54 protein-coding genes, 7 tRNA genes and 1 pseudogene (1 of these 62 running past the window's edge) are annotated in these 57671 nt (G+C 41.0%); 49 read left to right on the top strand and 13 right to left on the bottom strand.

Annotated features, from left to right (window positions below):
- On the bottom strand, positions 1-621 hold the 5' portion of the coding sequence (locus EO127_RS06440; RefSeq protein ID WP_127448633.1) for a metallophosphoesterase. Its footprint begins 96 nt before the window's first position; 621 of the gene's 717 nt are visible here — the first part of the coding sequence; the start codon lies at positions 619-621; its stop codon lies off the left edge, out of view.
- Positions 621-1403: a DUF4931 domain-containing protein gene (locus tag EO127_RS06435; RefSeq protein WP_127448632.1), complete on the bottom strand. Its 783-nt coding sequence runs from the start codon at positions 1401-1403 to the stop codon at positions 621-623. The genes EO127_RS06440 and EO127_RS06435 overlap by 1 nt, the downstream gene beginning before the upstream one ends.
- An 89-nt stretch (positions 1404-1492) precedes the next feature.
- On the opposite strand from EO127_RS06435, the gene EO127_RS06430 reads away from it, so the two are divergent.
- From EO127_RS06430 to EO127_RS06400, 7 genes are all read left to right on the top strand, one after another.
- Entirely contained in the window at positions 1493-2020 is a 528-nt protein-coding gene (locus EO127_RS06430; protein WP_127448631.1) for an 8-oxo-dGTP diphosphatase, read from the top strand.
- 23 nt (positions 2021-2043) lie between these two features.
- On the top strand, positions 2044-3159 hold the full coding sequence (mutY, locus tag EO127_RS06425) for an A/G-specific adenine glycosylase (protein ID WP_127448689.1): 1116 nt from the start codon (positions 2044-2046) through the stop codon (positions 3157-3159).
- 22 nt (positions 3160-3181) lie between these two features.
- Positions 3182-4357 (top strand): metallophosphoesterase, encoded by a 1176-nt coding sequence (locus EO127_RS06420; RefSeq protein ID WP_127448630.1) that lies wholly within the window; start codon positions 3182-3184, stop codon positions 4355-4357.
- A gap of 344 nt (positions 4358-4701) precedes the next feature.
- Positions 4702-5643 (top strand): metal ABC transporter solute-binding protein, Zn/Mn family, encoded by a 942-nt coding sequence (locus tag EO127_RS06415; RefSeq protein WP_127448629.1) that lies wholly within the window; start codon positions 4702-4704, stop codon positions 5641-5643.
- Positions 5643-6389, top strand: coding sequence for a metal ABC transporter ATP-binding protein (locus tag EO127_RS06410; protein ID WP_371412861.1), 747 nt, complete (start codon positions 5643-5645; stop codon positions 6387-6389). Before EO127_RS06415 ends, EO127_RS06410 begins: the two co-directional genes overlap by 1 nt.
- Before the next feature lie 8 nt (positions 6390-6397).
- Positions 6398-7246: a metal ABC transporter permease gene (locus EO127_RS06405; protein ID WP_127448627.1), complete on the top strand. Its 849-nt coding sequence runs from the start codon at positions 6398-6400 to the stop codon at positions 7244-7246.
- Positions 7243-8088, top strand: a complete 846-nt coding sequence (locus EO127_RS06400) for a metal ABC transporter permease (protein ID WP_127448626.1) — start codon at positions 7243-7245, stop codon at positions 8086-8088. The genes EO127_RS06405 and EO127_RS06400 overlap by 4 nt, the downstream gene beginning before the upstream one ends.
- Positions 8089-8283: 195 nt before the next feature.
- Here EO127_RS06400 and EO127_RS06395 read toward each other — a convergent pair whose 3' ends face one another.
- On the bottom strand, positions 8284-10368 hold the full coding sequence (locus EO127_RS06395; protein ID WP_127448625.1) for an OPT family oligopeptide transporter: 2085 nt from the start codon (positions 10366-10368) through the stop codon (positions 8284-8286).
- 196 nt (positions 10369-10564) lie between these two features.
- Between EO127_RS06395 and EO127_RS06390 the strand changes: the two genes are divergently transcribed.
- Positions 10565-11344, top strand: a complete 780-nt coding sequence (locus EO127_RS06390) for a PdaC/SigV domain-containing protein (RefSeq protein WP_127448624.1) — start codon at positions 10565-10567, stop codon at positions 11342-11344.
- A gap of 156 nt (positions 11345-11500) precedes the next feature.
- On the opposite strand, the gene EO127_RS06385 is transcribed toward EO127_RS06390, so the two are convergent.
- Positions 11501-12313: a transglycosylase domain-containing protein gene (locus EO127_RS06385; RefSeq protein ID WP_127448623.1), complete on the bottom strand. Its 813-nt coding sequence runs from the start codon at positions 12311-12313 to the stop codon at positions 11501-11503.
- Positions 12314-12669: 356 nt separating this feature from the next.
- Here EO127_RS06385 and EO127_RS06380 point away from each other — a divergent pair, with 356 nt between their 5' ends.
- Entirely contained in the window at positions 12670-13884 is a 1215-nt protein-coding gene (locus EO127_RS06380) for an argininosuccinate synthase (protein ID WP_127448622.1), read from the top strand.
- On the top strand, positions 13884-15305 hold the full coding sequence (gene argH / locus EO127_RS06375; RefSeq protein ID WP_127448621.1) for an argininosuccinate lyase: 1422 nt from the start codon (positions 13884-13886) through the stop codon (positions 15303-15305). Before EO127_RS06380 ends, argH begins: the two co-directional genes overlap by 1 nt.
- A 211-nt stretch (positions 15306-15516) precedes the next feature.
- Here the strand turns inward: argH and EO127_RS06365 are convergent, their stop codons facing one another.
- The gene (locus EO127_RS06365) at positions 15517-16575 is read right to left on the bottom strand and encodes a DUF389 domain-containing protein (protein ID WP_127448619.1); all 1059 of its coding nucleotides are present in this window, start codon (positions 16573-16575) and stop codon (positions 15517-15519) included.
- 338 nt (positions 16576-16913) lie between these two features.
- Here EO127_RS06365 and EO127_RS06360 point away from each other — a divergent pair, with 338 nt between their 5' ends.
- The 8 genes and pseudogenes from EO127_RS06360 (at position 16914) to EO127_RS06330 (ending at position 22834) form a co-directional block, all read left to right on the top strand.
- Positions 16914-17669 carry an exodeoxyribonuclease III gene (locus tag EO127_RS06360; RefSeq protein WP_127448618.1) on the top strand — a complete coding sequence of 252 codons (756 nt, stop codon included), beginning with the start codon at positions 16914-16916 and terminating at the stop codon, positions 17667-17669.
- A gap of 15 nt (positions 17670-17684) precedes the next feature.
- Positions 17685-18353 (top strand): ATP-binding cassette domain-containing protein, encoded by a 669-nt coding sequence (locus EO127_RS06355; RefSeq protein WP_127448617.1) that lies wholly within the window; start codon positions 17685-17687, stop codon positions 18351-18353.
- Entirely contained in the window at positions 18340-19113 is a 774-nt protein-coding gene (fetB, locus tag EO127_RS06350; protein ID WP_127448616.1) for an iron export ABC transporter permease subunit FetB, read from the top strand. Before EO127_RS06355 ends, fetB begins: the two co-directional genes overlap by 14 nt.
- Before the next feature lie 198 nt (positions 19114-19311).
- Positions 19312-20568, top strand: a complete 1257-nt coding sequence (locus EO127_RS06345) for a Glu/Leu/Phe/Val dehydrogenase (protein WP_127448615.1) — start codon at positions 19312-19314, stop codon at positions 20566-20568.
- A 173-nt stretch (positions 20569-20741) separates the two neighbouring features.
- Positions 20742-21053 (top strand): annotated as a pseudogene (locus tag EO127_RS06340) (DUF4261 domain-containing protein); the annotation flags it as partial.
- A gap of 28 nt (positions 21054-21081) precedes the next feature.
- Positions 21082-21438, top strand: coding sequence for a cupin domain-containing protein (locus EO127_RS06335; protein WP_126937746.1), 357 nt, complete (start codon positions 21082-21084; stop codon positions 21436-21438).
- Between the two features lie 163 nt (positions 21439-21601).
- On the top strand, positions 21602-21898 hold the full coding sequence (locus EO127_RS08850; RefSeq protein WP_240646036.1) for a transposase family protein: 297 nt from the start codon (positions 21602-21604) through the stop codon (positions 21896-21898).
- 21 nt (positions 21899-21919) lie between these two features.
- On the top strand, positions 21920-22834 hold the full coding sequence (locus EO127_RS06330; RefSeq protein WP_240646034.1) for an ISL3 family transposase: 915 nt from the start codon (positions 21920-21922) through the stop codon (positions 22832-22834).
- A gap of 27 nt (positions 22835-22861) precedes the next feature.
- Here EO127_RS06330 and pyrE read toward each other — a convergent pair whose 3' ends face one another.
- Positions 22862-23449, bottom strand: coding sequence for an orotate phosphoribosyltransferase (gene pyrE, locus EO127_RS06325; RefSeq protein WP_126939506.1), 588 nt, complete (start codon positions 23447-23449; stop codon positions 22862-22864).
- Positions 23446-24165 carry an orotidine-5'-phosphate decarboxylase gene (pyrF, locus tag EO127_RS06320; RefSeq protein ID WP_127448614.1) on the bottom strand — a complete coding sequence of 240 codons (720 nt, stop codon included), beginning with the start codon at positions 24163-24165 and terminating at the stop codon, positions 23446-23448. The genes pyrE and pyrF overlap by 4 nt, the downstream gene beginning before the upstream one ends.
- Before the next feature lie 143 nt (positions 24166-24308).
- Between pyrF and EO127_RS06315 the strand changes: the two genes are divergently transcribed.
- The 13 genes from EO127_RS06315 (at position 24309) to EO127_RS06255 (ending at position 36876) form a co-directional block, all read left to right on the top strand.
- Positions 24309-24578 carry an ACT domain-containing protein gene (locus EO127_RS06315; protein ID WP_127161103.1) on the top strand — a complete coding sequence of 90 codons (270 nt, stop codon included), beginning with the start codon at positions 24309-24311 and terminating at the stop codon, positions 24576-24578.
- A gap of 12 nt (positions 24579-24590) precedes the next feature.
- Entirely contained in the window at positions 24591-25949 is a 1359-nt protein-coding gene (locus EO127_RS06310; RefSeq protein ID WP_127167036.1) for a PFL family protein, read from the top strand.
- A 65-nt stretch (positions 25950-26014) separates the two neighbouring features.
- Positions 26015-26971, top strand: a complete 957-nt coding sequence (locus tag EO127_RS06305; protein ID WP_127161105.1) for a 2-hydroxyacid dehydrogenase — start codon at positions 26015-26017, stop codon at positions 26969-26971.
- Between the two features lie 151 nt (positions 26972-27122).
- Entirely contained in the window at positions 27123-28196 is a 1074-nt protein-coding gene (locus tag EO127_RS06300; protein WP_127161106.1) for an iron-containing alcohol dehydrogenase family protein, read from the top strand.
- Positions 28197-28322: 126 nt separating this feature from the next.
- The gene (locus EO127_RS06295; RefSeq protein ID WP_127448613.1) at positions 28323-29549 is read left to right on the top strand and encodes a P1 family peptidase; all 1227 of its coding nucleotides are present in this window, start codon (positions 28323-28325) and stop codon (positions 29547-29549) included.
- Between the two features lie 59 nt (positions 29550-29608).
- Positions 29609-29684 (top strand) — tRNA-Asn (locus EO127_RS06290).
- Positions 29685-29689: 5 nt separating this feature from the next.
- Positions 29690-29764, top strand: a tRNA-Glu gene (locus EO127_RS06285).
- A gap of 3 nt (positions 29765-29767) precedes the next feature.
- Positions 29768-29843 (top strand) — tRNA-Val (locus EO127_RS06280).
- Between the two features lie 677 nt (positions 29844-30520).
- The gene (locus tag EO127_RS06275) at positions 30521-32785 is read left to right on the top strand and encodes a TonB-dependent siderophore receptor (RefSeq protein ID WP_127448612.1); all 2265 of its coding nucleotides are present in this window, start codon (positions 30521-30523) and stop codon (positions 32783-32785) included.
- A gap of 139 nt (positions 32786-32924) precedes the next feature.
- A complete protein-coding gene (locus EO127_RS06270) occupies positions 32925-33962 on the top strand; it encodes an iron ABC transporter permease (RefSeq protein ID WP_240646032.1) in 1038 nt (345 codons plus the stop codon).
- On the top strand, positions 33962-34966 hold the full coding sequence (locus tag EO127_RS06265) for an iron ABC transporter permease (protein WP_127448611.1): 1005 nt from the start codon (positions 33962-33964) through the stop codon (positions 34964-34966). The genes EO127_RS06270 and EO127_RS06265 overlap by 1 nt, the downstream gene beginning before the upstream one ends.
- 3 nt (positions 34967-34969) lie before the next feature.
- Complete coding sequence (locus EO127_RS06260; protein ID WP_127448610.1) at positions 34970-35788, top strand: ABC transporter ATP-binding protein; 819 nt, start codon at positions 34970-34972, stop codon at positions 35786-35788.
- Positions 35785-36876, top strand: coding sequence for an ABC transporter substrate-binding protein (locus EO127_RS06255; RefSeq protein WP_127448609.1), 1092 nt, complete (start codon positions 35785-35787; stop codon positions 36874-36876). The genes EO127_RS06260 and EO127_RS06255 overlap by 4 nt, the downstream gene beginning before the upstream one ends.
- A gap of 1273 nt (positions 36877-38149) precedes the next feature.
- Here EO127_RS06255 and EO127_RS06250 read toward each other — a convergent pair.
- The 3 genes from EO127_RS06250 to EO127_RS06240 are packed head-to-tail and all read right to left on the bottom strand — an operon-like array spanning position 38150 to position 39888.
- Positions 38150-38863, bottom strand: coding sequence for a hypothetical protein (locus tag EO127_RS06250; RefSeq protein ID WP_127448608.1), 714 nt, complete (start codon positions 38861-38863; stop codon positions 38150-38152).
- A 3-nt stretch (positions 38864-38866) separates the two neighbouring features.
- Entirely contained in the window at positions 38867-39271 is a 405-nt protein-coding gene (locus EO127_RS06245; protein WP_126937935.1) for a biopolymer transporter ExbD, read from the bottom strand.
- Positions 39271-39888, bottom strand: a complete 618-nt coding sequence (locus tag EO127_RS06240) for a MotA/TolQ/ExbB proton channel family protein (RefSeq protein WP_127448607.1) — start codon at positions 39886-39888, stop codon at positions 39271-39273. Before EO127_RS06240 ends, EO127_RS06245 begins: the two co-directional genes overlap by 1 nt.
- 882 nt (positions 39889-40770) lie before the next feature.
- Here EO127_RS06240 and EO127_RS06235 point away from each other — a divergent pair.
- A complete protein-coding gene (locus tag EO127_RS06235) occupies positions 40771-41610 on the top strand; it encodes an RluA family pseudouridine synthase (RefSeq protein WP_240646030.1) in 840 nt (279 codons plus the stop codon).
- A 214-nt stretch (positions 41611-41824) separates the two neighbouring features.
- On the opposite strand, the gene prmA is transcribed toward EO127_RS06235, so the two are convergent.
- Entirely contained in the window at positions 41825-42760 is a 936-nt protein-coding gene (prmA, locus tag EO127_RS06230) for a 50S ribosomal protein L11 methyltransferase (protein ID WP_127448606.1), read from the bottom strand.
- 248 nt (positions 42761-43008) lie between these two features.
- Here prmA and EO127_RS06225 point away from each other — a divergent pair, with 248 nt between their 5' ends.
- Entirely contained in the window at positions 43009-44232 is a 1224-nt protein-coding gene (locus EO127_RS06225; RefSeq protein ID WP_127448605.1) for a Fic family protein, read from the top strand.
- A gap of 84 nt (positions 44233-44316) precedes the next feature.
- Here EO127_RS06225 and EO127_RS06220 read toward each other — a convergent pair whose 3' ends face one another.
- Positions 44317-45678 (bottom strand): amino acid permease, encoded by a 1362-nt coding sequence (locus tag EO127_RS06220; RefSeq protein WP_127448604.1) that lies wholly within the window; start codon positions 45676-45678, stop codon positions 44317-44319.
- 282 nt (positions 45679-45960) lie between these two features.
- On the opposite strand from EO127_RS06220, the gene fusA reads away from it, so the two are divergent.
- The 3 genes from fusA to EO127_RS06210 all read left to right on the top strand — a co-directional run bounded on the left by fusA (position 45961) and on the right by EO127_RS06210 (position 49204).
- Positions 45961-48030, top strand: coding sequence for an elongation factor G (fusA, locus tag EO127_RS06215; RefSeq protein WP_127448603.1), 2070 nt, complete (start codon positions 45961-45963; stop codon positions 48028-48030).
- Between the two features lie 280 nt (positions 48031-48310).
- Entirely contained in the window at positions 48311-48409 is a 99-nt protein-coding gene (locus EO127_RS08940) for a putative holin-like toxin (RefSeq protein WP_371412864.1), read from the top strand.
- Between the two features lie 321 nt (positions 48410-48730).
- Positions 48731-49204 (top strand): YhcH/YjgK/YiaL family protein, encoded by a 474-nt coding sequence (locus tag EO127_RS06210; protein WP_127448602.1) that lies wholly within the window; start codon positions 48731-48733, stop codon positions 49202-49204.
- 17 nt (positions 49205-49221) lie between these two features.
- Here the strand turns inward: EO127_RS06210 and EO127_RS08775 are convergent, their stop codons facing one another.
- Positions 49222-49362 carry a hypothetical protein gene (locus EO127_RS08775; RefSeq protein WP_206169254.1) on the bottom strand — a complete coding sequence of 47 codons (141 nt, stop codon included), beginning with the start codon at positions 49360-49362 and terminating at the stop codon, positions 49222-49224.
- A gap of 44 nt (positions 49363-49406) precedes the next feature.
- On the opposite strand from EO127_RS08775, the gene EO127_RS06200 reads away from it, so the two are divergent.
- The 13 genes from EO127_RS06200 to EO127_RS06140 all read left to right on the top strand — a co-directional run bounded on the left by EO127_RS06200 (position 49407) and on the right by EO127_RS06140 (position 57669).
- On the top strand, positions 49407-50312 hold the full coding sequence (locus tag EO127_RS06200) for a DMT family transporter (RefSeq protein ID WP_127448601.1): 906 nt from the start codon (positions 49407-49409) through the stop codon (positions 50310-50312).
- Between the two features lie 296 nt (positions 50313-50608).
- Positions 50609-51490, top strand: a complete 882-nt coding sequence (locus EO127_RS06195) for a prephenate dehydrogenase/arogenate dehydrogenase family protein (protein WP_127448600.1) — start codon at positions 50609-50611, stop codon at positions 51488-51490.
- Between the two features lie 110 nt (positions 51491-51600).
- The gene (locus EO127_RS06190; protein ID WP_127448599.1) at positions 51601-52020 is read left to right on the top strand and encodes a hypothetical protein; all 420 of its coding nucleotides are present in this window, start codon (positions 51601-51603) and stop codon (positions 52018-52020) included.
- A complete protein-coding gene (locus tag EO127_RS06185) occupies positions 52017-53360 on the top strand; it encodes an MATE family efflux transporter (protein ID WP_127448598.1) in 1344 nt (447 codons plus the stop codon). Before EO127_RS06190 ends, EO127_RS06185 begins: the two co-directional genes overlap by 4 nt.
- A gap of 403 nt (positions 53361-53763) precedes the next feature.
- A complete protein-coding gene (relB, locus tag EO127_RS06180; protein WP_127448597.1) occupies positions 53764-53991 on the top strand; it encodes a type II toxin-antitoxin system RelB family antitoxin in 228 nt (75 codons plus the stop codon).
- A complete protein-coding gene (locus EO127_RS06175) occupies positions 53991-54260 on the top strand; it encodes a type II toxin-antitoxin system RelE/ParE family toxin (protein ID WP_127448596.1) in 270 nt (89 codons plus the stop codon). The genes relB and EO127_RS06175 overlap by 1 nt, the downstream gene beginning before the upstream one ends.
- A gap of 263 nt (positions 54261-54523) precedes the next feature.
- Positions 54524-55570, top strand: coding sequence for a nicotinate-nucleotide--dimethylbenzimidazole phosphoribosyltransferase (cobT, locus tag EO127_RS06170; RefSeq protein WP_127448595.1), 1047 nt, complete (start codon positions 54524-54526; stop codon positions 55568-55570).
- Positions 55563-56627: a nicotinate-nucleotide--dimethylbenzimidazole phosphoribosyltransferase gene (locus EO127_RS06165; protein ID WP_127448594.1), complete on the top strand. Its 1065-nt coding sequence runs from the start codon at positions 55563-55565 to the stop codon at positions 56625-56627. Before cobT ends, EO127_RS06165 begins: the two co-directional genes overlap by 8 nt.
- Before the next feature lie 54 nt (positions 56628-56681).
- Positions 56682-57062: a hypothetical protein gene (locus EO127_RS06160; protein ID WP_127448593.1), complete on the top strand. Its 381-nt coding sequence runs from the start codon at positions 56682-56684 to the stop codon at positions 57060-57062.
- Positions 57063-57318: 256 nt separating this feature from the next.
- A tRNA-Gly gene (locus EO127_RS06155) sits at positions 57319-57393 on the top strand.
- 10 nt (positions 57394-57403) lie between these two features.
- Positions 57404-57479 (top strand) — tRNA-Asn (locus tag EO127_RS06150).
- A 27-nt stretch (positions 57480-57506) separates the two neighbouring features.
- Positions 57507-57582: transfer RNA gene (locus EO127_RS06145), tRNA-Lys, on the top strand.
- Positions 57583-57594: 12 nt separating this feature from the next.
- A tRNA-Glu gene (locus EO127_RS06140) sits at positions 57595-57669 on the top strand.
- Positions 57670-57671: the final 2 nt, after the last annotated feature.

The raw sequence follows: 57671 nt of genomic DNA, 5'->3' as shown, positions 1-57671 counted from the left end.
TTTGTCGTGTAAATGACCGAATACGCAGTGATCTACGTGGTACTCTTCTAAAAGCTCTGTGAATCCATTGGTATGATTTTCTAAGGTTGGTGGATAGTGCAGTAAAAGGATGCGTGTTACTTGAGAGGGTTCATCACCACTTTCAATAATAGCAGTTTCCATCGCATCTAGAGCAGCTCTGGTACGCATTAATTCTCGTTCGTAGATGTGGCGGTCCTCTGCTTCTTTAAAGAAAGGATCTTGGGGGTAGATATATCCTTTTGTGCCACCAAAAGCGATGCCATTGTGGTAGAGACCGCGACCTTGTAAGAAGGTAATACGTCCCTCCATAAGGGTATTCATTTTTTGTAGGCTTGTCCACCAATAATCGTGATTGCCACGAATCATAAATTTGTTACCTGGTAAATCAGCGATGGAATCTAAATCAATTTGAGCATCTGTCAGGCGCATGGCCCAAGACATATCACCTACTAAAAAGACTAGGTCATCAGGCTCTACATGTTCTCGCCAGTGTGCTTGGATACGTTCCCAGTGGTTATCCCAGTGTGGACCAAATATGGTCATCGGTTTTGTTGGTGGTTGCCCAGATAGGTGTAAATCGCCAATGGCAAAAACTTTCATTAAACCTCCAAAGAATTGTGTAAATATGGTTGTATATGACGGATGACCTCTAAGGCACGTGTTTCATGGCATACTTGAGGAATCCCATAGCCGATGACAAGTGGTGATGTTATATAGCGTGGCACAATTTTAAGATAGTGAAATCCGTCATTAATATCGTAAAAAAATAGATTATAAGATTTTGCATATTTAGAGAAGCCTTCTAATACGTACCGTAAAGTGCGTTGTAAGTAGTTGGCTAGTATAGGTGTATCTAATTGTGGATCAAATCGCATATTAAATTCAAAGAATCCATGGATAGGACGATTGGATAAGGTCATACGCAGACCATCCTCTTCATGGATGAGCCATCCATCAAAATGTTCTTTGTAAATATCTTTGCGGTAATCATAGTTCTCTAAGCCGATGATTTGACTATGAGGATGATAGATGGATCCGCCAGACATGGGGCCATAGTTTTTAAAGAATAAGACCGACGTAAAACGAGGGTTGGCTTTTACCTCTTCCCATTTGGTTCGACCAAATTCTAAAATATGGACCGCTTCTGAAAAGGGTAATTTAGAATATTCCGTATGCACATGTGGTGACGTTTCAATAATAACAGTAGGCCATGTGTGTTCCAATACAGGGTATTTATTCATAAGCCAAATGATGGACCCAGATGTATCTAGTATATCAGTTAATTGCGAGGGTTCGCAAAATGGGCAGTGCCCGTCGCGATTGTGCATGCTGTCGGGTTTTGTTTGTCCCAGAGCAATATCAAAAATTAATGGTTCTTTCATAGTTCACCTCACTATTACTATAGTATCATAGGGGGCGAGGTTTATGAAAGTGTGAAACATGATATAATAAAAAAAGAATAGGAGGAACTATGAGACCTACAACATTATGTTTTCCAAAACGGGAGAATTTATTTTTATTAGGACGTAAAAAACGCGGCTTTGGAGCCGACTATTATAATGGATTTGGTGGTAAAATTGAGGATGGTGAAAGTTTCCGTGCTTGTGCCGTGCGAGAAGTCTTCGAAGAAGTATCCTTACTGGTGAAAGAAGAGGACCTACAAGCAGTGGCGCTGTTGGACTTTCAGTTCCCTTACTCACCGGAGTTGAGCCATATTAGTTATGTATATATGGTAGAACAATTTCAAGGCATTCCTTTGGAATCGGAAGAGATGGAGCCTTATTGGTTCACGTTGGACAATACGCCCTTTGACCATATGTGGGCTGGTGATGAAGAGTGGATTCCCCGGATTTGGTGTGGCGAGAAATTGAAAGGTGTCATTACTTTCAAGGAAGATAATAGTACTATTGAATCCATGCAATTCGTGACCGTAGAAGAGGTGCTAGAAAGCGACGATGTGGACCGTGTGACGGCTTGGATATATGAGGGAATGAAGTGAAACAAGTAGAACAGCAAAGCCAAATGGCATGGACACAGCATTTATTAGAATGGTACGATGTGCATAAACGTGACTTGCCTTGGCGTGAAAGTAAAGACCCCTACCGTATTTGGGTGTCGGAAGTGATGTCCCAACAAACACGAATTGAGGCTATGCGCCCTTATTTTGAAAACTGGATATTGCAATTTCCCACGTTAGAAAGTTTGGCTAGTGCCGAAGAAGATACGGTGGTTCGGGCGTGGCAAGGTCTAGGATATTATTCTAGGGCTCGTAATTTACACCAAGGTGTGAAAGAGGTAGTAGAAACCTATGGGGGACAAGTACCGCGAACACGAAAAGAAATGGAATCTTTAAAAGGCGTAGGATCTTATACAGCAGGGGCGGTGCTTTCCATTGCGTATAATCTTCGTGAACCTGCCGTAGATGGGAATGTGCTTCGAGTATACGCTCGTCTGTATAATATCCACGAAGATATTTTAGGTACGGTAGCTAAAAAAATGATTACTGCTTTGGTAGAAGAGACTATGCCTTACGATCGACCGGGAGATTTCAACGAAGCCCTCATGGACTTCGGCGCATCTATCTGTATTCCTAAAGCGCCACGCTGTGAATCTTGCCCATTAGTGCAGGATTGTGAAGCAAAAATAGCAGGAACAGAGCAAGTATTGCCCATACGGATTAAGAAAACAAAGGTACAGGCTGTACACCTCTATGTAGGGATTGTCCAAACTCTAGAGGGCTATTATGTGCTCCATCGGAGACCGAAGGAAGGCTTACTCCAAGGGATGTGGGAATTTCCAAGTGTAGAAGGTGGCACAGCAGAGAGTCGTAAAGCGGAACTAATCGAGCTATTACAATCCATTGGGGTTACGGTCATCATGGATCGGCCTATGGTAAAAGAAGTGACTCATATCTTTAGTCATCGCAAATGGACTATGAAAGGCTATCGAGGGGAAGCTACAGAGGTGGCAATAGATTCGTCAAATGTGATTGTGCTAGAAGGTGATGAAGCGGTACAACAAGCTGTAGCACAAGGTCAGATTATCCCTCTGAAAGACGATTGGATTCTCTGTCGTAAAGAGGCCTTTCATGTGTTACCTTGGGCGGGTCCTCATGGGAAATTCATTGATCTTTGTTAATCTATACCGAGGAGTGATATAGATGAGAATATACATATTAATAGGAGTCCTAGTGCTTGGAATGGCTATCTTTGGAGCTATGACAGGATATTTGGTGGCCTTATTTAGAAAGATGAGTAAACGAAAAGGTTGTATCTACGGATGTGGACTGGGATTGGCCCTTGCCATAGGTACGATTCTATTGCAACGAATTATGTACGGTATCCATGGTGGAATCCTACCAAGCTTAGTGCGACCTGTGCTACTAGAGCTAAATGGATTAGTAGTAGCGCTAGTTGCTACATGTCTTATATTGGCTGTATTCGGAATATTTTATGGAATATTGCACCTAGCTAATAGAACTGTGCATGAGGATGATCCTTTGCATATAGGTCGTAGAAACTTCTTTAAACGCACGGCTGTGGTGGTACCTGCTGTAGTAGGTGTGACAGGATCAGTAGCGGCCTTTCAGGGGAATGGTGAACTGCAACTACGTAAAATCCAATTAGCCTTGAAAGATAGACCAGAGGTGCTAAAAGGATATAAAATTGGACAACTTAGTGATATTCATTTAGGTCCATTCATTGGCATGGACAAGTTGAAAGAAATGGTAGATGCCGTTGCCAGTGAACATCCGAATCGTTTGGTTATTACTGGCGATTTAATCGATGACTTAGGCTATCTTGATGAAGTGGCAGACTATTTAGATAGCCGTGTGAAAGATTTTCCAGATGGCATTGATTATATTTTAGGGAATCACGAATACCGGGTGGATGTAGAGCGTGTGTGGAAGCGGTTGAGCCAAACGAAAATGCACATGTACCGCAACAGACATCAACAGATTTTAGGTGGACCTCGTCCCGTGTACCTAGTGGGCATGGATTACCATTTTAAAGATGATGTGCAGGCGGAGAATGTACGCTTGTTAGATAAAGCCATGAAAGGCATACCCGATAATGCATATCCTATTTTATTGGCACACCATCCGAATTATATTCCTGAAGCATTTCGTAGACATATCCCGTTAATTTTGTCTGGACATACCCATGGAGGACAGATTAACCTAGGAGGTATAAACCTAGTGCCGGTATATAAACCGTATTGGAAAGGACTTTACGAAGAACAAGGCTTATTTGCCTATGTAAGCCGAGGATCGGGACATTGGTTCCCAGTACGGTTAAACTGTGCTAGAGAAGTGACGGTATTTACTGTTTTATAAAAAGCAGAACCCCCACAGCGGCAACTGTGGGGGTTCTTTGTTTCAATGGATTTGATTAACTTTTGTATCTGTAGTATATCAAAAAAATATATTGTCATCTCAAAATGAACGTTTTGGTGTAAATATGACATATTTAATCATAAATTAATATAATACCCATTATCATATATATAAATGATAACAAAGGTAATAGCTAATTCTTTCATTCTTTGAAACATATAATTAAAAATTTATATTGAGAAATACTATCAGTTGTGCTATAGTATAGATAAGTAAGACTCATGGAATTTTTAATTTAGGGATAGTACGGGACATCCCATATGTTTAGTAAGGGAGGAAAGACCATGAAAGAATTTAAGTTTTGGCGATTGTTCATTGTTTTTGCCGTTTGTATTATGGCCATTGCAGGTTGTGGAAAGCAAGCAGATACGGTTCAAGAAGATAAACCATTACAAGTGGTAACTACAACAACAATGATTACAGATTTAGTGCAAAAAATTGGTGGTGATCATGTAACAGTACAAGGTTTGATGGGTGCTGGGGTAGACCCACATTTGTACCAAGCTAGTGCTGGTGATGTATCTACATTACAAAAAGGCGATGTTATCTTCTTAAATGGTATCCATTTGGAAGGTAAAATGGGTCAAGTATTCCAAGAATTGAAAAAATCTAATAAAACTGTAGTAGAAGTATCGAAAGACATGGATCCATCTACTTTATTAGCTTTTGAAGAAGAAGGTCCAGATGCAAAAGACCCTCATATTTGGTTTGATGTACAAAACTGGAAATTAGCTGCGAAAGTAGTAAAAGATACATTGGTAGCGAAAGATCCTAAACATGAAAAAGATTATGTTGCTAATTACGAAGCATACATGAAAGAATTAGATGCAGCAGATCAATATATTAAAGATAGAACGAAAGAAATTCCTGAGCAATCTCGTGTATTAGTCACTGCTCATGATGCATTCCATTACTTTGCTCGTGCCTATGGATTCGAAGTAAAAGGTTTACAAGGTGTAAGCACAGCTACTGAAGCGGGCACAAAAGATATGAACGACTTAGTACAATTTATTGTAGACCATAAAATCAAAGCTATTTTCGTAGAATCTTCTGTTCCTCATAAAACAATCGAAGCCGTACAAGAAGCGTGCAAAGCTAAAGGTTGGGACGTGGCTATCGGCGGCGAATTATACTCCGACTCCTTAGGTTCTCCTAACACAGAAGGTGGTACATACATCGGTATGGTCAAAGCCAATATTGATACCATTGTAGGCGCTCTTAAATGATGAGCGACAGCAAGTGTATTTTGAAAGTAGATCATCTTTCAGTAGCTTATGATGATACAGTAGTGCTGAAAGATGTATCCTTTCAGATTGAAAAAGGAACAATGACGGCCATAGTTGGTCCTAATGGTGCTGGTAAATCGACCTTGATAAAAGCCGTATTAGGGTTGGTACCATTAGTAGAAGGAACGATTGATTTAACATTAGATACTAAAACAGTTTCTGCTTATGGAGGAGCGAAATCGAATAGTATTTATAACCATATTGCCTACGTACCACAAACCTCAACAGTAGATTGGGATTATCCCATTACTGTGTTTGAAGTGGTATTGATGGGTACCTACCGCAGATTGGGTTGGTTTAGACGACCAGGGAAACGTGAAAGAGACGAGGCAACAAAAGCCTTGCAGACGGTAGGTATGTTAGACTATGCAGAACGGTCTATCTCACAATTGTCAGGAGGACAGCAACAGCGCGTATTCCTAGCTCGTGCCTTGGTGGAAGATCAAGAGGTATACTTGCTGGATGAGCCATTTAAAGGCATTGATAAGACCACGGAATCTGTATTAGTGAAGATTATGAAGGAAATGCAATCAGCAGGCAAAACACTGCTCATTGTACATCATAATTTACAGACCTTAGAAGTGTATTTTGATCAAGTTCTCTGCGTCAACCGTAGATTGGTGGGCATGGGACCAGTTCGAGATATAGTAGGTTCCCATATCCTAGATGAGACATATTCATACTAGGAGGCACCATGGAATTATTACAACAATATACATTTCAAATCGTAGCACTGGGGACGGTGATGTTAGGCTTGGTATGTGGCGTCATAGGAACCTTTGCAGTCTTGCGCCAAGAAAGTTTACTAGGCGATGGCGTAGCCCATTCCACACTACCTGGGGTAGTGGCGGGGTTTCTTTTAACAGGCGTGAAAGACACTACAGTACTGTTACTAGGTGCCATATGCACGGCCTGTTTGTCAGAATGGATTATGCACAAAACATCCCAAAAAGGAGTTCGTTTTGATGCAGCCTTAGCTACGATTTTAGCGGCCTTCTTTGGATTTGGTACAGTGTTATTAACGCGAGTACAGTCTATGGAAAATGCTGGACAGGCAGGTCTGAATACATTTATCTTTGGTCAAGCTGTAACCATGATGCAAAGTGACATTTGGGTGATGGCCATTTGTGGAACCTGCATTGTAGGCGGGGTTATTATACTTTGGAAAGAATTGAGTCTTACCGTATTTGACCCTATTGAGGCACAGTTGATGGGTATTCCTGTGTCAAAGGTGCGATTTTTTTACCGTGCCGCATTGGTGGTGACTATTGTCATCGGGATTCGGACCGTAGGGGTTATATTAATTAGCTCCTTATTAATTGGCCCAGCCATGATTGGTCGTCAGTGGACTCATTCCTTACGTACTTTAGTAATCATTGCTGCCATTAGTGGTAGTGCAGTGGCATTTACGGGCACATTTGTGAGCGCTCTCTGGGGCAATCTTCCTACGGGCCCTATTATCATTATTGTGATGACTGGTATGATATTATTAAGTTTAGTATTGGCTAATGGTAAACGCCTCGTGAGGAGGTGTGTAGGATGAGTCATATATTAGAAATTTGGGGTATCGCTACAATCACAGGCATCAGCTGTAGCCTCATAGGTACATTTTTGGTACTACGCCGTTTATCTATGATGGTGGATGCTATCACACATACTGTGTTTTTAGGCATTGTGTTAGCCTTTTTGGTGACAAAAGATTTGAACTCCCCTTGGCTTATCATTGGTGCCACCGCCATGGGAGTAGGGACGGTGTATGCCGTCGAGTGGATGCAACAACGTCGGTATATTCGACCAGATGCAGCCATCGGTATCGTGTTTCCCTTCTTATTTGCCTTAGCCATTGTGTTAGTTACCTTATTTGGTAAACACATACATCTCGATGTGGACACAGCAATATTAGGTGATTTAGCCTTTGCTACATTCCAACGCTTTACCGTAGATGCTTATGATTTAGGACCTATGTTGTTATGGATCGCCATGTTGGTATGCCTTATCAATGCCGTATGCATTGCACTCTTTAAGAAAGAATTAATCCTTACTACCTTTGATCCTGTGTGTGCTAAGGTATATCAAGCGATGCCTATGGCAGTGTCCTATGGGCTTATGACCTTAACATCTCTGACCACGGTGTCCTCCTTTCAAACGGTAGGGGCTATCTTGGTAACGGGTTGTATGATTGGTCCACCAGCGACGGCATTTATGCTGGCTCGATCTGTGAAAGCCATGTTATTCATCAGTATGGTAGTATCTACTATAGCTACTACTATTGGTGTAACATTAGCATTCCTTTGGGACGTATCCATTGGTGGTATGATTGCCACTGTTATCGGATGTATCTATGGACTGGTGTGGATCTATAAATATGGTAGAAACAATGGATAATAGTAGTATTGTATATGCTAGAAAGAATACATAATGATAGCTTTGTATATGCTAGCATGATACAAATATAAAAGGACTGAAGTAAAATGATGTATTAGAATTTACTTCAGTCCTTTGTTATTTGTGTATTTCTTTAGCGAAATAAAAAGGCTGCAACCAAATGGTTACAGCCTCTTTTGTGATATGTGTAGTGTTTTATTTATTCATGTTTTCGATTGCTTCCGCTTCTGCTTTGTTGAATTTAGAAGCGATTACGATACGAATTAAGCAAAGTGCAACGAAGATGTATGCTGCAAAGCCTAGCCATTCAGCTGTATCACCATAGGATTTTGCTTCAGTGAAAGCCAATTGAAGAGGAGCTTCGCTACCACCTGTACTTACGGAGAAGGCGATGATACCAGCGATGATAACGCCGATGATACTTTCACCAACGATCAAACCGGAAGCGAACAATACGCCACGGCGGTTAGATTGTTCTACGTCAGCATCTGCATAAGCACCAGCACGTTCTTTCGCACGTTTTGTGATGTAACGATTTACAAAGTAACCGATGATCGCACCCATTACAAGAGGCATTTCCAAAGTTGGAGGTAAGTAGATACCCATACCAATTGCAAGTGGTGGCAATGTTAAGGATTTTGTTGTAGATTTTAAAATCAAGTTAACAACGATAGCGGCAATACCAACAAGGATACCGTAGAAGATGTAAGTCCAATCCATATTAGCATTGAAGATACCTTCTGCGATTTGGCGCATCAATGTAGCTTGTGGAGCGGACAATGCTTGAGCAGGATCCATTCCTTCACGAGGCATAGCGCCTGTAAAACCGTAGGCATGGTATAACAAGTCAAGTACTGGAGCAATTGCTACGGCACCAGCAAGGGAACCAATTAATAGAGCTACCTGTTGTTTCCAAGGTGTAGCACCAACTAATTGACCAGTTTTTAAGTCTTGTAAGTTATCGTTGGAAATCGCTGCAATGGAGATAACCACGGAAGTCATGAAGATCGCCAAGGCAGTGGAGAATTTTACGCCTTCAGGAGTAGCTAACAAGTTGTTCGCGGATGCGATAGTAAGCACTACCAAGGAAGACACGATGATACCGATGATACCGATACCAGAAATTGGACTTGCAGAAGTACCAATCAAACCAGCCATGTAACCGCAAGCAGCTGCTACGAAGAAACCAATTAATAATGCTACTACGATACCTGCTATCACAAGTGTCCAAGCAAGACCTGCGGACATTGGAAGAGCAGACACGAAAGAGTAGAAGCAAACGATTAAACCAATAATAATTAATGCAAATACGATAGCGATAGTAGATGGTTTCATATCTGTATCCATACGGTGTGTATCGCGATATTCTGCGCTAGCCGTCATGGATTTGATAGATAACTTGATACCTTCAATGATTGGTTTGATCAATGTCAATAATGTCCAGATGGCAGCTACGCCGATTGTACCAGCACCGATGAAACGAACTTTAGTTTTCCATACAGTGTTAGAGAATTTGATAGCTTCCAAGTTATCTGGATTTGGTAGATGATTGGTTAAGTATGGTACGAAACCACCCCAAGCAATAATCATACCGATTAAGATTGCGATACCACTGGCAATACCGATTAAGAAACCGGCACCTAATAAAGCGGAGGAGAAACCAAATGGAATTTGTGTAGCTCCAGCTCCAACAGGGAACCAGAAAGATTTAGATTCGCCAAATACACGGAAACCTTGTGTGACAAAGCTGATGATACCAGCTAATGCACCACCGGATACGATTTCTTTCATACCGCCGGATTGTTTTGTAGTTTCTCCAGGAACAGTAGAACCTACTTTCAAAATTTCAGCAGCAGCACGACCTTCTGGATATGGTAAGTCACTATTCATAACCATAGCGCGACGTAATGGAATGGTAAATAATACCCCAAGACAGCCACCGCAGGCACATAATAACAATGTTTTCAATAAGTCAAAGTTTTGCCAATACCCGATCATCAATAGACCTGGCAATACGAAGATGACTGCAGATAAGGTACCGGCAGCAGATGCTTGCGTTTGTACCATGTTGTTTTCAAGAACATTGGAATCCTTGAAGAAGCGTAAGATTGCCATAGATATTACAGCAGCCGGAATGGAGGATGAGAACGTCAAACCTACTTTCAGACCTAGGTATACGTTAGATGCTGTGAAGATTAATGTGATAATCGCACCTAGTAGCATGCCTCTGACTGTTAATTCCGGTAAGCTAATATCATGACTCATAAAATCATGCTTCATAGTTATACCTCCTTAAAATACACTACTATCTTACTCATTGTATCAGTATTCTCAAGGACTTTCAATAAAAAATATAGTAAATTTTGTATACATACGTCTATTTAGGGAAGTATATTTAAAATTTTCATATACGGTTCATGTAGTTGGTGTATATAATAGAGATATAACTATACCCTATGTGATAAGGAGACAGACTATGAGAAGAAAAATATTTGGTGCGGTACTCATGGCCGCTTGTTTACCAATAGCATTGCAGGCAGCAGATATTACAGTAGTGAAAGAAACACCCATTGCGGTAGGCGAGCGTATTTCTACAACGGCATCGCCAGAAACCAATCGTATCATCCGCGAGGAAACGATGAAAGCTAGACAAGATAAAAAACAAATTGTAGCACCAGCAGCAAAAGCGTTTACAGATCGTTTGCAAGTAACAGTCAAGCCAGAGACAGTGAAAGAAAATCACGTGGATCTGACGTATCCACAAGTACAATCGGTAAGCTCTTACGTGACAAAAGCGATGAATAAGACTATTACAGATTATGTAGAAAAACTTCGCAAGCAAGTGCATAAGACGAATGAAAAAGCTGTAGATGGTGAAAAACAGAATTTGTATATGAGTTATGACGTCAAAGCTGATGGAAATGGTATTTTTTCGGTGACCATCACATCCTACACTATTGAGGACAATGCGTCTCATGGAATAAATGTGGAAAAAGGATTTACTTTTAATACCACCACAGGTCGCAGCTTGTCCTTAAGTGATTTTGGTGGACTCCCACAAGAAACGATTACAGCAGGATTACAACAATTGCCAAAAGAAGGTAAAAAAGCTATCTATGCGGATGCCACAGCAGGTAAGCCAAATAGTTTCTTTGCCCGTGAAAATCACGATATCGTGTTGATTTACGACCAAGGTACTATCGCGCCTATGTCTAGTGGTAGTATTTATGTGCCAGTAGGGAACTTAGGAAAATAAGTTAAAAATCATAAGACCACTCTGCAACTGTTAAGTAGTCATGCCTAGTGGTATCAAATATAGATAGTATATGTACAGCTAGAGATTGCAAAAAATAACTACGAAATGAAATAGAGGAAAGTTGATGTGTTTTGTTCAACTTTCCTCTATTTTTATTTAGTGATCCTGTTGTTTCTTCGGAGCATCAAGTCGCTTATAATAGGCTTTATCGATGTCTGCATAGGAGATAATCCCTTGTTGTGCCATTAAGGTTAACACGGTCCGTTGTCGTTGTTTTGTAGCATCTATGTTGCTTACTGGGTTAAAGTAGGACGGTGCCTGTGGAATGCCGGCCAGCACAGCAGCTTGACTTAAGTTAAGATCCTTCGGCTTTGTGTTGAAGTACCCTTCAGAGGCGGATTTAATGCCATAGTAATCGGTACCATAATAAATGGTATTTAGATACATGGTGATGATTTCATCTTTACTGTAATAATGTTCCATCAAATAAGCAAGGAAAACTTCTTCCACCTTACGAGACATGATACGTTTGGAGGATAAGAATAAATTTTTCACCAATTGTTGGGTAATGGTACTACCGCCTTCTACTGTTTGCCCAGCTATGGTATTGGTATACAAGGCGCGACCAATGCTAAAGAAATCGACGGCGCCATGCTCATAAAAACGTTTATCTTCCGTAGCCACTAAAGCTTGTTTTACAATAGGGCTAATGTCTTCGCTGCGAACGCGATGCTCTGGTGGCACCCGTTTATCCATGGCCTCCTCTACAGCTTCTTTAAAATGAAAGAGACGTTTAATGCGGTCGATTCTAGAAAGCTGATCTTCCCCTTGTTCTATAGTTTGTTCTTTTATCGTATGTGCTACATGCTGCGTAGTCGTTTTAGCATCCTCTGGGGTATACCCAGCGAACCAATATAAACCGCCAGCTGCAATGGCGAGCACAAGGATGAGTTTAAAAAGTGTTTTCATGGGTTCATCATATCATATCTAGGGGGTATCAACAATAGGAGGAATGGATTATAACAGTAGAAAGGTTTGTTTGCTATTAACAATGCGTAAGAATATTGAATCATCCGACTAGACTTGAGCAGAGTGCATTCATTTGGTAATGTATATTAGGGGAAAGTATGATGTAGTCATAGAAGAATGATGCGGTTACAGGTTATAGGTATTGTCTATAAAATGGCATAAGATAGAATAAAAATGTATATAAAAGAATTTTTATAAAAAATACTTGCATTATTATACAGATGGTTGTATAATACGTTCATAAGATAGAAACAAGTGCTGCACAGCAGTGAATTACACAAAGAAAGAGGTCAATTATGAACAACATTAACAAAGTAGTATTAGCTTACTCCGGTGGTTTGGATACATCTGTTATCATTCCTTGGTTGAAAGAAAACTATGGCGCAGAAGTTATCGCTGTATGCGTGAACTTAGGTCAACCAGAAGATTATGATGCAGTAGAGAAAAAAGCCATCAAATCTGGGGCTACCAAAGCGTACATCATCGATGCGCAAGAAGAATTTGTATCCGACTACATTTGGCCAGTTGTAAAAGCGGGTGCTGTGTACGAAGGTAAATACTTATTAGGTACTTCCTTTGCAAGACCATTAATTGCGAAAAAATTAGTAGAAATTGCTGCACAAGAAGGAGCGGATGCCATCGCTCACGGTGCTACAGGTAAAGGGAATGACCAAGTGCGTTTTGAATTGACAATTAAAGCACTTTCACCAAATACAAAAATCATTGCTCCATGGCGTGAATGGGAATTGAAATCCCGGGAAGATTGCATGGAATACGCAGCGAAACACGACATTCCAGTAGTGGCAACAAAAAAACATCCCTACTCTATGGACCAAAACGTATGGCATTTATCCCATGAAGGTGGCGATTTAGAAGATCCTAAGAATGCCCCTAAAAATGATGTATATTTAGTTAGCAAATCTCCTGAAGAAGCGCCAGATGCGCCAACTATGGTGACTATCGACTTCAAAGAAGGCGTGCCAGTAGCAGTGAATGGTCAAGCTATGTCTCCTCTTACTATCTTACAAACTTTGAATGAAATTGGTGCTGCTAATGGTATCGGCATTGTAGATATTGTAGAAAATCGGTTAGTAGGCATGAAATCTCGTGGTGTCTATGAAAATCCTGGTGGAGCCATCATCATGTATGCGCACAGAGAATTAGAATATCTTTGCCTAGATAGAGCTACCTACCATTACAAAGAATTAGTGGCGAACAAATATGGAGAACTTGTGTATGACGGCATGTGGTTTGCTCCATTGATGAGTGCTTTACAAGCCTTTGTGGACAGCACACAACAAACTGTAACAGGTCAAGTAACGTTGAAATTGTACAAAGGTAATATCATCAGTGCAGGATCTACATCTCCATATTCCTTGTACAACCAAGAATTTGTAACATTTGAAGAAGATGATGTATATAACCAAGCTGATGCAGAAGGTTTCATCAACTTATTCGGATTGCCTTTGACAATCAATGCATTAATGAAAGAGAAAGCAGGTTTAAAATAATGGCGAAACTTTGGGGCGGACGCTTTACCAAAGGGACGGATAAGGCAGTAGAGGACTTCACGTCCTCTATTTCCTTTGACTCCCGCATGTATAAAGAAGATGTGGCAGGCAGCATTGCTCATGCAACGATGCTAGCAGAGCAACACATCATTTCTCAAGAAGATAAAGATGCTATCGTAACAGGTTTACAAGACATTGAAACACAGATTGATGCAGGAAATTTTGAATTTTCTGTGGCATTAGAAGACATCCATATGAATATCGAAAAACGCTTAACCGATGCCATTGGTGAAGCGGGCGGACGTCTGCATACAGGACGTAGCCGTAATGACCAAGTGGCGGTGGATTTACATATGTACATCCGCAAGGTGGTGGTACATATGGGTGAGGAGCTTGTGAATTTGCAACAAGCTTTCTTAGAAGTGGCAGAGAAATACAAAGATGTGATTATCCCTGGATACACCCACTTACAACGGGCACAACCAGTATTATTTAGTCATCATATGATGGCATACTTCTCTATGTTGAGCCGTGACTTCGATAATTTACCGTTAATCTTTAAACATGCCAATGTGATGCCATTAGGAGCAGGCGCTTTGGCGGGTACCACCTATCCTATCGATCAAAACATAACGAAGGAATTATTGCACTTCGATGCCATTTATGAAAATAGTATGGATGCTGTTAGTGATCGTGACTATGTATTGGAGTTCCTCAGTTTTGGGGCGAAAGTGATGATGCATCTAAGCCGTTTAAGCGAAGAATTAATCCTTTGGTCTAGCACAGAATTTGGATTCATCGAATTGGATGATGCCCATTGTACAGGTTCTAGCATTATGCCACAAAAGAAAAATCCAGATGTTTGTGAATTAGTACGTGGTAAAACAGGTCGTATTTACGGTCATTTGATGGGACTTCTTACAACTATGAAAGGTCTACCAATGACATACAACAAGGATATGCAAGAGGATAAAGAAGGTGTTTTTGACACCATTGATACATTGCATTTTGCTATCTCTATTACAGCAGATATGTTACGCCATATGAAAGTCAATGGAGACCATACAAAAGCGGTGTTGGATGATGATTTCTCCAACGCTACAGATATGGCGGACTATTTGGCGAAAAAAGGCGTACCGTTCCGTGAAGCTCACGCCATCGTAGGAGCAGCGGTACAACATTGTATCGAAAAAGATTGCGTGTTGTTGGATTTATCCGTAGATGATTTCAAAGCTATTTCACATCATTTTGAAGCGGATATCCTAGATGCTATCACTATCGAAGCTTGCGTAGCGGGACGTAGAAACTACAGCGGTACAGCACCAGAGTGCGTAGCTCGTCAAATCCGTGTCGGTAAAGAGGTGCTTTCAGAAGAATTGGCGCACATTGCGAATTGGAAAGAAAAAATTCATTTACAATAAATAGGTTTGTAATCATTTAAAAGTCTGATGAAATTTTTTAAAAATAAAGTACGATATTGAGTTGACCGTTATTCATGTTGTCATCTCTTATCCGTATAAAAACGTCATCTGTAAGTGGCTTATTGGGAGATTCTATTTCACCAATACTATTGCAAACATGCAAAAAAAGCAACGGATTTTCCGTTGCTTTTTTGAGGTAAGTTCAATATCCTTAATCCTTGTCTGCTTCACTTTCTTTTAGTAAATCTTTTTGTGAATCTTTTTCAGAGAGTTTTTGCTCGATATACTTATTAATATTTTCGTAAAAGTCTTTGGTCATCTGGCTATCTAATTTTGTCGAATTATGGAATTGATCAACTTGATTGATTTTCAATTGAACGGATTGAATACCGTAAGCAGCTTGTTTTTTACGAAGCGCTGCTAATTCTTCTTCTGAAATCGGATCGCCAACAATCGTCAAGACCAATTCATTTTTCCTTGACTTGTAGACTTGATTAATAACCGTGTAACTAGCAAACTCTTTTCCTACAAACTGTTTGATTCCTTCTTTCCGCGCCTGATCTATGGTCAGAGTGACTGCTGAATAGCTAGCTGGAAGAATCAATAACACAATCAAGGATATCAACCCAATCCTAATTTTAATGTTTAAATCCTTAAATGAGCCTAAGGGAGATTTTCTCATCAAAATTCTTGTCCCAACCATATTGGTTAGCATGATAAAGGCACAGTTAATTAAGAAAAGATAGAGAGCTCCATATAAAAATCTTATATTTCCATTAGCTAATCCATAGCCTGCAGTACAGATAGGTGGCATCAGAGCTGTTGCAATGGCTACTCCTGGTACGATATTGTTTGCTTCTTTTTTTCTTGAACCGATTACACCTGCGATTCCACCAGCAATAGCAATGAGAACATCCCAAATGGTGGGAGAGGTTCGTGCAATCAACTCACTACTTGCATAAGACAAGGGAGAAATCCAGAAATACAGAGTCGAGACAAGCAAACTGACTAATACTTGAGTAATTAAAACCTCTGCAGATTGCTTGATTAACCGGGTATCAAAAATAGCTAAACCGAAGCCCAGTCCAACAATTGGTGTCATAAGAGGAGAAATTAGCATGGCTCCGATAATGACAGCTGCTGAATTCATATTTAAACCTATAGAGGCAATAAAAATCGCACACATTAAAATCACTGTATCTTTTAATCGAATATGAAGATCATCATATAATTTATCACGGTATTCACGCACTGAATAGGTTCCTGTCATTGTTTACTCCTTTTATTTCATATACTTTTGTTTTGCATGGATGATGGCAGAGAGACTTCTGTGTAACCTTCTATATTTTTAATTCTTACTGAGTTGTTCTTTTAAGAACTATCCTTTACGTATCTCTTAGTCCAACTTTAATATTATAACAAAAATTTTATAGTATTTCTCTAAAGAAACCTATCGATTTAACAGATAGAGAAAGGAAGAAATTTTTGTTTCATTTTTCTAACAAAAAACTTGCCACTGCTATCTGAAATATTTGGAAAGCGCATATCGAAAAATTATGATATAATCAATATATATTTTTTATTAACAGACAATATGAGGTACTAACAATGAAATTAATATCTTGGAATGTCAATGGCTTGCGTGCAGCTATGACAAAAGGATTTATGGATGCATTCGATGCATTGGATGCAGATATGTTCTGTTTACAAGAAACAAAATTACAACCAGAACAAATTGAAATGGTCTTGCCAAATCATGAACAATATTGGAATAGTGCGGTAAAAAAAGGCTATAGCGGTACAGCTATTTTCACAAAAGAAAAGCCAATTTCTGTAGTGAATGGCATCGGCATTGAGGAACATGACCAAGAAGGTCGTGTTATCACAGCAGAATACGAAAAATTTTATTTGGTGACCTGCTATACCCCAAATAGCCAACGTGAATTGGCTCGTTTAGCATACCGCATGGAATGGGAAGTGGCATTCCGTGAATACTTATTGGCACTAGATGCGAAAAAACCAGTCATCCTTTGTGGTGACCTTAACGTAGCGCATCAAGAAATCGATTTGAAAAATCCGAAAACTAACCGCAAAAATGCTGGCTTTAGTGATGAGGAACGTGAAAAAATGACAGAACTACTCGCAGCAGGCTTCACGGATACATTCCGTTATTTATATCCTGATGCAATAGATGCGTACAGTTGGTGGTCCTACATGGGAAAAGCTCGTGAGCGGAACGTAGGATGGAGAATTGACTACTTCCTCGTATCCAACAGCATTGCTGACAAAATCCAAGAGGCGAAAATTCATGCGGATATTTTTGGGTCTGATCATTGTCCAGTGGAATTGGTGATTGATTTATAATATAGGGAATCGCGTATGGCATCACATGTAAGTTTTGAAGATATTTCTTTAACAGTGGGAGACCGTCAAATTTTGCGGGATATATCTTTCTCTGTTGAGGAAGGTGAAAGTATCACAATCATAGGCCCTTCGGGGAGTGGTAAAAGTACAATTTTAAAATTGGCTAGCTCCTTGGTATCTCCTACAGGAGGTATAATTTTCTTTCATGGTAAGCCTATCGAAAGCTATGCGCCGACGGAGTATCGACAACGAGTGGCGTACTGTTTCCAGCAACCTTATTTATTTGGACAAACCGTGCGAGGGAATCTAGCCTTTCCTTTTACCATGAGAGGCCGCTCTGTGGATACAAAAAGGATCAAAGAGTTATTTGATTTGTTTCATATGGATTTAGACCTATTGGAAAAGTCTAATACAGAACTATCGGGAGGAGAAATGCAACGGATTTGTTTGATTCGCAGTTTGTTGTTTGCCCCAGAAGTGTTGTTATTAGATGAGGTAACATCTGCCTTGGACACGGAGAATACGGAGTGGGTGGAACAAGGCCTTATGCAACTGCACAAGGAAGGATTAACCTTGTTACAGGTGACCCATAATCCAGAACAAAGTGTCCGTATGGGGCAACGTCGGATGACTGTGAAAGACGGCCTTATTACAGATTGTGAGGTGCTACATGGGGAGCTTTAATGCTTTATCGAATGAGTCCTTGCTGATGGCAACGGTACTTATCGCCATGGCTGTCATCGTGTCTTATCAGCAGAAAATGCGATTAGAACTAGAAATCTTGCATAGTGCATTGCGAGCGGTAGTGCAACTAGTGGTGGTAGGCTATGTATTACATTTTATCTTTGGTGCCGATCATCCGCTCTTTACGGGCGGTGTTTTGCTAGTGATGCTTATCAGTGCTGCTATCAATGGGGGTAAACGAGGAGAAGGAATTACACATGCCTCGTGGATTGCGGGTGTTAGCATCGGTATTGGTGCTGTGATTACCCTTGCTATCTTACTAGGGGCAAACGTGCTATCTTTTACTCCGTACCAAATGATTCCCGTAGGTGGTATGGTGATGTCTGGGGCGATGGTCGCAGTGGGACTCTGTTTTCGACAAATTACGACTAGCTTTAAGAGCCGTCAACAAGAGATTCAGATCAAACTAGCTCTAGGTGCTACGCCTATGCAAGCCTGTAAAGCAATCTTGCGAGCAGCCCTTATCTTTAGCTTACAACCGACCATCGATAGTGCGAAAACATTGGGTATTGTGTCCTTGCCGGGGATGATGACGGGCTTAATCCTAGCAGGTATGAGCCCTATGGAGGCTATTAAATACCAAATTATCGTTATCTTTATGTCTTTTTCAACTATATCCATTGCCATTGCCATAGCAGGATACTTGAGTTGCCGACAATTTTTCAATGCAAAAGAACAGCTGATTCTATCTGATTCGTGATAGAATCAGCTTTTTTATAGCCTGTACCCTGCTACGACCGCATTAGCATCTTTCTTAGAAATAGTTACAAAATATTTTTAAAATTTTACTTTACCTATTAATTAAATAGGATTTTTTGAAAGCCTATAGTCATAAGGAATGACTTGTGTTACTATTAGGATATACACATTCTATTTATATGTAAAACGAGGTGGTATTATGGCAAATTACAACCCTTATGAAAATATGCTGCAAACATTAGATTTAGCGGCGGACACATTGGGCATTCCACGCAATGACTATGAAGTGTTGCGTCACCCTGAACGTGAGATGAACGTGGCTATCCCAGTACAAATGGATGATGGACATGTGGAAGTATTCACGGGCTATCGTTGCCAACATAGCTCTGTTCTTGGCGCATCAAAAGGTGGCTTACGCTTTCACCCAGATGCAGATGAAAACGAAGTGCGTGCCTTAGGTGCATGGATGACCATTAAAAATGCGATTGCTCATTTACCATATGGCGGTGGCAAAGGTGGTATCAAGGTAGATCCTAAAAAACTAAGTGAAAGAGAATTGGAACGGTTAACTCGTGGTTTCGTTCGTAAAATTGCTCCTATCATTGGGGTAGAACGAGATGTACCGGCTCCTGACGTGAACACAAATCCACAAATCATGTCTTGGATTGTCGATGAATACAGTGCCTTAACTGGTCAATGGACACCAGGTATCGTAACAGGTAAACCACTCGCTATTGGCGGTTCCTTAGGCCGTAATGAAGCAACAGGGCGTGGCTGTATGTTTACCTTGCTTTCCTACTTGGAAAAACAAGGTAAATCTATCAAAGATTTGACTATTGCTGTACAAGGTTTTGGTAATGTAGGTTCCGTTGGTGCTTTGTTGATGCATCGTGAAGGGGCTAAGATTGTTGCTATCGGTGACGTACATGGTTCTCTGTATAATGCGAACGGCATCGATGTAGAAAAAGCCTACGAATATGCAAACTCTCATGGACGTTCTTTGGAAGGCTATGAAGAACCAGGTATGACACGCATTCCAAATCCAGAGCTATTGTTGTTAGATGTAGATGTGCTATACTTGGCAGCTTTGGAAAACCAAGTGAACGAAGCGAATATGAAAGATGTAAAAGCTAAGTTAATCTTGGAAGGGGCCAACGGACCATTAACCAAAGATGCAGACTTATATTTCTTTGAAAAAGGTATTCCTGTATTGCCAGACGTATTAGCCAATGGCGGTGGCGTGGTGGTATCCTACTATGAATGGGTACAAAACAAAGCTGGCTTCTATTGGTCGGAAGAAGAAGTAAACGAAAAATTAGCAAAGAATATGAAGAAAAGCTTTGAAGAAGTATGGGCTATGCAAGAAGAGTTTAAAGTATACCCAAGATTGGCTGCGTACATGGTGGCATTGCGTCGTTTAGTAGAAGCATTAAAAATTAAAGGATATAACGGTTAATATATCTGCCCTATCTGCTCATCTTAGATGATGTAATACTTACTAGAGAGCTAGATTTATTGTATAATTTAGGTAATAATATATTATTTATTTTGTATAAGGTGAGAGGAGGTTTATAATCTAAATTTTAATTCAGTCGAATTCGACCGAATTAAATCCGAAGCAGGATATAATTCATTAACATTCAAGGTACAGACGATATGATGGTTGACTCGGTGGGGATGAGCACCTTATTCTTGCCTGATGTGCAGTATCACTTTCATGGCATGAATCCTGATGATGTAGTTATTCATGCATATAATATGTTGTATTTTATTTTAGAAAATGACAATCCTGTTGGTGATGGTGATACTATTAGCGGCCTAGAGAATGGGGAATTGGATTCAAATGTGCAATGGACATTGCAGTATGAGGATTCCCTAGTTCAACCGGTGAGAGCAGTGCTTGATGTAAATATGGGTGAATATGCTTCTGGAACTCGTTAGTTGTTAATCGATGAAAGGTGAGAGTGTTATGAGTAATCAACGTATTTTTGATATGGAACTTGTGAAAGTTGAAAGTTTGGAGAAGGCTGTTAGGACGCCATTTTATCAAACTGATTCCACAGGTGGTTCAGTTTGGGTTATTAAACCTGGTCAAACCTTACCAAAGCATTATCATCATAATTCTGATGATATATGGGTTGTATTGCAAGGAACAGGGGTATTTTATCCAACGCCGGATACTGAGGTGCCTTTTACAAAGGGGCAAGTTATAGTATCTAAAAAGGGTGAATGTCATGGTGCAAAAAATACTGGAACGGAAGATATTGTCTTTGTGAGTATCGTTGCTCCGGTGCCTGCTGATTATGATCCTGTTTATACTAATTAATATGAAAGCACTTTATAGTATTTTCTGGCTCTATAATAAATGTTGGGGTGACACCACTACGGTGTCACTTCCAACATTATTTTTTTGCAAAAAAATAAGCATATAAGGCTCACATGCTTTACAATAAAAGTGTCAAAGTCCTAAAGAAAGGATGTGAGCTTATATGCCTACTACTGATTATACTGAATTTTTACATAATGTAAAACAAGAATATATTACAAATAGCTATGAATTAGACGGAATATTTATTTTTGACATAGAATTACCAGCAACATCACATATTTGCCCAAAGTGTGGAGAAACTACAAAGCATATTAAGGATTATCGTATACGTACTGTAAAGTTTGGAAAAGTACAACGAGGTCCACTAATTGGAAAATACAGACAGCGTCGGTATATTTGTCCGCATTGTGGTCATTCTTTTGCCGAAAGCAATCCATTTGTACGAAAACATATGTAACTAAGTGTAACTAATATTAGAATGCTATTTGATAAACTTACTGAAAGTGTAACCTATACAGCTATTGCTAACGAGTGTGATACATCTATTACTACAGTATTACGTTATTGCTCTATGATCACTATACCTAAGCCCAAGACCTTACCCACTGTGATTGGTATTGATGAGTTTAAAGGAAATGCAGAAGGCTACCAATACCAAGTTAATTTAACTAATCCAGATACACATGAAATATTAGATATTTTACCGAAACGTGATACGCAAGCATTAATCCACTATTTTGCATCATTTAAACATAAGGATCGCCTACAAGTTAAGTTTATTGTAATGGATATGTCCATACAATTTAAGCGCATCATGGAGGCGCTATTTCCACATGCGCATATTATCTGTGATCGATACCATGTATGTCGACTTGTAGATTGGGCGGTAGAGCGAGTTAGAAAGCGTGAGCAACATAAACTGGCTGCTTATTCACGTATGTTAAAACAGAATCGACGTGTACTAATGAAGCATCCAGACCATTTAACGGAAGCCGAACATATTAAACTATGTGAAATACTCAGAATATCTGATGATTTACGAAAAGCATATGCTTTAAAACTTTCTTTTAGAAAAATCTTTTCAATCTATGGTAAACAAAGAATAGCTGCACATTTAACGCATTGGTTGGAATTAGTAAAAGCATCTGGCTTAGATGAATTTAATAACTTCTTTACATCATTTCCTGCATGGATGACGCAATTAACTAATGCATTCTTACTTCCATATTCTAATGGATACACAGAAGGAACTAACAACAAAATTAAAGTATTAAAACGGATAAGCTATGGACTTCGCCACTTTGGTAGATTTAGAGTACGTATTCTACTTTTGAGCAAAAAGAATGGCACCAACCATACATATGATTGGTGCCAAAGAAGACTCGTAGGGTGAATACCCCAACATTTGACAGAGAGCCTTTTATTTAATATGTTTACTACCACGTTCTGTCATCGGTGTGCCATTTTGGCAAAGTGGGCATGCATCAGCTTCAAATGTTGGTACTGTTAAGTTCAACAAGGCTTGTACTTTTTCTTTTGGCACACCAAAGTCTGCTTTACCACCGCTGCGGTTTACAAGAAGGCCTACGCCAACGATTTCGCCGCCAGCTTCGTTCACTACGTCTACAACTTCACGTACGGATCCGCCTGTGGTTACGATGTCTTCTACGATGAGAACACGTTGTCCTTTTTCAATGCGGAATCCACGGCGTAATGTCATTTTACCCTTTTCTCGTTCTGTAAAAATAGCACGAGTTCCTAAGGCTTTACCTACTTCGTGAGCTAATAAGATACCGCCAGTCATAGGTCCGATGACAAGTTCTACGTTTTGGTCTTCAAAACGACGAGCTAATTCTTGGCATAATTGTTCTGTATATTTTGGATGGGATAAGACGTTGAACTTTTCCACATACATTGGGCTGTGAAGGCCAGATGTTAACAAGAAATGTCCTTCTAAAATAGCTTGTGTGTCGATTAATAATTGTTTTACATTCTCTTCTGTCATCATTTTTGAACTGTCTCCATTTCCTCAACAATTAAACGAACTGCTTCTTGTGGATTTTCTGCTTGTGTAATTGGTCGTCCTACCACAATGCGAGACGCCCCATCTTGTAAAGCGCTGCTTGGTGTAGCAATACGCTTTTGATCATTAGTAGCCGCAAACGATGGACGGATGCCTGGTGTGACGATTAAGAAATCTTCTCCGCAAGCTTCACGAATGAGTTTTGCTTCTAATGGAGAAGCCACAACGCCATCTACGCCAGCTTCTTTGGCTAGCTTTGCTAATTTTACGACATGGTCTGAAATAGGTAAAGACCCACCAATAGCGGACCAATTTTCATCATCAAAGCTAGTTAGGGCTGTAATCGCCAATAGCTTTGGGCGCTCAATGCCTAGTTCAGCAGCTTGTTCTTTGGCTGCTTTCATAGCTGCTTCCATCATCACTTTGCCACCTTGACTGTGGATAGTGATTAATTTGGCCCCCAAACGAGTTAATGATTTAATACCATGGGCTACCGTATTAGGAATGTCATGTAATTTCAAATCAAGAAATACGGATTTATTGTGGTCCCGTAAATATGCTACAGTTTGTTCACCTGCTGCATAAAATAATTCCATGCCAACTTTATAATAGCTGACGGAATCGCCTAAGGATGTTACGATGGATTGCATCGCCTCCAGTGAGGACACATCTAAGGCTACAATTAAACGATCATCTGCCATAGGAACCTCCTTGTTTCACAAATCGTACTATTATTTCATAGTTTATAGTGAAAGTCAAGAACTTTATATATTCGTTGAAATTTGAATGACTATAATTTATAATGAAACTAAAATTGGATACGTATTTGATAGGAGATGAAAGTATGAAATTAGTTGTGACAGTGGTAGGGCAAGACAGAGTAGGTATTATTGCGGGAGTTACCCGTGTGTTAGCAGACAATGAAGTAAATGTAGTGTCCATTAACCAAACTATTTTGGATGGTATTTTTAATATGATCATGATGTGTGAAGTCAGTGACTCCGCCGATTTAAGTGGTATCCAAAAAGCATTAATAGCAGAAGGTGACCGCTTAGGTGTTCAAATTTTAGCGCAAAATGCAGCCATCTTTTTAAGTATGCATCGTGTGGGATAAGCGAGGGTACCTATGTTAAGTATAGAAAATATTTTAGAAACGAATCGGATGATTCAAGATAATAAGTTAGATGTGCGGACCATAACCATGGGGATTAGTCTATTAGGATGTATCTCTGAAGATGGAGATCGTATGTGCGCTCGTATTTACGACCATATTACGAAGGAAGCAGAATATTTAGTGAAAACAGGGGAAGATTTAGAGCGTGAACTAGGAGTACCTATTATTAATAAACGTATTTCTGTGACACCAATTTCTTTAATTGGTGGTGCCTCCAACTTACCCAACTATGTGTCCATCGCTCGTGCCTTAGATCAAGCAGCAAAAGCAGTAGGTGTAAATTTTATCGGCGGTTTTTCTGCTTTAGTATCGAAAGGGTATACAGAGGGAGATCGCAAGCTCATAGCTTCCATTCCTGAAGCGTTAGCGACAACAGATATCGTGTGTAGCTCCGTAGGTATTGGTTCTACAAAGGCAGGCATCAATATGGATGCAGTGGCTGACATGGGACACATTGTGAAAGAAACAGCCCGTCTCACAGCCGATAGAGATGCTTTGGGTTGTGCGAAGCTAGTGATTTTCTGCAATCCTGTAGAAGATAATCCGTTCATGGCAGGGGCTTTCCATGGTGTCACAGAAGGTCAGACAACCATTAGTGTTGGCGTCAGTGGTCCTGGAGTAGTAAAACATGCTTTGGAATCTGTAAAAGGTGAACCATTTGATGTAGTAGCGGAAACGATTAAACGGACAGCTTTCAAAATTACTCGTGTGGGACAATTAGTAGCACAAGAGGCATCACGTAGATTGAATAAACAATTTGGTATTATCGATATTTCTTTAGCACCCACACCTGCCGTAGGGGACTCTGTAGCACATGTGCTAGAAGAAATGGGGTTAGAAGCGTGCGGTACCCATGGTACTACGGCAGCTTTGGCCTTGTTGAACGATGCTGTGAAAAAAGGTGGCCTTATGGCATCTTCTCACGTAGGTGGATTAAGTGGTGCTTTCATTCCTGTCAGTGAAGATAAGGGCATGATTGATGCGGTTACATTAGGCAGTTTGTCCTTAGATAAATTAGAAGCTATGACTTGTGTTTGCTCTGTGGGATTAGATATGATTGCTGTACCGGGAGATACCTCAGCAGCGACGATTTCTGCAATTATTGCGGACGAGGCGGCTATTGGCATGATTAATAATAAAACGACAGCGGTACGACTCATTCCAGTGCCGAATAAAACCGTAGGGGATATCGTAGAGTTTGGCGGGCTCTTGGGATATGCACCGATTATAAAAGTACATCCATTTAGTTCAGAAGAGTTCATTCGTCGTGGTGGGCGTATTCCGGCGCCAGTCCGTAGTTTGACAAATTAATGAGTCTAAGCCATAGGGAATCTTCCCTAGTAGTTGCATGTTATAGAATATAGTGAGGTAAGGTTATGAAACAAATTTGTGTCATGGAACCATTAGGCGTATCCGAAGAATTATTACAATCCTTAGCAGAGCCATTCAAGGATCAAGGCTATGAACTGGTTGTGCATGGTACGAAGGAAACGGACCAAGTAAAGCTGTTGGACCGTGTTCGTGAAGCTTCCATCATTATCATGGCGAACCAACCTTTGTCTGGTGAGATTATTCGGCAATGTCCAAACTTAGAGTTTATATCTGTGGCTTTCACAGGGGTGGACCATGTGGATTTGGATGCATGCCGTGAGAAAGGTATCGTTGTGAGCAATGCAGCAGGTTATTCTACACAAGCCGTAGCAGAGTTAGTGTTTGGTCTTGCTATTTCTGTCATGCGCAATGTATTGCCTTGCGATGGACGTACACGGACAGGTGGCACTAAAGATGGACTGCCTGGATTTGAACTGCACGGCAAAACCTTTGGTGTCGTAGGCATGGGGGCTATCGGTGTGGCTGTAGCTCGTATTGCCAAGGCCTTTGGTTGCCACGTGCTTGCTTACAATCGTTCGGAAAAACCAGAATTACTAGCAGAAGGCTTTGCCTTTGCTGACTTAGATACAGTAGTACGAGATTCAGATATTCTATCCTTGCATGTACCATTGAATGATGCTACACGTCATTTAATCGATGCAAAGCGTATTGATAGCATGAAAGATACAGCGGTATTGATCAATACAGCACGTGGTCCTGTAGTGGATAATGAAGCATTGGCGAAAGCCTTACATGCAGGCAAATTGCGAGGAGTTGGCATCGATGTGTTTGAGATGGAACCACCAATCCCAACAGATCATCCATTATGTGATGCACCTCATACAGTCTTAACACCACACATTGCCTTTGCGAGCCAAGAGGCTTTTGTGACTCGAGCTCACATTGTGATGGATAATATTGTGGCATTCTTACAAGGGGAACCTGTCAATCGGGTGTGTTAAGACTTTCATAGAAAGTATATATAACAAAGACCCTATGTATATGTATATCCTATAGTGATTGCAATTTCGTTCCAATCGTCCTATAATACTTTGTATTACGTTTTAACATACAATGGTACGCCCTAAGTGGACTCACAGAAAGGATGATTGGATGAGACCTGTACATACATTACCAAGCTATAGCTTTGGGGGACATGAAATTTTTGATACTATCGGAGATTATACAAAACAGTTAGGTAAGAAAACTGTTATTATCGGCGGAGATACATCGTTATCTGTGGCATTACCTTTGTTGCAACCGGCTCTAGAAAAAGCAGGGGTTGAAGTGCTAGAAGTGGTACATTTTGGCGGCGAATGTGCCTATGCTGTAACAAATGAATTGGCAAAAAAGGAATCCTTGCAAGCTGCTGACTTTCTCATCGGTGTAGGTGGCGGTAAAGCCCTAGATACGACGAAATTAACGAGTATTGAATTAGGGGATATTCCTGTCATCACAGTACCTACCATTGCAGCTACCTGTGCAGCTACATCTGAGGCTATTGCCATTTATACATTGGACCATACCTTTGACAGCGTCGCTTTCCTAAAACGTCCTGCCGTGCATACATTCATTGATGCAGACATTTTGGTGAAAGCTCCAAGTCAATATTTCTGGGCAGGTATGGGTGACACCATTGCGAAACATTATGAAACGCATATGGCTACGCGTGGCCGAGATTTGTCCTATAATGTACAAGTAGGCTTATCTTTATCCAAGATGTGTGCGGAACCAATTTTTGCACATGGTCGTGAAGCTCTTACGGCCAATGAACAAGGGGAACGGAATCGCCTCTTTGATGAGTTGGTGATGGCTGTAGTACTTACAACAGGTATCGTTTCTGGATGTATGCCTGGGGACTTTAACAGTACTATTGCTCACGCTGTGTGCTACGGTTGTGCCGAAGACCCTCATACAGAAGAAAACCATCTTCATGGGGAAATGGTAGCCTATGGTCTCTTAGTGTTATTTGCAGCAGATAAGCAAGATGAGGAATTGGATCGATGGCTTCCAGTGTACCGTCAAATTGGATGGCCTACGAAACTTTCCGACATGGGATTAACAAAAGAACATATCCCAATGATCGTGAAAAAAGCAGCTTCTGTTCGTGATGTAGTGATTAGCCCTTATGTGGTGACAGAAGAATTATTGACCGAAGCGATTTTGAAAGTGGAAGCGCATAACTAATCTGTGTGGCGCTAGGTTGCATAGTATACAGTTAAATCTGTATGAACATAGTTCGTATATCAGTAATCGACAGGTATCTCTAGTAGAAAGAGATACCTGTTTGTGCTATGATGGGGGTATTATATTATGAATTGGATAGGAGTAGAACTCGCTATGGAACGAATATCTTGGAATGAAATAGATTTTGTAAAGGTAGGGAATGCTGCGGATGCGGTAGGTAAAACAGGTTTGACCGTATTGCGCTTTCCTAGTGGTGCGCAAGGTGGTTTACACATTAGTGGAGGCGGCCCTGCTGCCCGTGAAAGTGGTGTTCTAGATCCAACGACAGCGCCAACGCCAGTGAATGCCTTGGTCTTAGGTGGGGGATCCGCCTTTGGCCTCTGTGCCAGCGATGGTGTGATGCAATCTTTAGAAGCACGGAATATTGGCTTTCCTACAGCCTATGGGGTGGTTCCGATTGTTTGCCAAAGTGATATTTACGACCTATCCTATGGAAATCCTAAAGCGCGTCCCACAGTACAGATGGCGTATGATGCTTGTGAAAGGACTTTCATAAGTACAGAACCTATGTCTGGCAATATAGGCGCTGGTACGGGAGCTACCGTAGGTAAGGTATGTGGTATGGAACATGCCATGAAGGGTGGCATCGGGTATGCTGCTGCAAAGCTAGGAAATCTTGTGGTGGGCGCTGTCGTAGTGGTGAATGCCTTCGGCAATGTCTATGATCGTCATGGACATGCTTTAGGAGGTGTCATGGATGAAGAGCGTCAGCACATATTGGATGCTTGTCAGCTGATGTTTGATCAATACGTAGGTGTAATTGAAAGTAAGCCGTTGGTAGGGAAATCTGTAATAGGTAGTATAGGGGATACATCGTTAAAGAATAGCAATGCTCGAGGTGAAGCGGTTCTAGGCATGGAGAAAGGAAACACTACCATTGGAGCTATTGTGACGAATGCTACCTTTAATAAAGGTGAATTAACTAAGATTGCTATGATGGCTACCAATGGATATGCGAGGTCTATTCGCCCTGTGGGGACATTGTCTGATGGAGATACAATCTATGCGTTCTCTGTGTCTGAGTCAGATGCATTAGTAGAGTGTGATACTAATAAAGGGGTTAATGGGAACACCGATGACCATCATTTTGAAATACAAAATGGTTTGAGGAGAATAGCTGAAGGTGAGTCTACTTGTAATATAGAAAAAGAGATAGTAGCTGACGTAAATGTGGTAGGCACTTTGGCAGCAGAGTTAATGAGCGATGCCATCGAAGATGCTATGCTAGCTAGTAGGGTAAATCATTCTGAGTTTTTAGCAAATATAATTGATTTACACGAAGTGAAAATTTAAAATATATAAAAAATACTTGCATTTTATATGAAAGTGCTATATAATAACTCTTGTATTATTCCTCGATAGCTCAGCAGGTAGAGCAATCGGCTGTTAACCGATCGGTCGTAGGTTCGAGTCCTACTCGAGGAGCCATACAAGGCCCGTTGGTCAAGCGGTTAAGACACCGCCCTTTCACGGCGGTATCGGGGGTTCGATTCCCCCACGGGTCACCATATGGACGATTAGCTCAGCTGGGAGAGCGCCTGCCTTACAAGCAGGATGTCGGCAGTTCGATCCTGTCATCGTCCACCATAGTAGGAACCATCCTTTGGATGGTTCTTTTTTTTTATGTAGCCTTCGGGTATTCACTTGTTTTGCTATGTAGACTGTGGCGTTCGTTTCTTACTGTGACAAAGGAAAGACCGCAACATACTCCTTCTCAAACTGATCCTACGGTAGGTTTGTTCAGGAGCATGTTGCGGTCTTTTGCGTTTGCGTGATTTAGATAGTAAGGAACGCCACAAGGCTACTATTCGTAACGGCGTTCCTCGGGGAATTGCTTGTACGGTGTTACTTGCATAATTTCTGATAATAATTAGTAGTATTTATTAGAATAGATGAAGATTGTTATTTTCAATTTATTAGAAGTTGACTAGATTATTCATAGTGAATAAAATGTCAAAACAAATGAACAATTATGGTGGTAATGATATGAATATAGTCGTGTATAGGAGATATAAATTATTGGAAACATATATAGAAGTATACTTATAGTATCGAGAGTATTAAGGTGTTGCTATACAATTTGTAATGTAATTCATGTCCTAGACTATCTCTATGAATAAAAGGAATAATTATATCAAAATTAGCATAAAACATGAAGAAAAGATGAAGAAATATATTGCGTAACGGATTTTATAATGATAATATTTATTATATAAAGATATGAAACGTATATCTTGGTAAGGTTTTTTGTGTAGGAGTGTATTATGAATAGCAAGACAAGAAAGCAATTGTTATCATTTGCAGCGGCGACGGGTGTTCTTTTCCAATTAGGTGGCACAGCGCATGCTGTACAAGTTTTTGATTTAGGTGAGTTTGTGGTGCATGCACCAGCTCGTGTAGCAGTAGAAGAAGTAGCTGCAACGCCAGCTTCCGTAGAAGGTGCGTATGCAGGCGGTCAAGTAGCAAACAGCAATTTGATGGGTGTATTAGGTCGTCAAAGCTTTATTGAAACACCAGTAAATGTAACTGGCTATACTAGTGAATTGATGGAAAATAAACAGGCTTCCAATATTTCGGATGTTGTGGCAAATGATGCGTCTGTAAAAGAACATTCTTTATCTGGTGCTTCCAGTGCATGGACCATTCGTGGATTCCGTACAACGCAACAAGATATGCAGTTTAATGGTTTGTTCGGTATTGCTCCACGTTTTTATACAGGTACCGAAGGATATGAACGTGTAGAAGTAGCAAAAGGTCCAACTGCGTTGTTAAGCGGTGTGGCGCCTAATGGCGGTAATATTGGTGGATCCATTAATTTTGTACCAAAACGTGCAAAAGATACTCCAATTAATCGAGTGAAGTTATCCTATGGTAATGGTTCCCAATTCACACAACATATAGATGTAGGGCATCGTTTTGGCGAAAATAACAAGTATGGTGTACGTGTAAATGTATTGAACAGAAATGGTGAGACTTCTGTTGATAGTGAAAAAAATAATGTTAGCTCCGTAGTGATTGGCGCTGATATGCGCGGTAAAAAACATCGCATTGGATTGGATTTAGGATATGTATATAACGAAATTGAAAACCCTCAATATCGTGTTAACTTCGGTGCGACGGCCGATAATGGTGAGAGTCGGAAACTATTTGCTGGAGCGAAGTATACCAAAGAAAACCCATACACAGTATTTGAACCAAATAAAAATGCTAAGTTTGGAGCTGATAATACATGGCGTCGTGTTACAGAGAAGTACGGAGTATTAAGTGGTGAATACGACCTTTCTAAAGATTGGACTGCGTATGCTGGAGTAGGTATGCGTTATACATCTATGGACTATTATTATAATGAGTTCGTAGTTAATAATATTAAAACAGGCGCAGCTACTATAGGCTATAAATACAATAATCAAATTAACAAAGGATTATCCATCGAAGCTGGTGTACGTGGTAAAATTGTTAATCGAGGTGTGACACATAATATTGGTATTGCGGCAAGTAGAATTTCTTATGAACGTTACATGGGTAACCGTACATTTAAAAATACTTTCGCAGGTAATGTATTCACACAAACAGCAGACTCTACATGGTCACATCCAGATGGGTATCGTGGTTGGGAAAGTCCGTTGAATGATAAAAATGTTACATTAGGCTTATCGATTAGTGATAGAATTGTTACGTCTGATGAGGCTTGGCAAGTTATCTTAGGGGGACGTATTCAAAAAATTAAACAAACTAGCTATTTAACCCAAACCAACTTCCCGAAAGATGCTAATACAACTTGGAATGGTAGTAAAGTAGATTCCATATATGACAAAGCTGCATTTAGTCCATCTGTTGGATTAGTACATAAGCTTAATAAGCATGCATCTCTTTATGCAAACTATATGGAAGGTTTACAGGCAGGCGAGATTGTATCTGATGGTAACTCAACAAATGTGTTAGCACCATATAAATCTAAACAAATTGAGTTTGGTACTAAAGTTGATTTTGGTAACTGGTCATCTTCTTTGAGTTTCTATGATATTAAGAACCCATATACAAAGGCACAGAATAAAGGCTCTTATGATGCAGAAATTCGCAACCGTGGTATTGAATGGAATATCTTTGGTGAACCAACTAAAGGCACACGTATTTTAGGTGGTATCATGTATTTAGATGCAAAAATAAAATCTGATAGTAGAACTGGAGCATCGAATGTAGAAGGTAATCGTTATGCAGGGGCTCCTAAATGGAATGCCGTATTAGGTATTGAACAAGATATCAAAGGTGTGAAAGGTCTTACAGTAACTAGCCGTGTTAAGTATGTTGGTGAAGCCTATGCTAATGAGGCGAATACATTACGTACACCAGGATTTGTAACATGGGATCTTGGCGCACGCTATACTTGGAACTCTGGCAATACACCAATGACATTGCGCGCAGATGTATACAATGTTTTAGATAAAACATATTGGAATGCATTAGATCGTAATGCAGTGTACTTAAGCGGCGGCCGCACATTCATGTTGTCCTTAACGGCAAGTCTATAATTTAAAATACTGGTGAAAGTAGTATTTCCCAAATGATAAAGAGCTGTAATGGAATACGGTATACCTGTATTGTGTTACAGCTTCTTTTCCTATGCTTATGTAATAAAGTAGTTTTCAGTATATACAAGAAAGGAGATACATGGTGCGTAAAGAGATATCTTCATCCTATACATCGGACAGGAATACATCTTTCTTTGGTAAGTTTACAGGTCAAATGATAGTGGCTTTACTTATCTTAGGATTAGGTAGTTTTGTATTCTTATCGGTAGGAGCGAGGTCCATTTCACTAGAGATGATTTGGAACAGTATTTGGAGTGGCTCTGTGAATACAGATAGCATCGTCATTAATACAATTCGTATACCTCGATTGTTGGTGGCTTTCATCTGCGGTATTCATTTTGCCGTCGCAGGAGCGCTCATGCAAGGGATTACAAATAACCCGATGGCGAGTCCTTCTATTTTAGGGGTTAATGCAGGGGCTAGTTTTGGTCTGGCTATTGCTATGATTGCCTTCCCTATGGCAAGTTTAAATATGACTATATTATTTAGCTTTTTAGGGGCTGGATTGGCAACGGCTTGTATTTTATACTTAGCCAATCGAGGTATGGCGAAGGGGTCTAAGGTATATTTAGCCCTAGCGGGTACTGCTATTAGTGCTATTTTTATGGCCATTACACAAGCTTTAGTTGTTTTCTTTGATGTAGCGCAAGATATGAGCTATTGGACAGCTGGTGGTATTGGTGGTGTTCGTATGGAGCAAGTGTTATTAGTAGCTCCTTGGACTCTTATCGGTGTGCTAATTGCCTTGGCCATTTCTAAACAAATTACCTTGCTTAGCTTAGGCGATGAAGTGGTAGTTGGTTTAGGTGGAAAGTTAACCCAAATTCGCCTCTTAGCAGGTCTTACTGTATTACTGTTAAGTGGATCTGCTGTAGCCATTGCAGGACCTATCGGCTTTGTGGGACTCATTGTGCCACATATGGCTCGTTACATGGTAGGTCTCAGCTATGAAAAGGTGATTCCTTTTTCTGCTGTTTTAGGTGCTATTGTGGTCATCGTAGCAGATACGGTGGCACGTGTGGTGTCGCCACCATTTGAAGTGCCTTTAGGAGCGGTAACCGCCTTAGTAGGGGTTCCTTTCTTTCTCTACTTAGCGAATCGAAAGGAGGCTAACTAATGCATCAAGGTAGACGATTTACCCTATGGGCTATTGGGTTGTTAATAGCGTTGGCAGTGATGTTTGTAATCCATTTAGGAACGGGATTTTCTGAGTTTTCCTATATGGATTTAGTGCGAATTATCGCCGGCTATGGGACAGAATGGCAAGAGCGCATTGTTTTTGACTTCCGTATGGTTAGATCCGTGCTAGCTATTTGTATCGGTGCAGGTTTAGCTCTATCTGGAGCTATCTTTCAAACTATCACTCGTAACGAATTAGCTAGTCCTAGCGTGCTCGGTGTCAATGCAGGCGCTGGTGTAGCGGTGATGTTATACATCTATTTTGAGCCAGCTAATGCGATAACTACAATTTGGAAAGCACCTCTCTTTGCCATCATTGGCGGTGGATTGGCAGCGCTAATTATTTTCCGTATGTCGTATCGAAAAGGTCGTAGTTTGTCGCCGATGACATTAATATTAAATGGTATCGCTGTATCTACAGGTATTCATGCAGTACAAATGGTGACTATGGTGACCTTAAGTCCAGATAAATTTAATCAAATCAATACTTGGCTCATCGGTACGATTTTTGGAAATAGCTGGAACCATGTAATGGTCTTAGCACCGATTGTAGCGATTGGTGCGATAGCTTTATATTGCTACTCCACAAAATTAAATGTACTGAATTTAAATGAAGAAACCGCTATCGGTTTAGGGGCACGGATTACAAAGGAACGTGTTACCTTTCTTTGCATTGCAGTCGTTGTAGCTGCTTCTTGTGTCGCTGTAGGCGGTAGTATTGGTTTTATTGGTTTAATTGCGCCACATATTGCACGGCGTTTAGTAGGTGTGAACCATCGCTATTATTTACCAGTGACCCTATTATTAGGAGCTCTATTGTTACTTTCAGCAGACTGGTTAGGGCAAGTCATCATTGCACCAGATGAAATGTTGGTAGGCATTATCGTAGCATTGGTGGGGGCACCCTATTTTCTATATGTATTGGCACGGACGAGAGGATAAGATATGGCATTTGAATTACAACACGTTTCTACTGGGTATGAACATAAGATTATCAGTAAGGACGTAGATATTAGAATTCCCTTGGAAAAGGTAACTGCCTTGATTGGCTCCAATGGTTGCGGTAAATCCACTCTGTTGAAAACGATTTGCCGAATCATTGCACCCAAAGGGGGCTCCGTCATTTTAAATGGCGAGGATATTCATAAAAAAGATACGAAGGAATTGGCGAAACAGTTGGCGATTTTACCGCAAAATCCGATGGCGCCAGGATCATTGACGGTGCGTGATCTCATTAGTTATGGTCGTGCGCCCCACAAATCTGGTATTTTGCAACGTGAAAGCCAACGAGATCGTGAGTTAATTGATTGGGCCATTGATGTGACGGATTTGCATAACTTTGCTCATATACCAATTCAGAATTTATCCGGCGGTCAACGCCAACGGGCTTGGATTGCTATGGCGATTGCGCAAGATACAGATATTCTATTCTTGGATGAACCTACTAGTTATTTAGATATTTCTCATCAAATGGATGTATTAGAATTAGTGGAACGATTGAACCAAGAATATAAGAAAACAGTGATCATGGTCATTCATGAATTGAATCAAGCGGCGCGTTATGCGGACCATATTATTGCTATGAAAGATGGGGATGTGCACTTTCAAGGAACACCGCATGAGGTATTAACAGAAGAAATGTTGAGCAAAATTTTTGGTGTCGATTCCATCATTTTGAATGACCCACGGACGAATCGTCCCTACTGTATTGCCTATACTCATGCATCGGTGGAAAAAGCGAAACAAGCAGGTGGTGCATTATGATGGGACGTCGTATTGGATCCTATCTCGGCTGGGCAGCTGCATTAGCGATTGTAGTAGGTCTTGTGTATGGCTTAGTGAGTGGAACTTTCAGTAGCTGGGGCGCCCCTCGTTTAGGAGAAGGTTCCGTAGTGAAAGAAAAGCGACTCGACACCGATGAGGCCATCACGAAAGAGATGAACGCTCGCTTCAAGAAAGTAAAACAGTCTGCAGAGAAGCTCATTACCAATGAAGAAGGAAAAATGGTATTGCACCATAAATATGGTACTACTGTCATCCCTGATAAGCAGGACCGTATCGTGGTCATCCGTATGGAAGACCCTATGTATGCATTAGGAGCACCTATGGTAGGGGCTTACAATCGGGATAACTTTTACTTGCACAATGAACTAGATGCGCAAGGTGTACAGCATATCAGTATTAACGAGGAAACGAAGACCATCAATTTAGAGCAAATTGAGGCGTTAAAACCAGATTTGATTATTATGCGTGATTCCTTCACTCGTAGTACCTTTGATGCGTTGAGTAAAATTGCGCCCACCGCAGCTTTTGAATTGCAAAATGCGGAGCGGGCCTTGTTGACCATCGGCATGGTGCTGCACCGTGAAAAGCAAGCAGAAGCACGATTGCGTCAATACTATAATCATGTGAAAGAGGCTCGTATGGCTATAAAATCTCGCATTGGAGATAGTCCACTAGCCTACATTCGGGTCATGAAAAAAGAAATACGCTTATATCCGTATTCCTCTAGTGTAAATAGTCGATTTATTTTTGATTTGCTGAATATTACACCGGATACAGAGTCATTAGCGTTAGATGGTAAAAGTAATAATGCCGTTTCTCATGAAATGTTACCGGATATCGATGCGAAATACTTGTTAGTTAGCTCAGCTTACGGGGCAAGTAATCGGATGACTACGGATCAAGTGGGAAAAGAATTGCAGGATATACAGGCTATGGAAATTTGGCACACCATTCCAGCGGTACAAGAAGGACATGTACACGTGGTGACGAATCAGGTGTGGAGTTCCCATGGGATTATAGCCAAAGAAAGGGCAATCGACGAGCTTCGCTTGTGGTTAGCTCCTTGAGATGCTATGTAGCCTGTGGCGTTTGTAATTGAATAGGAAAAAGGGAAGAGCACGGCATACCCCTCACAAACGGTATTTCATAATGTTTGTTCGGGGCACACCGTGCTCTTCTTGCGTTTAGATTATTTAGGAAATAAAGGAACGCCACAAGGCTACTACGCATGACTGCGTGGCTTACGATGAGTTTTGAGTATGCCGTGCTCTTTTGCGATTGTCTATACTAGTAAATCTTGCCCTATGTCGCTGACGAGTGCGCTCAGGGGTGGAGTCTTATTTCACTATGTAGACTTATGACAGTTTTTATCCAAATATGATAAAGGGAAGAGCACGGCATACCCCTCACAAACGGTATTTCATAATGTTTGTTCGGGGCACACCGTGCTCTTCTTGCGTTTAGATTATTTAGGAAATAAAGGAACGCCACAAGGCTACTACGCATGACTGCGTGGCTTACGATGAGTTTTGAGTATGCCGTGCTCTTTTGCGATTGTCTATACTAGTAAATCTTGCCCTATGTCGCTGACGAGTGCGCTCAGGGGTGGAGTCTTATTTCACTATGTAGACTTATGACAGTTTTTATCCAAATATGATAAAGGGAAGAGCACGGCATACCCCTCACAAACGGTATTTCATAATGTTTGTTCGGGGCACACCGTGCTCTTCTTGCGTTTAGATTATTTAGGAAATAAAGGAACGCCACAAGGCTACTACGCATGACTGCGTGGCTTACGATGAGTTTTGAGTATGCCGTGCTCTTTTGCGATTGTCTATACTAGCAAATTTTGCTCTATGTCGCTGACGAGTGCGCTCAGGGAGGGAAAAAAGCAAAACCCCCACGGTACCCGGCCGTGAGGGGTTGTTGTTCATATGTGGAACTCATTAACTTTCTAGCTATAGAATAGCATAGATATTAAAAATCTACAAAAAAATACCATCATAAAAATTAACGATTTGCTAAAAAGTGCTGTAATGAAAATATAGAAAAGTCATCAACGTGAGTTGGGCTCATCTCTTCCTGATACAGGGGGAGGTGATACTATGAGAAATTTTAATAAATGGGCTGTATTACTACAACTCTTAAAATTACTCCTAGAAATTTTTCGTTTCTTCAATAAGTAATGAAAAAGCCTAACGAATAAGGTCTGATACACCTTAACACGTTAGGCATTTTCAAGTTTCTATTTTCTTGAGATGAGCCTAACGCCTTGGACACGTTGGTGGCTCTTCTTTTGTTATGTTTAGTATAACACAGTTGTCTATAAAACTCAAAGTTTTATCGGAAGACTACGGAGAATCTTACGACGGATGGTAATGGATCACCGAATTTGTTGGTGCCAGGGGCAAATGGGATGGTTGGTACGTAGGCAGCGACTGCGTTTTGTTGGGCGCTGTTTGCATCGCCGGATACTTCGACGTCTGCTACTTGGCCACTTTCATAGATGCGGGCTGTTACGTATACGGTACCGGTTTGCCCTGGTGTTGGGTTCGTAGGTTTTGGGTCTGCCAGAGGGTACGGAGAGTTAACCACGGTTGTCCGTGCTTCTTGTTCTTGGGCACGGGCGGCTGCATCGGCCTCCGCTTTGGCACGGGCAGCTGCTTCGGCAGCTTGGAGAGCTGCGTTAGACTGCGGTGATGTAATCGGTTGTTGTTTAGGCAAGGTACTTGGTTTTTGTTTTGGTACTTCTTGCTTTGGCTGTTCTGGTCGAGGTTCCGGTTTCATAGATTCTGGAATCTCAGGAACGGCTACTGCTTCTTGTGGTTCTGATGGAGTGCTTTCCTCTTGTGGAGGTTGTTGTTCCGCAGATTGTGAATTTTCAGATGCCTGCTCTTGAGCGCTTTCAGCCATACTTACTTCATAGAACGTAGTTGTTGATTCATGGAATGGTTCCGTTACTTTATTGAAGATGGCAGACGCCACAGGGATGAGTGCGATATGACCCGCTAAGGAGATGTAGAGGGCGTATTTCCAAAATTTATCTTCCTTCACGGATTACCTCTTTTCTACGGCAATGGATAGTTTTTTCACACCTGCTTGTTTCAAAGCATCAAATGTTTCAATGACAAATCCATAGTTGACGTCTTTATCACCGTTTAGAATGACTTGTAAATCAGGATTTCGTTGCAATTCAATTTGCACACGACGGATTAATTGTTCTTTGTCGAGACTTTCTTTGTTGAAAGCAATATTGCCATCTGCCATAACAGTAATGTTTGCATGCTGATTCATATCGAGTTGAGCAGAACTAGCTTGTGGTAAGCCCACTTTGAACGTATTTTGTTGTACCATAGTCATGGTGCTAATCATAAAGAACACAAGAAGGAAGAAGATGATATCAATCATTGGAATGATCATTAACTTCGGTTCTTCTTGTACTTTCATACTCCGAAGTTTCATTAGGCATTCTCCTTTTTATGAAGGAAACGAACGATGGAGGCCATCATTTGTTCCATGTCAGATACGATTAAGTTGACTTTACGGGAGAAAATAGCATGTAACACAAGAGCGACTGTAGCAACACATAAACCAGCAGCAGTCGCTACCAATGCTTCCCCTACGCCGGATGTAATTGCCATTGGTTGACCGTTGGATAAATCTAGTACGCTGAAAGAGTCAATCATACCCACAACGGTACCTAATAAACCTAAGATAGGAGCTAATGTAACAAAGGTACTCAACAAGCTTAAACGGTCTTGCAATACATTGACAGTACGCATAGCTTGCGCCTCTAAAGTAGGTTCTACAGCAAATCCATCTTGATGAGCTGTTAAACCTTCTACTACCAATTGAGCCAATACATTGTCAGGATGCTCTTCGGCAAAAGCTAAGGCTTCTTTCACATCGGCTTGGGCAAATTTAGTAGCCATTGTTTCCTCTACTAAACGATTGGCACCAGCTGTTTTACGATATACTAAGACGCGATCAATACCGATGGCGATGGTGAGCACAGAGATAATTAGGAACAGGTACATCACCGGTCCGCCTTGTTGGAAAATAGATAACATTTCATTCATTAGAAACACACCTTTCTGTAAAAATTTACACAAACCTTACACATAAAGAAAGACTACTTATATATAAGGGGAGAGTATAAAAAGTACCTTCTATATAAAGTAGCCTTACTTGTTAGTGATATATATTATCATTATATAAGTTATGGGAATGTCTGTCAACTGAATTGGAATTCACATTTTAGATAGAATGATATAGGTTTTGCATGCTTAGTATCAGTGCATTTGTGTGTCGTATACATTTGAGTGAAAGTAGAAACTTTTATATATGTGTCAATCATTATAGGTAATTGTTATCATAGTATTAGATGCGCACTAGTTTATATAATAATTTTAGTGAGTAATGTAATATATAAAGTTCTAGTATGAGGCAAAGCGTAATGCAAATATAGCCAGATGCTGTATATAAAATAAAAGCTGCAACACAACATACTATTGCGTTACAGCTTTTAATTTCTTGATGCTCATAGTAGCGATTATCACCTTATATGTAATGCTACGACATAAGTAGTATTCTTATAAAAGAAACCGTGCCTAATGTAAAGAGAAGTATCTCATCACGTTAGGCACAACAAACATATTTTGATGAGCTTAACGCACCACACGTTTTGCTCTTCTTTGTATATAGGATAGCATATTTTGCAAAAAAGAAATGTAATCGTCTTTATCATTGTTAATTCTACTATTTTATTTGCTAAGGAGAGACGTTTTATAAGGCCGGATATGGTAAAATATAGGTAGGACAGTAGAGAAAAAGTAAAAAGCCATTGCTGTATTTTGACGAAAGCATGGATATATAGCAAGTAGGATCTAAAAAATATGTATTAAAAGATACGTATTGGAAGATGACCTAGACATCAATAACTAAGATGAAATGGAAACCGTATGAAAGACAAACGCACCTTAACATATACAATTGAAAACTCAACAGCGACGACGGTAGGAGAATGGCTTGCTGCCCATCAATTCCCACGAAAAACAATGAAAGACCTCTTTTCGGCAAAAGGTGTTCGATTAGATGGACGGATTTGTACAGCGAAAACGAGGCTTTCACAGGGGATGGTGCTAGAGATACTACCTCTAAAAGAGCGCATTGACCACGACCCAATAGAGATGCCACTAGTCATTGCCTATGAAGATGAAGATATTCTCATCGTGGATAAACCATCGGGGATCACGATGAACTCGAAAGGGCAAGTGTCCTTAGCGAATGGAGTGGCTCACTATTTTAAAGTACATAAAATCTATGGAAAAGTGCGATTTTTAAATCGTTTAGATAGAGATACATCGGGTTTGGTGGTAGTAGCTAAGCATGGGTTGGCGCAGCATTATTACCAATTGCAGATGGATGATAACCGATTGGAGAAATGGTATCGTGCCACTGTAAAAGGTCGAGTAGAACAGTCGCAAGGTGTATTAAAGTTACCTATACGCAAAAGTATAGACGGCATTCATCAAGAAGTGCACCCAGAGGGAGCAATGACAAAAACAGAATATGAAGTCCTATCTTATGATGAAAGCCAAGATACAACAGAAGTGTGCATTCGATTATGGACGGGCAAAACCCATCAGATTCGAGTGACCATGGCATATATAGGGCATCCGCTAGTACATGATCCGTTGTATGCAGATGCTCAAGAGGTTGGAAAATCCTTTGCTCTAAGAGCCTATCGTCTGGTGTGCTATCACATGCGAACAGGGCAGAAAATTGTTGTAGAAGTATGACAAAGAATAGGCTAATAGATTAGCTTGTAAGCAAATCTATGTAATAATATAAATGCTATACATGGCATAGAAAAACGCGAAAAAAGCGCGAAAACTAAAATCGTGCTCGAAATCGCATTTTTTGTGCAATAAATTTTAGAATCGTGCTTTTTTTACTTTTTGATATATTAAGTATAAGGTAACTAGGGGGAGATGTTGAAATTGCTAACAACTATTATTTATGACAGATGATGCAGACCCAGTTATTTTCTGTTGTAATAGATAGATTGACAAACCCAACAGCACTGGCAGCATTGATGAGTTCTTGTTCTTCCCCTTCTTGGATACCGCTCATGATGAAGACTCCCTTTGGTTCTAGACAGCGATAGGCATCCTCCAATAAGCGTAACAAGATAGGGGTAATAATATTAGCCACGATAATAGAGGCGGTGGCACTAATGCCTTCCAGCAAGTTATTCGTTTGTACTTGCACCACGGACCCTAGCTGGTTCATTTCAACGTGGTGTTGTGCATTAGTGGTGGCTGTTTCATCTAGATCGAAAGCTGTGACAGATTGAGCGCCAAGGGCTCCTGCGGATAAGGCGATGATGCCAGACCCTGTGCCTACGTCGAAGACGGTACTTTCAGGGGTCAAATATTGAGACATAGCCTGAATAGCCAATCGTGTGGTTGGATGGTCGCCAGTGCCAAAGGCAATGCCAGGTTCTATGCGGATCACTCGCTCCTCTTCATGCGGGCTATATTCCGCCCAATCAGGAATAATCGTCAAATGTTCCGTCATCGAAATTGGAGGATATTGCATTTTCCAATCGTCCCAACCAGACTCGTCAGCTATGGTAATAGATAGATTGAGGGGGCCGAAATCCATGGTGAAAGTACTTTGCAACTGCTGTAGTTCGGTTTTGATGAGAGTCTCTAACTCGTCAATCCCATATAGATCGGGATCTATATAGGCTTTCACAGTGACATCAGAGGAATCATATAGTTCCTCTCGTTCAGGTTTGATAATTCCAAATCCATCATCTGTGAGTTGGTCAAATTCGTAAGGATCTTCTGTGTAGACACCTTCCGCTCCTAGAGCAAGCAGAGTATCCGTGATAAGTTCAGACGCTTCGTGCGTCGTGGTCAATGTAATTTCAAGCCAAGCCATTGAGCTACCTCGTAAATAAAACGTAAATAACGACGTTAGTTGTTACTAGTATACTATCACATCTATAATACTTAGCAAAACTGCTTCTTGTTGGAACATCCAAAATATAGTACTATCTAAATATAAAGGGAATGCTTTCATTTGCAAAAAATGCGATTTTTTCCATTGAAGAAAATTTCGTTTGCAAAAAGTGCAAAAATTTCCATTGAAATGTAGAACGTTATGTTTCTTTCAGTAGTGAGGGTCCTATGAAATATGAATCGCTGTACAAACTATATAGAAAATCTGAGGCAGATTGGAAGAAACGATATGAAGAACGGTTCCAACATGAGTTTACGGTACATTTGCCAATCGCTATCAAAGAATATAATCGAAAAGTATCATTTCCAGCGTTTTATTGTTATGCCCCTGAAATGATGAGTTTAGTATTGCGCATTTACAAGGAAACGACAGAGTTTATTAAAGAACTTCAACCGATGCCTAATGTATTACTGAATCATCTTATGAATAGTTTTTTAGTAGATGAGATAAAATCCAGTAATGATATCGAGGGGGTACGTAGTAGTCGGCGTGAAATCAAAGAGTCTTTGGAACAGTTTGATAGTAATCGACCTTTGCGTTTTCACAGTATTATTGAAAAGTATAAACAAGTATTACATGTCACTGATGAAGGTGTATCGATAAGGACTTGCGAAGAGTTACGTACGTTTTATGAATCTTTTTTGTGGTCGGAAATTGAAGAGAAGGATCGTCCTGATGGGCGGTTATTCCGAGCAGATAGTGTAGATGTAAAGACGGGAACCGATAAGATTATTCATCAAGGACTGTTTCCAGAGTCGACTATCATTGATACGATGACAGAAGCGCTTCGTATACTTAATGATGATACTATTGAGGTGCCAATTCGTGTCGCTATTTACCATTATTTGTTTGGATATATTCACCCTTTTTATGATGGGAATGGGCGCACATCTAGGATTATTTCCTCCCAATATATTTCACGGGAATACCATCCGTTGATTGGACTTAGACTTTCCAAGGTGATAAAAGATAATCAGAAGAAATATTATGATGCATTTATCATCACTAATTCAGAATATAACCGTGGAGATTTAACATATTTTATTATTGAGTTTTTAACTCTGTTAGAAGCAACGATAAAAAATGCAAAAGAGTTATTAGTAACGAGAGTGAAGCGTTTACGTGAAGCGGAAAAAAAGTTAGAAAGATTTGTAGAAAAGAACCAAATTACAGACCAAGTGATACAAGATATTTATTTTGTAGCATTACAAGCGAGTATGTTTTCTCTTTTTTCAGGCGCTACCAAGGATGAAATTGTAGCAGTAATTGGTAAGAGTAAACGAACTCTAGATAGTAAATTAAAAGAAATACCATCTGACCATTTAGTGGTTACCAAAGTAGGAAAAGTGCTACATTTTAAATTAAATGTAGACATACTCAAGTCATGCTAGAGACTTACAAATTCATTCTAATAATATAATAACAATAAAAGGATAGCCGAGAATATCTCAGCTATCCTTTTTAGTATTCATATTTTATTTTTTCTTAAGTCGGTACGCAATGTACAGAGCGCCAATCCAAACTGGAATAATGTAGATGGATGTGCGCATGGAATCCATCGTTAACATAACGCCTACTGCCATAGCGATGAAAGCAAAGCAGAAGTAGTTTGTGAATGGATATAAAATAGATTTGAATTTCAATTCATCTAGGCGACCTTCACGAGCAAAGCGCTTGCGGAATTTAAGGTGTGTCACTGGAATGATGAACCATGCAATAATCAAGCCTGCTACGATGATTGCCAACAATTGCAAGAATACATCACTAGCACTTGGGAAGATGTATGTCAAGAATACAACGATCAAGGCTAAGGCTGCACAGAATAAGGTAGCAATCAATGGTACCCCTGTAGCTGTTAAGTTCTTGAAGATTTTTGGCGCATCACCAGATAATGCCATACTATGCAAAATACGAGAATTACTGTAGAGCAAGCTATTGTATACGGATAAGGCAGCCACAACAACAACGAAGTTTAAGATATGGGCTGCTGCTGGAATACCGATGTTTGTAAAGATTTGAACAAATGGACTCGCATGGGTACCTAGTTCGTTCCATGGAGATAATGCCATGATCACAGTCATTGTACCTACATAGAAGATCAAGATACGAGCTAATAATTCGTTAATCGCTTTTGGTAATGTTTTTTCAGGATCTTCAGCTTCCCCAGCAGTGATACCAATGAGTTCCACTCCACCAAAAGAGAACATCACCACAGCGATAGAGGCGATGAAACCATAAGCACCATTCGGGAATAACCCGCCGTGAACCCAAAGGTTAGAGAAGTTTTGTGGAAATGTACCCATATCTCCAAAGAAAATGAGGAAGATACCAAAAGCAATCATAGCGATGATAGCAACTACTTTAATGAGGGATGCAAAAAATTCTACTTCTCCATAGGCACGCACATTGATGAGGTTAATCACGGTGACTAGTGTAATACAAGCGAGGGTAGTAATCCAATGAGGAATGCCTGGTAACCAGAAATCTAAGTATACTGAAATGGCAGCCAGTTCTGCCATGCTCGCAAGCATGTACAGGATCCAGTAATTCCAACCAGATAAATAGCCTGCAAAAGAAGACCAATATTTACTGGCAAAATAGGTAAAAGAGCCAGACACAGGTTCACGAACTGACATTTCTCCTAACATACGCATTAAAAAGAAAATAAAGATACCGGTTAATAAATAAGAGAAAATAACACCTGGTCCTACCAGTTGAATTGTGGGAGCAGATCCGTAGAAGAGGCCTGTCCCCACAGAGGCTCCTAATGCGATCATTTGCATATGACGACTTTTCAGCCCTCGATGCAATGACGCCTTTGATTCATTGTCTTTCATACTATATAACTCCCTTCCCATGTATACTCTGAAATGACATATATTTATTAGAATACCACAAACTATAGAATTTACCTAGTAAAATTTTAGTGTAGTAGAGAAGTAACGGAGTAGGCTTGAATATTTGAGAAAGTATTCGTAACAATAGTTTTTCTCATACATAGGTCTATTCTATGCGTAATTTGCATATATAAATTTCAGTCTATTCAAAGGAGTTTAAAAAAATATGTAGAATTATTTAAAACAATAGACTGTTTTCGGCTGTAAAGGAGGACGATGTTCATGAAAGAATATACTAGTGATTTGATCAGAAACGTGGCGGTGGTCTCCCATGACGGGGCGGGTAAAACAGCATTAGTAGAGGCATTGTTATTGTCTTGTGGTGCTGTAGACTTTGTTGGCAAAGGTCAAGATAATAAACATATCATGGACTTTGAGCCAGAAGAAATCAAACGGAATGTTACGATCCAACTAGGTATGGCTCCTTGTGAATGGAAAGGTCATAAAATTAACTTTATCGACACTCCAGGCTACTCCGAGTTCCATGGGGAAGTACGCTCTGCTTTGCGTGCGGCAGACGGTATGCTTATGGTATTATCTGCTGGTACAGGCGTAGAAATTGATACTATTCGTGCGTGGGAGTATGGGGTAGAATTGCAAATGCCTCGTATGGCTTTCATCAATAAAATGGACGTTGAAAAAGCAGACTTCTTTGGTACCTTGGAAAAAATGCGGGAATTATTTGGTAAAGCTATCATGCCATTGCAGATTCCAATCGGTGAAGGGCCTACTTTCAAAGGTGTGGTAGACGTGGCGAAACGGACTGCTTATGTCTATGAAAACGGTAAGATGACAGAAGTGGAAGTGCCAGCGGAACTATCCGATAAAGTAGAAGAAATTCGTGAAATGACTGTGGAGGCAGCTGCAGAAGGTAATGATACATTACTAGAAAAATATTTAGACGGACAAGAATTGACCTTGGAAGAAATTCGTCAAGGTTTGCGCGAAGGTATGTTGACGGGCCGTGTATGTCCTGTTATGTGTGGTACTGCCTTGAGTCGTATTGGTATGGACCAAGTGCTAGATCGCATGATTCGCTATATGCCAGATGCGACGAAAAAAGTGATGACCGCTATCGGTGTGGATTCTAAGGAAGAGCATATTGTGGTGGCAGACAAACCGTTTACGGGTTTTGTATTTAAAACAATTCTTGACCCATTTGCGGGAAAACAAAGTTTTGTTCGTGTCTTCTCTGGGGAATTGAAAGTAGGAGATAAACTTTATAATGTGACCCGTGATGTAGAAGAAAAATGGGGCAAAATGGTGACTTTAATTGGTAAACAACAAGTGCCAGTAGAGGTTGCAAAAGCTGGGGATATCGTAGTTATTCCTAAACTAGGAGAAACGAAAACAGGAGATACCTTTGGTACAGCGGAATTTAAAGTACAATATGCACCAATTCGATTCCCACAACCACTATATCGTGTGGCGATGGTACCTGAGAAAAAAGGGGAAGAAGAAAAATTAGCTAATGCTTTGGCACGTATTTCCGAAGAGGATCCTACTTGTGAAGTAGTGAAAGATGTAGAAGGTCGTCAAATGCAAGTGCGGTGTATGGGAGATGTGCATTTAGAACATATTTTACAAAAAATGGAACGTAAATATGGGGTTAGGGCAAAATTAGAAGCGCCATACATTCCGTATCGTGAAACCATTCGTGGTACAGTGGAAGTAGAAGGTAAACATAAAAAACAAAGTGGCGGTCATGGTCAATATGGACATGTGAAACTTGGTATTGCTCCGCTATATGAAGGAGAGTTCGAGTTTATCGATAAAATCTTTGGTGGTGCTGTGCCACGTCAATACATTCCAGCTGTAGAAAAAGGTGTTCGTGAAACATTGGAAAAAGGTCTTTTGGCAGGGTATCCGATGATTGGCATCCAAGTGACGTTATTAGATGGTTCCTATCATACAGTGGACTCCTCTGAGTTGGCTTTTAAAATGGCAGCAGCTCAAGCATTGAAAAAAGGTGTGCCTGATGCAAAACCGATTTTGTTAGAGCCAGTGTATAATGTGAATGTCATCGGCCCAGAAGAATTTATGGGCGATATTATGGGAGATTTGAATAGCCGTCGTGGTCGCGTACTCGGCATGGACCAAGGCGTGCGTGAAGGGATCACTGTGGTGAAAGCCCAAGTTCCATTGGTAGAAATGTTGGATTATGTAACAGTATTGCGCTCCATGACACAAGGACAAGGTGTGTTTAATATGGAGTTCAATGGATACGAAGAAGTACTACATAAACAAGCGGAAACAATAATTGCAGGATTTGCGGGTCACGAAGAGTCGTAACTTGTGATGCTATGTAGCCTGTGGCGTTTTTAACTAAATAGCGAAAGGGAAGAGCACGGTATACCCCTCTCAAACGGTATTTCATAATGTTTGTTCGGGGCACACCGTGCTCTTCTTGGGTTTGTATGATTTAGTCAGTAAAGAGACGCCACAAGGCTACTACGCATCATTGCGTTCCTCAGGGGTATTTTTTTGAGAAATATTAACAATACGAGTAATTTTGTGGTATAATACTAATTGAAGAGTCATCGACGTGTTGTTGGGCTCATCTCTTCCTAATATGGGAGGAGGTGGTACTATGACTACATATGAGAAATTATCTTTATTGATTCAATTTTCTATGTTAATCGTAGAAGTTGTTCGTTGCTTTTATAGCTAACGAAAATGCCTAACGAATAGAGGTTTTGCGGACCTCACACGTTAGGCAATTTCAATTTCTGTAGTTCTTGAGATGAGCCTAACGCTAGCTGCACGTTGGTGGCTCTTCTTTTGTTACTTTTAGTATATCACAGTTTGTGAAAGAATAAAAGTAGCGTTGTTAAAATAGATAATGATACAGTCTAATATATCCATGTTATCCTCAAAATTGTGTTTGACCTTATATGGCTATGCTAGTATAGTAACAGTAGATAGATACGCTTCATGTGAGGGTGCTATGAGGATGCACGGTTCGCAGGATATAACGATAAAGGAGTAACTTATGATTTATCAAAATATTGCTATAGATTACAAACAGTTTCACTATCCGAAGGCGGTGGAACGGGCTCTTAAGTTTTTGAAAGCTCATGATTTCATGACGTTTGAGGGTGGTCGATACCCTATTGAAGGTGATTTGATGTATGCTAATGTGGATATTGTGAATACACGGATCTATGAGGAGACGAAGATTGAAGGGCATAAGGATTACATGGATGTACAATTTCTAGTGACTGGGGAAGAGCAAATGGAGATTCTCATTCGTCAGACTTTTCCTGATGTGGTAGAGGCCTATGATGATAAGGATTGTTATTTCTATGATCCTACGCAAGGTGGCACCTTAAAAATCGATGTGCGTCCAGGGGATTATTGTATTTTTTATCCTGGCGAGTTACACCGCACCTTGATTGCCCCTCATGAGATACAACAAATCCGTAAGGTTGTTGTGAAAATTCATAAGAGTTTATTAAGTAAGTAAACATAAGCTTGGATAGTTTATGTTTGTACCATATAATTTTTTACAGACACAGACACAGACACAGACACAGACACAGACACAGACACAGACACAGACACAGACACAGATAAAGGTGCTGGAGAAAGTTTAGGATTAGAGCGTATAATTACAGCTGGCATAATGATTATAAGGAAAATTTCACTAGTGACTAAGGGAGGATGGTATGAACGCATATGTAATGAAAGGCATGTTACTCATTGCATTAGGTGCTGTTTTGTGGGGCTTTTCTGGGATGTGCTCACAATTTGTGCAACAACAGCGCATGATGTCTGCAGAATGGGTAGTGGCCATGCGATTGACTATTGCCGGTGTCATTACGGTAGCAGTGGCCTTTTACCAAGGAAGAGCCTCTATTTTTAAGGTCTTTTCCGACTGGAAAGATACATTACGGTTGGTGATATTTGGGGTCCTTGGTATGTGGATGTGCCAATATACTTACTTTAAAGCCATCGCCTATGCAGGAGCAGGGATTGCGACGGTCTTGCAATATGTAGGGCCAGCACTCATTATTTTATACATTTCTATCACCCGTCTACAGTTACCACGAGTGGCGGAGGTATGTAGTGTCGTATTGGCTACGTTAGGTACAGGCATCATCGCACTGCAAGGGGTGTGGGATATCTCTGCCTTAGATGATACCCTTTTATTGTGGGGTATGTTGTCAGCGGTGGCAGTTGGTATATACACATTGCAACCAGTGCCTTTATTGAAGAAGTATGGTACAGCCCCTATCGTGGGCTTTGGGATGCTCATTGGTGGAGCTTTTGCATGGATTGCTACACAACCAAGTTCTGAAGGGATTGTGTGGGATCTATGGGCGCACGGTGGGTTCTGGAGTATTATCATCTTCGGCACAGTGGTGTCCTTTAATGCGTACCTAGAAGGGGTGCGACGTGTAGGGGCTGTAACGGGGTCTATACTTTCATCCATAGAACCTATCTCGGCAGCGGTGTTGGCATGGTTGCTATTGGGCAATGAGTTTTCTCAGTGGGATATGATCGGCATGACGCTTATCATTGTTACAATATTTATCTTGGCATGGGATAGAGGTCGTACTACAAGCGCATAGAATAGATGGAATATAAAAAGAAAGGCACGAGATTCTTTTTCTTGTGTGATTCAGTTGGTAAGGACAATTATAGAGGGTAATGTTGTTGTAAATATGATCGCATAAAGTGATATTTCGGCATAATTAAAAGTTGACCGAATCTATAATTCGTGGTAGAACTAATAAATACAGAATGAAGGGTACAGATGCTTGTAAAAGTAGCTGTACCTTATTAGTAAGTGTGGATGTTAAGAGCATCTTAGGACCTGTATAGGGTAGATAGATACATTTCTCGAGGTTACGTGTAGGAGGAATAGATGGCACGAACGGTTGGCATTATTGGATTAGGATTGCTAGGGGCGTCCTTGGCGAAAGCATTGCGAGCATATACAACATACGATGTCATTGGCTATGCCCGACGACAGGAAATTTGTGATATAGCGCTGGCTGATGGCTGTGTGTCGCAGGCTTTCACGGCGGTGGAAGCAGTGATTGAGGGTGCAGATATTGTTGTATTTGCCTTGCCACCGCAAACGAATAGCGAACTTTTTGTGAAAGTAGCTCATCATTTCCGACCAGGACAAGTGGTGACCGATGTGTCCAGTGCAAAAGATGAATTTGCCAATACTGTGTATGCGTATATTCCTGAAGGTGTGCACTTCGTATCTGTACATCCTATGGCAGGTTCTGAAAAAGGCGGTTATGAAGAAGCTCATAAAGACTTATTTCAAAAGATGGGATGGATTGTCCTAGAAGATGAGAAGCAGCCAGCCTACGATGCCACAGTGGCGCAGGAGTTAGCTGACATGGGCCGTGCTGTGGGATCTCGTATTGAATACGTGGATATGAAACGCCACGATGGGTGCTTGGCCATGGTGAGCCATATGCCGCATATGCTGGCATCTGTCATGATTACTGCTGTAGGCGGAGACGAGCTGGGAGATAAGCGCATGAGCTTGTCTGCTGGAGGTTTACGAGATAGCACCCGTACTGCCAGTGGTTTGCCGAGCATGTGGCAGGAGATTATCTATGGCAATCGCCATAATGTATTAGAGGCTATTCATAAGGTGGAGCAGGAACTAGAAGTGGTGAAAGCCTTACTTCAAGCCGATGATAATGGTGATGGATTGGGGCAGTATTTAACACGAGGAAAAGAAATTCGTGACCGCTTGCCAAGTTTGACTATAGATAAAAAATAGATGTAGTATAGTATTATGTATAATAAGGGAATCTTTCAAAGATATATTACAAGCTCTGGAAATATAGGGCAAAGTATATATAGAACGGATACATAGAAAGGAGCGATAGTATGACAGACACAGCACAAAATATTGTAGACCAAGTGCTAGAGGAAGTGCAAAATACACCAGGTGTAGGGGTGGAAAACCCTTTAGAAGTGGCGAATCAAGCCTTACAAGAAACATTGGTTAATAGTGTAGTTCCAGAAGAATATTGGTCAGAAATTATGTCTTGGGTAGCGGAAACCGGCTTAGACTCGGTCTATTTAGATAGCCGCGACCGTGTAGGAGCCTGGTGGGCATCTAAAGAAGTGTGCTCTATGGGATATACCTTAAATTTCACTAAATGTAGTAAGGTGCCAAGCGAATGGTTCCCTGAAGGGGAACATTGGAAAGAGGCGGAAGTAGAAGCCCGCTATCGCTTAGTAGCGAGCTGGGAATCTTTAGTGGAGAACGGTGCATTAGAGAAAGTTGAATACGAAGTAGAATGAAAGTAACAAAAAGCATATCCTTATCTGTAGGGGCACTTAGTGTCCCTATCTTTATAGAATTATTTTTACAGATGTTATTGGGTAATGTAGACCAATTCATGCTTAGTCAATATGCAGAAACAGCAGTGGCAGCCGTAGCCAATGCGAACCAGATTATTAATGTAATCTTGTTCTTGCTCATTGTTATGAGTACAGCCACCACCATTTTGATTGCCCAATATTTGGGGGCTAAACGGCCTGATAAAATTGATGAAGTGTATACCATTAGCGTAGTCTTTCATACGTTATTTAGTGCTATCGCAGGGGCTGTGGTGATTATCTTTCATCAAACTTTATGCGAATGGCTTGGTGTACCACCGGAGATTATGGAAGAAACGACGCTCTATTTGAATATCGTGGCAGCTAGCATTCCTGTTACAGGGATTTATACGACCTATGTAGCGATGTTCCGGGGACATTCCATGCCACGTATTGCCATGTGGATTGCTCTCGTCATGAATGTGGTCCATATTATCTTGAACTACGCCCTTATCTACGGTTGGGGACCAATTCCAAGCATGGGCGTACTAGGGGTATCCTTGTCGACGGTCATTAGCAAGGCGTTGGGACTAGGTCTTATCATCTGGTGCCATCAATCCTTGTTGACTGCTCGTCTGAAAGTGGACTATTTGCGCCCATTCCGGTGGGAAACGTTACGACAGTTGTTGTTTATTTCTGTTCCTTCTGGTGGGGAAACTTTATCGTACCAAATGTCACAGACAGTGATTATGAAAATGGTGAACCTTATGGGGCTCGTGGTGATTACAACAAAAGTATATGTGTATATCATCGCTACCTTCTGCTATATGTACACCATTGCCTTGGCTAATGCAGCACAAATTGTGGTAGGGTTCCTCATGGGAGCTAAACGAGAAGAAGAGGTGTCTCGTCGTGTGTGGCTCACAACAGCAGCAGGCGTTTCTATTGGCGTGGGATTGAGCACCTTCTTTTACTTTGCCTGTGAACCTGTGATGCGCCTTGTGACGGATAATCAGGAGATTATCGATTTGGCGAAAGCCGTTTTGTTCATCGAAATATTCTTGGAAATTGGACGTGGCGCTAACATTGTGTTGGTGCAATGCTTGCAAGCGGCGGGAGATATTCGGATTCCTGTGTTCGTAGGTGTCTTTGGCATGTGGATGTTCGCTGTGACCTTGTCCTATTACTTTGGCATCGTCCTTGGATGGGGACTCGTAGGCGTGTGGATTGCTATGGCTATTGATGAAATCATACGGGCGCTCATATTCATGTGGCGGTGGCAGTCAGGAAAATGGAGAGGTCGTTCGCTCATATCGGTTTAAATTCCATATCGTGAAAGTGTGGGGAGGAGCCCCCATGTATTCCGCAAAAACTGCCCTACGCGAAAGTTTTTGACAGAACACATGGGGGCTCCTTTGCGCTTATTAGAGGAAGGAATTTAAACTGCTCTGAGCGGGGCTCCCTAGAGGGAAAGAATGTGATTTTGAGCCCCCCATGTAGGCCCCGAAAACTGCCCTACGTGAAAGTTTTTGACGAAACACATGGGGGCTTCTTTGCGTTTATAGAGGGGTAGAAATTTAGACCGCTCCGAGCGGTGGGCGACCTGGAGGGAGCAGGATGTGGTTTGAGCTCCGATTAAAGAGTGTGTGATTTTCTTGACTGAGGGTGTTTATGTGATATACTGTAATTGAGGTATTACTTGTATTACAAAAAGGAGGGAGATTTATGGCTACTACCATTTCTTTACGTTTATCTGAAGATGAGAGCCAAATGATTCAAGCGTATGTGGCTGCTAATAACTTAAATGTATCTTCCTTTATTCGTAATCTAGTGCTAGATACGATTGAGGATGAATTGAAAATTAATGAGGAACGCATTTTAAAGGCAAGACGAGAACTTCATAATGGAAAAGTTTATGATCATGAAGAGGTTTGGAAGGAGCTTGGTATCTAGTGTTTTCGGTTAAATTTTCAGAACATGCTATAAAGCAAATTAAAAAGTTAGACCCATCCATAGCAAGGATGATAAAACATTGGGTTTTGAAATATTTAGTAGGTACATTAGATCCTAGAATCCACGGAAAAATGCTAACAGGAAATCTTTCTGGCGTATGGCGATATAGAGTAGGAGATTATCGATTATTTGCGGAAATTAATGATACAGAAGTTACTATTTTTATAGTAGAAGTAGCACATAGACGTGAAGTATACAAAAACAAGTAACTCTCTTCCCGCTTATTTTCCCCGGGTCTGTTTCAATTTTTATAGTTTCATCTATGCTATTGTATCGGAAGCCCGCATGTATGTTGTCAAAACTTTCGCGGAGGGCAGTTTTTACAACATACATGTGGGCGACTCCACTCCAAAAACAAAATGAATATAAAAATTGAAACTGATCAAAAAATACTTTATAATGGAATCAACTTGGCATAGTCTAGGGCTATGCTTTTTTGTATTCTTATGATGGGTTTCACATAGGAGGACGTATGAGTTTATATGAAAGTACGTTGGCGCGCATTGTGCCGCGGAATAAAGAGATTGAACGAGCAATTGGGGAACAGTGGAGTAAGGGGACTCCATATGGTTCGTATGGTAAGTTAGCGACCATGGTAGAGCATTATGCAGCGGCGACGAATCAACCGAATCCAACAGCTCCTAAGCCTTGTATGATCATCGCCTCTGGTGACCATGGTGTGGCAAAAATCGGTGTCAGTGCCTACCCACAAGAGGTAACGGTGCATATGACTATGAACTACTTGATTCCAAAAGGTGCTGCAGCCAATGCGTTGGCGAACTATTGTGGCGCTCAAATTGAAGTCATCGACGTAGGGGTGGCGGCGGATATGTCCGCTGTGCCAGGTTTACACCATCGTAAGGTAATGCCTAATGGTACGAATAACATGTTAGAAGAACCGGCTATGCCTATGGAGAAAGCCATCGAAGCTGTGGAGGTAGGTATCGCTTTCGTAGAAGAAAAAGTGAAAGAAGGCTTTAACACCTTCCTAGTGGGCGAAATGGGTATCGGTAATACTACGTCTAGTGCGGTGATCACAGCAAAGTTCTCTGGACTTTCAGCGGATGAAGCAACGGGACGAGGTACGAATATTTCAGACGAACGATTGAAAGTAAAACAAAAAGTCGTTTACGATGCGTTAGTGAAATATGCGGATATTCCAGCCACAGACGGATTGGGCATTTTGTCTGCCGTAGGAGGGTTAGAGTTCGCTTGCCTAGTAGGTGTTATCCTAGGGGCGGCAGCGAATCATGCATTGGTGGTCATCGACGGATTTAACACCACAGCCTGCGCCCTCATTGCACACGCTATGAACCCGCACACCATGGATTACGTGATGGCATCCCATTTGTCGGCTGAAAAAGCTCACAAAGATGCGTTGAAAACATTGGGCCTCGAAGCCTATGTAGACCTTGGATTCTGTCTCGGTGAGGCCACTGGAGGGTCTATGCAAATGCAAATGTTGAACTTAGCCGTGGACATGTTCCACGAAGTTGCAGGAGGTGAGCACCATGCGTAATTTTGTCATCGAACCATTGCATAAACCGTCTATGGAGGAATGCCGTTTGCGCATCGACAATCTAACAAAACCATTGTATTCCTTGGCGCGCTTGGAAGGTATTACAGAACGTATCGCAGGGATTCTGAAAGAAGAAAAACCGAACCACCTTCGTCATGCTGTTGTCATCGTTGGTGCCGACATCGCTGTGGATGGACCACAAAACCAAACGCATGGCGTAGAAAGCTTACAAGCTATGGAACGATTGGCATCTGGTCACTCTGCAACCCATGGAGCAGCAAAGAAAATCGGGGCTCATGTGTTCTTAGTAGATGCTGGTCTAGAATTGGATACTAGTCATATCAAAGGGGTCCGCCAACATAAACTAGCGAAAGGTTCTAAATTTTTCCGTATGCATGCGGCGTTGACACCTGATATCGTAGAACGAGGTTTAGAATTAGGCTTTGGCTTAGCCGATGAATTGAGTGAAAAAGGGTACCAAACCATCGCTATCGGTACTGTCGGTGAAAGAAGCTTACTTTCAGCCTTGGCGGTGACAGCAGGAATCACAGGATATCCGATGGCAGAGTTGTTGACAGAAAATAATTGTACTTTAAGCATTCAAGAAAAAGCAAAACAATTGACGGCCAGTTTGGCAGAACACCAATTGCCTAGCCAAGACGGAGCCCATGTGTTGGCGACCGTAGGATCTCCAGACGTGGTGGTCTTAACAGGACTTATCCTAGGGGCGGCAAGCCATCGCATGGCGGTAGTTTTCGACACAGCAGAAACAGGCGCAGCCGTACTCGCTGCGAAATGCATCAACGAAGCGGTCATGGATTACGTGTTCCCATCTGTTCATATGGGAGAACCTGTGCAAAAAGCGCAAATGAAATATTTAGGTATTCAGCCACATCTATTCTACGGCTTTGAAATGGATGAAGCCTTAGGTTCTACTATGGGGCTATCGGTTCTGGATGCGGGCATGCACATGCTGAACGACATGAAAACATTCGGTGAAGCTAGCGTAAACGTAGCCGTCGATGGACCAGGGTCAGAACGCCAAGACGGACGGTAAGAAGTACTACTTTCAAACAATATGTAGATATACAATTCATATGTAGGGGTGTGTATGGATAATAAAAAGCTACTAGTAGATACGTTGGAGTTAATCCATAAGCTGGATGCGTCGGTGGAACGATATAAAGGACGAGGCGAACAGGGCGAGCTGCTTACTGATGATACATTCATGGATGATATGGTAGAAGATGGAATTGCTTGGAAATTACATTTCATTGGGACATATCTGACCAGAACGTCAGAAGAGTTTAAAATGAAACATCAGGACTTATCTTGGAATCTGATTGCTGCCATTCCGTATCTTGTTTCCTATGAGTACAAATTTGGTAAAAGACCAGTTTGGAGCCTCTGCTATGAGACACTACCGGACATTAAAGAGAAGGTGATATCTATATTGAAAGAGGAATATGGGATAGATTCCGGTAACAAATAACACTAAAAGTTGCAGCAAAATATATAGGTTATATTTTGCTGCAACTTTTTTTGATAGATTATGCACAGGGAGTTATTCCGCTTGTAATAGGGGAATCACTATCTATATAAATAGCCCTTTTCACAGGTTGTGTTACAAATGTTTGACTACTATAGACCGGGTAAAAAATATTTTAAAAATTTTGTTGACAACTATCTAAATTTTTTGGTATTATAAATGAGCAGTCGCAAGAAAGAAAAACATGGATTGCATTCGTGCGGAAATAGCTCAGCGGTAGAGCACCGCCTTGCCAAGGCGGGGGTCGCGAGTTCGAATCTCGTTTTCCGCTCCAGTTTGTTCATTCCTCGATAGCTCAGCAGGTAGAGCAATCGGCTGTTAACCGATCGGTCGTAGGTTCGAGTCCTACTCGAGGAGCCAACTTACTTTCGGTTAGTACACTATCATGACCCACTAGCTCAGTTGGCAGAGCACCTGACTTTTAATCAGGGTGTCCCGCGTTCGAGTCGCGGGTGGGTCACCACTTACACAACATGGCCCGTTGGTCAAGCGGTTAAGACACCGCCCTTTCACGGCGGTATCGGGGGTTCGATTCCCCCACGGGTCACCATA

Source organism: Veillonella sp. 3310 (assembly GCF_003999875.1).
GTDB lineage: Bacteria > Bacillota > Negativicutes > Veillonellales > Veillonellaceae > F0422.
This window is presented reverse-complemented; position numbering and strand designations above follow the sequence as displayed.

Bases quoted from the DNA above. Each gene is read 5' to 3' on its own strand.
- EO127_RS06240 (WP_127448607.1), bottom strand. From the start codon at position 39,888: ATGAATGAAATGTTATCTATTTTCCAACAAGGCGGACCGGTGATGTAC.
- relB (WP_127448597.1), top strand. From the start codon at position 53,764: ATGGCTACTACCATTTCTTTACGTTTATCTGAAGATGAGAGCCAAATG.
- argH (WP_127448621.1), top strand. From the start codon at position 13,884: ATGGCGAAACTTTGGGGCGGACGCTTTACCAAAGGGACGGATAAGGCA.
- EO127_RS06295 (WP_127448613.1), top strand. From the start codon at position 28,323: ATGAATTGGATAGGAGTAGAACTCGCTATGGAACGAATATCTTGGAAT.
- EO127_RS06355 (WP_127448617.1), top strand. From the start codon at position 17,685: ATGGCATCACATGTAAGTTTTGAAGATATTTCTTTAACAGTGGGAGAC.
- EO127_RS08775 (WP_206169254.1), bottom strand. From the start codon at position 49,362: ATGCCAGCTGTAATTATACGCTCTAATCCTAAACTTTCTCCAGCACCT.
- prmA (WP_127448606.1), bottom strand. From the start codon at position 42,760: ATGGCTTGGCTTGAAATTACATTGACCACGACGCACGAAGCGTCTGAA.
- EO127_RS06195 (WP_127448600.1), top strand. From the start codon at position 50,609: ATGGCACGAACGGTTGGCATTATTGGATTAGGATTGCTAGGGGCGTCC.
- fetB (WP_127448616.1), top strand. From the start codon at position 18,340: ATGGGGAGCTTTAATGCTTTATCGAATGAGTCCTTGCTGATGGCAACG.
- EO127_RS06430 (WP_127448631.1), top strand. From the start codon at position 1,493: ATGAGACCTACAACATTATGTTTTCCAAAACGGGAGAATTTATTTTTA.
- EO127_RS06210 (WP_127448602.1), top strand. From the start codon at position 48,731: ATGATTTATCAAAATATTGCTATAGATTACAAACAGTTTCACTATCCG.
- EO127_RS06190 (WP_127448599.1), top strand. From the start codon at position 51,601: ATGACAGACACAGCACAAAATATTGTAGACCAAGTGCTAGAGGAAGTG.
- EO127_RS06395 (WP_127448625.1), bottom strand. From the start codon at position 10,368: ATGAAGCATGATTTTATGAGTCATGATATTAGCTTACCGGAATTAACA.
- EO127_RS06415 (WP_127448629.1), top strand. From the start codon at position 4,702: ATGAAAGAATTTAAGTTTTGGCGATTGTTCATTGTTTTTGCCGTTTGT.
- EO127_RS06400 (WP_127448626.1), top strand. From the start codon at position 7,243: ATGAGTCATATATTAGAAATTTGGGGTATCGCTACAATCACAGGCATC.
- EO127_RS06160 (WP_127448593.1), top strand. From the start codon at position 56,682: ATGGATAATAAAAAGCTACTAGTAGATACGTTGGAGTTAATCCATAAG.
- EO127_RS06265 (WP_127448611.1), top strand. From the start codon at position 33,962: ATGCATCAAGGTAGACGATTTACCCTATGGGCTATTGGGTTGTTAATA.
- EO127_RS06365 (WP_127448619.1), bottom strand. From the start codon at position 16,575: ATGACAGGAACCTATTCAGTGCGTGAATACCGTGATAAATTATATGAT.
- EO127_RS06410 (WP_371412861.1), top strand. From the start codon at position 5,643: ATGAGCGACAGCAAGTGTATTTTGAAAGTAGATCATCTTTCAGTAGCT.
- EO127_RS08940 (WP_371412864.1), top strand. From the start codon at position 48,311: ATGGGAGGAGGTGGTACTATGACTACATATGAGAAATTATCTTTATTG.
- fusA (WP_127448603.1), top strand. From the start codon at position 45,961: ATGAAAGAATATACTAGTGATTTGATCAGAAACGTGGCGGTGGTCTCC.
- EO127_RS06245 (WP_126937935.1), bottom strand. From the start codon at position 39,271: ATGAAACTTCGGAGTATGAAAGTACAAGAAGAACCGAAGTTAATGATC.
- EO127_RS06255 (WP_127448609.1), top strand. From the start codon at position 35,785: ATGATGGGACGTCGTATTGGATCCTATCTCGGCTGGGCAGCTGCATTA.
- cobT (WP_127448595.1), top strand. From the start codon at position 54,524: ATGAGTTTATATGAAAGTACGTTGGCGCGCATTGTGCCGCGGAATAAA.
- EO127_RS06380 (WP_127448622.1), top strand. From the start codon at position 12,670: ATGAACAACATTAACAAAGTAGTATTAGCTTACTCCGGTGGTTTGGAT.
- EO127_RS06185 (WP_127448598.1), top strand. From the start codon at position 52,017: ATGAAAGTAACAAAAAGCATATCCTTATCTGTAGGGGCACTTAGTGTC.
- EO127_RS06310 (WP_127167036.1), top strand. From the start codon at position 24,591: ATGTTAAGTATAGAAAATATTTTAGAAACGAATCGGATGATTCAAGAT.
- EO127_RS06165 (WP_127448594.1), top strand. From the start codon at position 55,563: ATGCGTAATTTTGTCATCGAACCATTGCATAAACCGTCTATGGAGGAA.
- mutY (WP_127448689.1), top strand. From the start codon at position 2,044: ATGGCATGGACACAGCATTTATTAGAATGGTACGATGTGCATAAACGT.
- pyrE (WP_126939506.1), bottom strand. From the start codon at position 23,449: ATGATGACAGAAGAGAATGTAAAACAATTATTAATCGACACACAAGCT.
- EO127_RS06225 (WP_127448605.1), top strand. From the start codon at position 43,009: ATGAAATATGAATCGCTGTACAAACTATATAGAAAATCTGAGGCAGAT.
- EO127_RS06420 (WP_127448630.1), top strand. From the start codon at position 3,182: ATGAGAATATACATATTAATAGGAGTCCTAGTGCTTGGAATGGCTATC.
- EO127_RS06235 (WP_240646030.1), top strand. From the start codon at position 40,771: ATGAAAGACAAACGCACCTTAACATATACAATTGAAAACTCAACAGCG.
- EO127_RS08850 (WP_240646036.1), top strand. From the start codon at position 21,602: ATGCCTACTACTGATTATACTGAATTTTTACATAATGTAAAACAAGAA.
- EO127_RS06360 (WP_127448618.1), top strand. From the start codon at position 16,914: ATGAAATTAATATCTTGGAATGTCAATGGCTTGCGTGCAGCTATGACA.
- pyrF (WP_127448614.1), bottom strand. From the start codon at position 24,165: ATGGCAGATGATCGTTTAATTGTAGCCTTAGATGTGTCCTCACTGGAG.
- EO127_RS06345 (WP_127448615.1), top strand. From the start codon at position 19,312: ATGGCAAATTACAACCCTTATGAAAATATGCTGCAAACATTAGATTTA.
- EO127_RS06435 (WP_127448632.1), bottom strand. From the start codon at position 1,403: ATGAAAGAACCATTAATTTTTGATATTGCTCTGGGACAAACAAAACCC.
- EO127_RS06270 (WP_240646032.1), top strand. From the start codon at position 32,925: ATGGTGCGTAAAGAGATATCTTCATCCTATACATCGGACAGGAATACA.
- EO127_RS06200 (WP_127448601.1), top strand. From the start codon at position 49,407: ATGAACGCATATGTAATGAAAGGCATGTTACTCATTGCATTAGGTGCT.
- EO127_RS06385 (WP_127448623.1), bottom strand. From the start codon at position 12,313: ATGAAAACACTTTTTAAACTCATCCTTGTGCTCGCCATTGCAGCTGGC.
- EO127_RS06335 (WP_126937746.1), top strand. From the start codon at position 21,082: ATGAGTAATCAACGTATTTTTGATATGGAACTTGTGAAAGTTGAAAGT.
- EO127_RS06220 (WP_127448604.1), bottom strand. From the start codon at position 45,678: ATGAAAGACAATGAATCAAAGGCGTCATTGCATCGAGGGCTGAAAAGT.
- EO127_RS06300 (WP_127161106.1), top strand. From the start codon at position 27,123: ATGAGACCTGTACATACATTACCAAGCTATAGCTTTGGGGGACATGAA.
- EO127_RS06330 (WP_240646034.1), top strand. From the start codon at position 21,920: ATGCTATTTGATAAACTTACTGAAAGTGTAACCTATACAGCTATTGCT.
- EO127_RS06390 (WP_127448624.1), top strand. From the start codon at position 10,565: ATGAGAAGAAAAATATTTGGTGCGGTACTCATGGCCGCTTGTTTACCA.
- EO127_RS06315 (WP_127161103.1), top strand. From the start codon at position 24,309: ATGAAATTAGTTGTGACAGTGGTAGGGCAAGACAGAGTAGGTATTATT.
- EO127_RS06405 (WP_127448627.1), top strand. From the start codon at position 6,398: ATGGAATTATTACAACAATATACATTTCAAATCGTAGCACTGGGGACG.
- EO127_RS06305 (WP_127161105.1), top strand. From the start codon at position 26,015: ATGAAACAAATTTGTGTCATGGAACCATTAGGCGTATCCGAAGAATTA.
- EO127_RS06260 (WP_127448610.1), top strand. From the start codon at position 34,970: ATGGCATTTGAATTACAACACGTTTCTACTGGGTATGAACATAAGATT.
- EO127_RS06275 (WP_127448612.1), top strand. From the start codon at position 30,521: ATGAATAGCAAGACAAGAAAGCAATTGTTATCATTTGCAGCGGCGACG.